49 protein-coding genes and 1 tRNA gene are annotated in these 49575 nt (G+C 66.1%); 30 read left to right on the top strand and 20 right to left on the bottom strand.

Annotated elements, in window-relative coordinates; translation table 11 throughout:
• Positions 1–280: 280 nt before the first annotated feature.
• A complete protein-coding gene (locus BW990_RS19100) occupies positions 281–1072 on the top strand; it encodes a LuxR family transcriptional regulator (RefSeq protein WP_083950726.1) in 792 nt (263 codons plus the stop codon).
• A 380-nt stretch (positions 1073–1452) separates the two neighbouring features.
• Here the strand turns inward: BW990_RS19100 and tsf are convergent, their stop codons facing one another.
• Positions 1453–2331, bottom strand: a complete 879-nt coding sequence (gene tsf, locus BW990_RS19105) for a translation elongation factor Ts (RefSeq protein ID WP_076450755.1) — start codon at positions 2329–2331, stop codon at positions 1453–1455.
• A gap of 102 nt (positions 2332–2433) precedes the next feature.
• Positions 2434–3213, bottom strand: coding sequence for a 30S ribosomal protein S2 (rpsB, locus tag BW990_RS19110; protein ID WP_076450757.1), 780 nt, complete (start codon positions 3211–3213; stop codon positions 2434–2436).
• A 459-nt stretch (positions 3214–3672) separates the two neighbouring features.
• Between rpsB and BW990_RS19115 the strand changes: the two genes are divergently transcribed.
• The 3 genes from BW990_RS19115 to BW990_RS19125 are packed head-to-tail and all read left to right on the top strand — an operon-like array spanning position 3673 to position 5967.
• Complete coding sequence (locus BW990_RS19115; RefSeq protein WP_143526291.1) at positions 3673–4860, top strand: hypothetical protein; 1188 nt, start codon at positions 3673–3675, stop codon at positions 4858–4860.
• On the top strand, positions 4857–5150 hold the full coding sequence (locus BW990_RS19120; protein ID WP_076450762.1) for a hypothetical protein: 294 nt from the start codon (positions 4857–4859) through the stop codon (positions 5148–5150). Before BW990_RS19115 ends, BW990_RS19120 begins: the two co-directional genes overlap by 4 nt.
• On the top strand, positions 5125–5967 hold the full coding sequence (locus BW990_RS19125) for a transporter substrate-binding domain-containing protein (protein WP_076450764.1): 843 nt from the start codon (positions 5125–5127) through the stop codon (positions 5965–5967). Before BW990_RS19120 ends, BW990_RS19125 begins: the two co-directional genes overlap by 26 nt.
• A 31-nt stretch (positions 5968–5998) precedes the next feature.
• Here the strand turns inward: BW990_RS19125 and BW990_RS19130 are convergent, their stop codons facing one another.
• Positions 5999–7300, bottom strand: a complete 1302-nt coding sequence (locus tag BW990_RS19130; RefSeq protein WP_076450766.1) for a HupE/UreJ family protein — start codon at positions 7298–7300, stop codon at positions 5999–6001.
• A gap of 147 nt (positions 7301–7447) precedes the next feature.
• On the opposite strand from BW990_RS19130, the gene BW990_RS19135 reads away from it, so the two are divergent.
• The 3 genes from BW990_RS19135 to BW990_RS19145 all read left to right on the top strand — a co-directional run bounded on the left by BW990_RS19135 (position 7448) and on the right by BW990_RS19145 (position 10034).
• The gene (locus BW990_RS19135; RefSeq protein WP_076450769.1) at positions 7448–8341 is read left to right on the top strand and encodes a PfkB family carbohydrate kinase; all 894 of its coding nucleotides are present in this window, start codon (positions 7448–7450) and stop codon (positions 8339–8341) included.
• A complete protein-coding gene (locus tag BW990_RS19140) occupies positions 8338–9252 on the top strand; it encodes a pseudouridine-5'-phosphate glycosidase (protein ID WP_076450771.1) in 915 nt (304 codons plus the stop codon). Before BW990_RS19135 ends, BW990_RS19140 begins: the two co-directional genes overlap by 4 nt.
• An 83-nt stretch (positions 9253–9335) precedes the next feature.
• A complete protein-coding gene (locus BW990_RS19145) occupies positions 9336–10034 on the top strand; it encodes a DUF502 domain-containing protein (protein ID WP_076450773.1) in 699 nt (232 codons plus the stop codon).
• A gap of 119 nt (positions 10035–10153) precedes the next feature.
• Here the strand turns inward: BW990_RS19145 and BW990_RS19150 are convergent, their stop codons facing one another.
• From BW990_RS19150 to BW990_RS19180, 7 genes are all read right to left on the bottom strand, one after another.
• Positions 10154–11185 (bottom strand): patatin-like phospholipase family protein, encoded by a 1032-nt coding sequence (locus BW990_RS19150; RefSeq protein ID WP_076450775.1) that lies wholly within the window; start codon positions 11183–11185, stop codon positions 10154–10156.
• Positions 11186–11246: 61 nt separating this feature from the next.
• Positions 11247–11936, bottom strand: coding sequence for a phosphate regulon transcriptional regulator PhoB (gene phoB / locus BW990_RS19155; protein ID WP_076450778.1), 690 nt, complete (start codon positions 11934–11936; stop codon positions 11247–11249).
• Between the two features lie 6 nt (positions 11937–11942).
• Positions 11943–12677 (bottom strand): phosphate signaling complex protein PhoU, encoded by a 735-nt coding sequence (gene phoU, locus BW990_RS19160; protein WP_076450781.1) that lies wholly within the window; start codon positions 12675–12677, stop codon positions 11943–11945.
• 4 nt (positions 12678–12681) lie between these two features.
• Entirely contained in the window at positions 12682–13482 is an 801-nt protein-coding gene (pstB, locus tag BW990_RS19165; RefSeq protein WP_076450783.1) for a phosphate ABC transporter ATP-binding protein PstB, read from the bottom strand.
• A 12-nt stretch (positions 13483–13494) separates the two neighbouring features.
• Positions 13495–14847, bottom strand: a complete 1353-nt coding sequence (pstA, locus tag BW990_RS19170; protein WP_076450786.1) for a phosphate ABC transporter permease PstA — start codon at positions 14845–14847, stop codon at positions 13495–13497.
• Positions 14844–16307 (bottom strand): phosphate ABC transporter permease subunit PstC, encoded by a 1464-nt coding sequence (gene pstC / locus BW990_RS19175; protein ID WP_076450788.1) that lies wholly within the window; start codon positions 16305–16307, stop codon positions 14844–14846. Before pstC ends, pstA begins: the two co-directional genes overlap by 4 nt.
• A gap of 82 nt (positions 16308–16389) precedes the next feature.
• Complete coding sequence (locus BW990_RS19180) at positions 16390–17427, bottom strand: substrate-binding domain-containing protein (protein WP_076450789.1); 1038 nt, start codon at positions 17425–17427, stop codon at positions 16390–16392.
• A 117-nt stretch (positions 17428–17544) separates the two neighbouring features.
• Between BW990_RS19180 and BW990_RS21970 the strand changes: the two genes are divergently transcribed.
• Together BW990_RS21970 and trhA are read left to right on the top strand one after the other, a co-directional pair.
• Complete coding sequence (locus BW990_RS21970) at positions 17545–17682, top strand: hypothetical protein (protein WP_159441692.1); 138 nt, start codon at positions 17545–17547, stop codon at positions 17680–17682.
• A 28-nt stretch (positions 17683–17710) separates the two neighbouring features.
• Positions 17711–18394, top strand: a complete 684-nt coding sequence (gene trhA, locus BW990_RS19185; RefSeq protein ID WP_159441693.1) for a PAQR family membrane homeostasis protein TrhA — start codon at positions 17711–17713, stop codon at positions 18392–18394.
• A gap of 46 nt (positions 18395–18440) precedes the next feature.
• Here trhA and BW990_RS19190 read toward each other — a convergent pair whose 3' ends face one another.
• From BW990_RS19190 to BW990_RS19215, 6 genes are all read right to left on the bottom strand, one after another.
• Complete coding sequence (locus BW990_RS19190; protein ID WP_076450791.1) at positions 18441–18938, bottom strand: histidine phosphatase family protein; 498 nt, start codon at positions 18936–18938, stop codon at positions 18441–18443.
• A 66-nt stretch (positions 18939–19004) separates the two neighbouring features.
• Positions 19005–20021 (bottom strand): sensor histidine kinase, encoded by a 1017-nt coding sequence (locus tag BW990_RS19195; RefSeq protein WP_076450850.1) that lies wholly within the window; start codon positions 20019–20021, stop codon positions 19005–19007.
• Between the two features lie 4 nt (positions 20022–20025).
• Entirely contained in the window at positions 20026–21213 is a 1188-nt protein-coding gene (locus tag BW990_RS19200; protein WP_076450793.1) for a trans-sulfuration enzyme family protein, read from the bottom strand.
• A gap of 96 nt (positions 21214–21309) precedes the next feature.
• Positions 21310–21831: a gamma carbonic anhydrase family protein gene (locus BW990_RS19205; RefSeq protein WP_076450796.1), complete on the bottom strand. Its 522-nt coding sequence runs from the start codon at positions 21829–21831 to the stop codon at positions 21310–21312.
• On the bottom strand, positions 21828–22484 hold the full coding sequence (gmk, locus tag BW990_RS19210; RefSeq protein ID WP_076450799.1) for a guanylate kinase: 657 nt from the start codon (positions 22482–22484) through the stop codon (positions 21828–21830). The genes BW990_RS19205 and gmk overlap by 4 nt, the downstream gene beginning before the upstream one ends.
• Complete coding sequence (locus tag BW990_RS19215) at positions 22481–23371, bottom strand: YicC/YloC family endoribonuclease (protein ID WP_076450801.1); 891 nt, start codon at positions 23369–23371, stop codon at positions 22481–22483. The genes gmk and BW990_RS19215 overlap by 4 nt, the downstream gene beginning before the upstream one ends.
• A gap of 242 nt (positions 23372–23613) precedes the next feature.
• Here BW990_RS19215 and BW990_RS19220 point away from each other — a divergent pair, with 242 nt between their 5' ends.
• Entirely contained in the window at positions 23614–24252 is a 639-nt protein-coding gene (locus BW990_RS19220) for a PAS domain-containing protein (protein ID WP_159441694.1), read from the top strand.
• A gap of 129 nt (positions 24253–24381) precedes the next feature.
• On the opposite strand, the gene BW990_RS19225 is transcribed toward BW990_RS19220, so the two are convergent.
• Positions 24382–25302: a UTP--glucose-1-phosphate uridylyltransferase gene (locus BW990_RS19225; RefSeq protein ID WP_076450804.1), complete on the bottom strand. Its 921-nt coding sequence runs from the start codon at positions 25300–25302 to the stop codon at positions 24382–24384.
• A gap of 509 nt (positions 25303–25811) precedes the next feature.
• Here BW990_RS19225 and BW990_RS19230 point away from each other — a divergent pair.
• The 4 genes from BW990_RS19230 to BW990_RS19245 are packed head-to-tail and all read left to right on the top strand — an operon-like array spanning position 25812 to position 30346.
• Entirely contained in the window at positions 25812–26858 is a 1047-nt protein-coding gene (locus BW990_RS19230; protein WP_407690149.1) for an NAD(P)H-dependent glycerol-3-phosphate dehydrogenase, read from the top strand.
• Positions 26855–27631, top strand: coding sequence for an HAD-IIB family hydrolase (locus BW990_RS19235; protein WP_076450806.1), 777 nt, complete (start codon positions 26855–26857; stop codon positions 27629–27631). The genes BW990_RS19230 and BW990_RS19235 overlap by 4 nt, the downstream gene beginning before the upstream one ends.
• The gene (gene ggpS, locus BW990_RS19240; protein ID WP_076450807.1) at positions 27632–29116 is read left to right on the top strand and encodes a glucosylglycerol-phosphate synthase; all 1485 of its coding nucleotides are present in this window, start codon (positions 27632–27634) and stop codon (positions 29114–29116) included.
• 12 nt (positions 29117–29128) lie between these two features.
• The gene (locus tag BW990_RS19245) at positions 29129–30346 is read left to right on the top strand and encodes an MFS transporter (RefSeq protein ID WP_234990316.1); all 1218 of its coding nucleotides are present in this window, start codon (positions 29129–29131) and stop codon (positions 30344–30346) included.
• Between the two features lie 72 nt (positions 30347–30418).
• Here BW990_RS19245 and BW990_RS19250 read toward each other — a convergent pair whose 3' ends face one another.
• Complete coding sequence (locus tag BW990_RS19250; protein WP_076450809.1) at positions 30419–31786, bottom strand: class II 3-deoxy-7-phosphoheptulonate synthase; 1368 nt, start codon at positions 31784–31786, stop codon at positions 30419–30421.
• A gap of 168 nt (positions 31787–31954) precedes the next feature.
• On the opposite strand from BW990_RS19250, the gene BW990_RS19255 reads away from it, so the two are divergent.
• The 12 genes from BW990_RS19255 to BW990_RS19310 all read left to right on the top strand — a co-directional run bounded on the left by BW990_RS19255 (position 31955) and on the right by BW990_RS19310 (position 43925).
• Complete coding sequence (locus tag BW990_RS19255; protein WP_076450812.1) at positions 31955–32362, top strand: DUF6636 domain-containing protein; 408 nt, start codon at positions 31955–31957, stop codon at positions 32360–32362.
• Between the two features lie 124 nt (positions 32363–32486).
• Positions 32487–33488, top strand: coding sequence for a GlxA family transcriptional regulator (locus tag BW990_RS19260; protein WP_076450814.1), 1002 nt, complete (start codon positions 32487–32489; stop codon positions 33486–33488).
• Positions 33485–34021 carry a GNAT family N-acetyltransferase gene (locus tag BW990_RS19265; RefSeq protein WP_076450816.1) on the top strand — a complete coding sequence of 179 codons (537 nt, stop codon included), beginning with the start codon at positions 33485–33487 and terminating at the stop codon, positions 34019–34021. Before BW990_RS19260 ends, BW990_RS19265 begins: the two co-directional genes overlap by 4 nt.
• Before the next feature lie 83 nt (positions 34022–34104).
• On the top strand, positions 34105–35301 hold the full coding sequence (locus tag BW990_RS19270; RefSeq protein ID WP_076450818.1) for an ABC transporter substrate-binding protein: 1197 nt from the start codon (positions 34105–34107) through the stop codon (positions 35299–35301).
• 109 nt (positions 35302–35410) lie between these two features.
• A complete protein-coding gene (locus BW990_RS19275; protein WP_076450821.1) occupies positions 35411–36190 on the top strand; it encodes an ABC transporter ATP-binding protein in 780 nt (259 codons plus the stop codon).
• The gene (locus tag BW990_RS19280; protein ID WP_076450824.1) at positions 36187–37008 is read left to right on the top strand and encodes an ABC transporter ATP-binding protein; all 822 of its coding nucleotides are present in this window, start codon (positions 36187–36189) and stop codon (positions 37006–37008) included. The genes BW990_RS19275 and BW990_RS19280 overlap by 4 nt, the downstream gene beginning before the upstream one ends.
• A 6-nt stretch (positions 37009–37014) precedes the next feature.
• Positions 37015–37365, top strand: a complete 351-nt coding sequence (locus BW990_RS19285; protein ID WP_076450827.1) for a hypothetical protein — start codon at positions 37015–37017, stop codon at positions 37363–37365.
• Complete coding sequence (locus BW990_RS19290; RefSeq protein WP_076450829.1) at positions 37365–38375, top strand: branched-chain amino acid ABC transporter permease; 1011 nt, start codon at positions 37365–37367, stop codon at positions 38373–38375. The genes BW990_RS19285 and BW990_RS19290 overlap by 1 nt, the downstream gene beginning before the upstream one ends.
• A complete protein-coding gene (locus BW990_RS19295) occupies positions 38372–39670 on the top strand; it encodes a branched-chain amino acid ABC transporter permease (protein ID WP_200798076.1) in 1299 nt (432 codons plus the stop codon). Before BW990_RS19290 ends, BW990_RS19295 begins: the two co-directional genes overlap by 4 nt.
• A gap of 120 nt (positions 39671–39790) precedes the next feature.
• Entirely contained in the window at positions 39791–40492 is a 702-nt protein-coding gene (locus BW990_RS19300; RefSeq protein WP_076450831.1) for a response regulator, read from the top strand.
• 29 nt (positions 40493–40521) lie between these two features.
• Positions 40522–41712, top strand: a complete 1191-nt coding sequence (locus tag BW990_RS19305) for an FIST N-terminal domain-containing protein (RefSeq protein WP_076450833.1) — start codon at positions 40522–40524, stop codon at positions 41710–41712.
• Positions 41709–43925: a hybrid sensor histidine kinase/response regulator gene (locus BW990_RS19310; RefSeq protein WP_076450835.1), complete on the top strand. Its 2217-nt coding sequence runs from the start codon at positions 41709–41711 to the stop codon at positions 43923–43925. The genes BW990_RS19305 and BW990_RS19310 overlap by 4 nt, the downstream gene beginning before the upstream one ends.
• 87 nt (positions 43926–44012) lie before the next feature.
• On the opposite strand, the gene BW990_RS19315 is transcribed toward BW990_RS19310, so the two are convergent.
• On the bottom strand, positions 44013–44306 hold the full coding sequence (locus BW990_RS19315; RefSeq protein ID WP_076450837.1) for a hypothetical protein: 294 nt from the start codon (positions 44304–44306) through the stop codon (positions 44013–44015).
• A gap of 133 nt (positions 44307–44439) precedes the next feature.
• Positions 44440–45726 carry an ATP-binding protein gene (locus tag BW990_RS19320; protein ID WP_076450840.1) on the bottom strand — a complete coding sequence of 429 codons (1287 nt, stop codon included), beginning with the start codon at positions 45724–45726 and terminating at the stop codon, positions 44440–44442.
• Between the two features lie 52 nt (positions 45727–45778).
• Between BW990_RS19320 and BW990_RS19325 the strand changes: the two genes are divergently transcribed.
• The 4 genes from BW990_RS19325 to BW990_RS21665 form a co-directional block, all read left to right on the top strand.
• A complete protein-coding gene (locus tag BW990_RS19325) occupies positions 45779–46702 on the top strand; it encodes an MBL fold metallo-hydrolase (protein ID WP_234990317.1) in 924 nt (307 codons plus the stop codon).
• A 69-nt stretch (positions 46703–46771) separates the two neighbouring features.
• Positions 46772–46846 (top strand) — tRNA-Asn (locus BW990_RS19330).
• A 116-nt stretch (positions 46847–46962) separates the two neighbouring features.
• Complete coding sequence (locus tag BW990_RS19335; RefSeq protein ID WP_076450842.1) at positions 46963–49053, top strand: site-specific integrase; 2091 nt, start codon at positions 46963–46965, stop codon at positions 49051–49053.
• A gap of 214 nt (positions 49054–49267) precedes the next feature.
• A partial coding sequence (locus BW990_RS21665) for a hypothetical protein (protein ID WP_143526292.1) occupies positions 49268–49575 on the top strand: 308 nt, incomplete at its 3' end.

Below are 49575 nucleotides of genomic sequence, written 5' to 3' on the forward strand. Positions count from 1 at the left end.
CCTCTCACGCAAATCCAGTTCTGTGTGGGCCAATTCCATTCTCCTTGCTTTCCAGCAAGATAGGGGATTTGTCGCAACCCAGTTTAGAATGTGCCCGCTACACATCTGTCAGTCTTATAATCAGTATTATGTAAACTTAATAGACTGAGAAACGGCCCGCAGCCCTCTGACCCTAAACAAAAATCCGAACCAAGCCACAGGCTCGCCCGCTCCGGCCCCAGATGCTGGACAGAGTACCTCCGCGAGCGCTATCACTGAGGCGTTCACGGAGGCGCTTGTCATGACCGACATCGGCGCGCGGGATCAGGCCGCTTCGCTCGACCTTCAGAAGCGTGTCCTCGCGATGACGCAATACGATCAGATCGAAGAGGTCTGGTCCAATCTGTGCGAAGCCATGGAGGTCTATGGCTTCGACCGGTTGCTCTATGGCTTCACGCGATTCCGGTCTGGTCAGTCGCTCGGCGATCCGGACGACTTCCTCGTGCTCACGAACTTCTCCAACAGCTACACGCAGCCCTTTTTCGATCAGCGTCTCTATCGCGAAGCGCCGATGGTGCGTTGGGCGCTGAACAACGACGGCGCCTGTTCCTGGCGCGTGTTGCAGCAGATGGCGGACGAAGGCGTTCTGACCGATGCCGAGCGGCGCGTCGTGGCCTTCAACCATTCCCATGATATCAAGGCCGGCTATTCGATCTCATTCCGCTCGGTGTCGCGCCGGGCCAAGGGTGCGATCGCGCTGACGGCGCGGTCCGGGATCAGCCAGGCCGAGGTGGATTCCATCTGGCAGGCGCATTCCTCGGAAATCCAGATCCTTTGCAACGTCGCGCATCTGAAGATCCTCACCCTGCCCTATACGCCGCCGAACCAGACGCTGACGAAGCGCCAGCGCGAGGCGCTGGAATGGGTCGGCGACGGCAAGACAACCGCCGATACCGCGGCCCTGATGGGCCTCACGCCGGCCACGGTGGAGAAGCATCTGCGGCTGGCCCGGGCCGCGCTCAACGTCGAGACGACGGCGCAGGCGGTGCTGAAAGCGGCGTTCCAGAACCAGATGTTCGTGCTCGATCTCTAGGGCGAAACGCAGGGTCGGACCGGGTCGATTCCCGAAGTCAGGAATTCCGGACTTTCTTTACGCAGCGTCAGGTGCCAGAGTGTACGTGTTCCCGGGAGATGACCAAAAGGCCCGGAACAAAAAGCTCTCGTACCCCTGCAATTTCAGGGCTCTGCGTGATCTTCGGTGCAAACCGTTCGTCGATCTGGCTGTATTTTCAGTCCAGGCGTCGAAGCCCGACCGATCTTTATCTCATCCCCAATGTCATTGATCGGTCGGGTATTGCGCTGGTGTTCTTGTTTAACAAGTATCCACAAGTGATTGTTTGAAAATAAAAAAGCCGCCCCGTCCCGGGGCGGCTTGCCTTGTTTCGCCGAGCTGATCGGACGGCGGGGTCCGGATCAGCCGCCCTGGGCCGCTTTCGCGACTTCGGCTGCGAAATCCTCTTGCTTCTTCTCGATGCCTTCACCGACCTGCATCCGCACGAAGCCGGTGATCTCGACGCCGGCATCCGTGGCGGCCTCGGCGACGGTCTTGTCGGGGTCGATGACGAAGGCCTGACCGAGCAGCGTGACCTCGGAGAGGAACTTCTTCATGCGGCCCTCGATCATCTTCTCGATGACCTGCTCGGGCTTGCCGGATTCGCGGGCGATGTCGATCTGGACCTGACGCTCCTTCTCGACCACGGCGGGGTCGAGATCGGCCTCGCCGAGCGATGCGGGGTTGGCGGCGGCGATATGCATCGCGACCTGACGGCCGAATGCTTCGTTGTCGCCCGACAGCGCGACCAGCACGCCGATATTGCCCATGCCGTCGGTCGCGGCGTTGTGGACGTAGCAGACGACCTGACCGCCCTCGATCTTCGCCATGCGGCGCAGGGTCATGTTCTCGCCGATCTTGGCGATGTTGTCAGTGATCATGGTCTTGACGGCCTTGCCGTCGACCTCGGCCTCGGCCAGGGCCTCGACGCTGTCGACGCCCAGAGCGGCGCTCGAGATGTCGGAGACCATCTTCTGGAACTCGGCGTTCTTGGCGACGAAATCGGTCTCGGCATTGACCTCGACCGCGACGCCGGTGCCGCCGTCGACGGAGACGGCCACGAGGCCCTCGGCCGCGGTGCGGCCCGACTTCTTGGCGGCCTTGGCGAGGCCCTTGGTGCGCAGCCAGTCGACCGCCGCCTCCATGTCACCGCCGTTTTCGGTCAGCGCTTTCTTGGCATCCATCATGCCGGCGCCGGTCATATCGCGCAGTTCTTTCACCTGTGCTGCTGTGATCGCCATGGGGCTCTCCTCAAGTAGGGGTCATCGGGCGGGGCGGCAAAGGCCCCTGCCCGGTCAAATCGCTGAAGGACGGGCAGCGCGCGGCGGCGCTGCCCCGCAAGATCAGGCGTCGGCGGCCGGTGCGGCCTCTTCGGCCACCACGTCTTCGACGGGCGTGTTCTCGAGCGCGCCGAGATCGACGCCTGCCGCTTCCATCTGGCCCGACATGCCGTCGAGCGCTGCGCGGGAGGCGAGATCGCAATAGAGCGCGATCGCGCGCGCGGCGTCGTCATTGCCGGGGATGATGTAGTCGATGCCATCGGGCGAGCAGTTGGTGTCGACCACGGCCACGACCGGGATGCCCAGCTTCTTGGCCTCGAGCACTGCCAGCGCTTCTTTCTTCACGTCGATGACGAAGAGCAGGTCGGGCAGGCCGCCCATCTCGCGGATACCACCGAGCGAGGCCTGCAGTTTGCCCTGCTCGCGCTCCATGCCGAGGCGCTCTTTCTTGGTGAGGCCCTCTGCGCCGCCTTCCATCTGCTCGTCGATCGACTTCAGACGGTTGATCGACTTCGACACGGTCTGCCAGTTGGTCAGGGTGCCGCCGAGCCAGCGGTGGTTCATGTAGAATTGCGCGCACTTTTCGGCGGCTTCCGCGATCGGCAGCTGTGCCTGGCGCTTAGTGCCGACGAAGAGGACCGAGCCGCCCTTGGCGACGGTTTCGCGAATGACATTCAGCGCCGCGTCCAGCATCGGGACGGTCTGCGTCAGGTCCATGATGTGGATGCCGTTGCGCTCGCCGTAGATGAACTCGCCCATACGGGGGTTCCAGCGCTGCGTCTGGTGGCCGAAGTGAACGCCAGCTTCGAGGAGCTGACGCATGGTGAACTCGGGAAGAGCCATGCCTTTTCCTTTCCGGTTTACGCCTTGGCGGGGATGTGATCCGAAGCTTGCGCTGCCGGACAACCGGTGGACGCCGGGGATGTCTCCCCCGAACGCCCGCCCTGCCTGCGGGATTGAATGGGTGCGCGTTACACGCCTTCGCGCCCATCCGCAAGGGCCGCTTGCGGGAAAAACCGCTCTGCGAGAGCGTCGTTTACATTTTCGCGTTTTGCATGTACCGTTCCATTATTAAACACGTTTATTTTTTAATCCGAGTTCTTTCGTCATGGCTTTCACGACGCTCCTTTTCGCCGTCGCGACGGTGCTGTCCCCGGCGCCCGACCGCCCGGCCTGCATGGCAACCGACGCCGATGGCCCGGTGCTTCATTGCTGCCAACTCTCCAACGGCCTGACCTGTTGTAGCGAAAGTCTCGATTCAGACGGGACGATTACGGGATGCGACTGCTCGGAATAACATGTGTGTCGGCCTTGGTTCTGGCCTCTGCCGGGGCTGGGTATGCGCAGGAAAAGTATTTCCTGCACGTCACGCTGAAGGATGAATCCTATTCGCTGACGAGCCCGCCCACGGTGCACTACGAGGTCTATCCCTTCAGCCCCTCGACGGCGCCAGGGATGCCCGAAGAGGATTCGATCGTACCCACGAAGCGTGGCGAGCCGAGCACTTTCATCTACGGCGAGGATCGCCTGAACGATTACATCGGCGGGCAGGAGCGCAGCAATTACTTCGTCTTCATCGATGTCGACCGACCAAGCAACCTCTTGCCCGCGGATCCGGGAAAACTGCTGGTCCGGATGAACCCCCGCTATCTGGGCGGCCAGCCGATCCAGCGCGAAATCGTGCTGAAGACCCGGGCGCAATTCGCCGAGCTCTACCGGATCGAGGTGAACCAGATCCTGCGCCTCTCGCGCCTGTCCGACAGCGATTTCGAGCGCGCCTACAAGGCGGCCCTGGGCGCCATCGATTACAATCCCGAACTCGACAATTTCCTGCTCTTCGTGAAGGTCCTGCGCGCCCAGCTTGCCGCCGGCGCCGGGCCGCCCTCTTACGCGCCCGCCACGCCCGAGGAACTGGCGATCCAACTGTCGGGCTATTCCGACCTTCCGTTTCGGGAACGCTGGCTGGTCGAGCTCGATCTTCTCGACACGCTGGTTGGCGCGTCCGATCTCGACCGGGCATACGGGTCCGCCGGCACGGTGCGCGATGCGGCGCTGCTGCTCGGGACCGCGATGATCGATGCGCTGGACGGCGCCGAGGCCGACCTGGCCGATCTGCCGGTCGTGCGGGTCTACCAGCACCTCTCGGCGCTTCATGCCGAGGCGGGCGATTGCGTCTCGCTATCGGAGAACGCCGCGCGCGCGCTGGCCGATGCCGAGGCGATCCGCATGGCCTGGACCGCGCAAAGGCGGCTCTTTCTCGACTGGGGCACCTGCCTCGAGACCATGTCGGGCTTCGGCACCGGGCCCACGATCGACGCGATCATCGAGGATGCGTCCGAAAAGCCGTTTCTGCGCGCGCAATGGGGCGATTTCGCCGATGCCAGCCTGCGCGCCGAATCCCGTCTCGAATTCGCGACCGCGGCGGCAGATGTCCGTATCCGCGATCTCAAGGATATTTCCCTGCGCATTTCAGAAAGGACGCCAGAATGAACACCCCCTCCCCCGTGCCGCGGCCCGACATTCGCACGACGCGCGTCGGTCTCGATCAATCCTCCAAGCGTTTCGTCGTCTTCTGCGCGGTCTCGGTCTCGTCGATCATCGCGCTGGCGGTGATCGGCGTCGTGGCGCTGATGCCGCTGCTGGCACCCGGATACGAGGTGCCGGAGACGCTGGCCAATTGGGGCGGGCTGATCATCGGCTTCTACTTCGGCTCCTTCATCACGCTGCTCAAGGACTGGTCGCAGGAGAGTGTGAATGTGCACCAATCGCAGGGCAGCTGAGCCCCGCCGCAGCCTCGCCCTCCTGGCGCTGCTGGCCAGCCTCGGTGCGGCACCGCATCGGGCCGCGGGTCAGGAGGTGGTGCTGCCCTTCGACAGCGAATACCCGCCCCTTTCCTACCTGCAGGCGGATGGCACGCCCGACGGCTTCGACATCGCCGTCGCCCGCGCGTTGTCGGAGAAGCTCGGCGCCTCGCCGGAATTCGCCGCCGCCGACTTCGTCCGGATCCAGAGCGGTGCCTGGCCCGAGGAATGGTCCTTCGCGGTGGCCTCCATGTCGATCACCGACCGGCGGCGGGAGGTCTTCGATTTCGTCGGGGCCTATTACTACGATTTCGTCGTGCTGATCGGCGCCGAGACGGAGGAGGGCCCCCTGCCGGCACCCGGCCCGGGCGACCGGATCGGCGTCTGCCGGGGCTGCGTCTATCGCGCCTTCCTGGAGGGCAATTACATGGCGGCGGATGGCGAGATGGGCCAACCGCGCTACCCGGAGGCCGAGATCGTGGAATTCACCACCGATACGGACATGCTGCGCGAATTGTCCGGCGAGGACCCGTCCATCACCCATGGCGTCACCAGCGCGCGTTTCGCCGAGTATTTCCGCAAGCAAGGCTTCGCCATCGCCGTGTCCGCCGACACGATCTTCGTGACCCCGACCTATATCGCGGTGCCGAAAGGCAGCCCGCTGGGCGTGGCGGAGGTGGAGGCGGCCTATGACGAGATCAAGGCCGAGGGTCTGTTGGCGGACCTGTCGGTCCTGCATCTCGGGCGCGATTACACCGACCCCGCACATTTCGGCGAGGCGGCGCCGCCGGAGTGACCGGCGCCGCCTTGTCCGGGTGCCCGGGCGCTTACAGGAACACCCGCTCGACGAACCAGTAGGCGCCCACCAGCGCGATCGCCGCCGAGGCCGGGACCGCCACGAAGGTGCGGTAGGCCTCCAGCTTGTCGACATTGCTGGCCGACAGGAAGCATAGCAGCGACAGCCCGGCCAGGGGGATCAGGAAGATCGGCGCCGAGACGTCGAATTCCGACAGCATGCCGCTGCCGCGCAGGAGCACGGTCAGCACCACGAAGATCAGCGCGATCACCGCGTAGAAGACCTGCCCGGTGCGTTCGGAATAATCCAGCGCGTCGACCCGCAGCGCGACGAAGACCACCGCGAAGGCGATCGCGATCACGGCAAGCTGGCCCAGCTCCACGCCGACGTTGAAGCCGATCAGCGCCGGGATGAACTGGTCCTGCGGCAGGCCGAATTCGACCAGCACGGAGGCAAAGCCCAGACCATGCAAGAGCCCGAAGCCGAAGACCACGAAGGGCCGCCAGCGCGACAGCCCGCTGGAGGTGATGTTCTCGACCGCGACGAAGACGATGGAGGCGGCGATGATCGGCTCGACGATATATCCCGGGACGTTCACGTAGCCGAGCCCCCCCAGCGCCAGCGTCACCGTATGGGCCAGCGTGAAGGCAGAAACCTGCCACAGAAGCGCTCCGAGACGTGCCGAGAGGAAGAACAGGCCCAGCACGAAGAGGATGTGATCGAGCCCCATGGGCAGGATATGCTCGAACCCCACGGGGATGTAGCCGAGGAAAGCCTCGCCCGCGCTGTCCGCGCCGCCCCCGCCGATGGCGATGGGCTCGGACGGGGTGCCGCCCGAGAGATAGCCGGTATAGGGCTCCTCGACGCCCTGCTGGCGCAGCACGACCGTGCCCCAATCTGCGGGCCACGTGACGGTGAGGCTGTCCGCGCCCGCGGGCAGCGTGCCCTCGAAGGCCAGCACCGTGTCGCGCGGCAGCTCGGGATTTCCGACGGGGCCCGGGCTGATTTCGGTCATGCTCAGCGCGACGGTTTTCCCGCCCGCCTCGATGCCGATGCGCTCCGTCACGGTCGCGCGCATCTCCGACAGGCGCGCGGCCAGCGCCTCGGGCGGCAAAGCGCGGAGCGCGTCGATCTCGTCCGACAGATCGAGCGCATTGGTGTCCTCCACCCCTTCCAGATCGGCCCCCGCGACCAGCGCCTCCGCATTCAGCGTCACCGACAGCTCAAGCCTGCCTTCCGTGACGGTCAGATCGGCGATGGCGGGGCGCACCTCATGCGCGGCGGCAAGGCCGGCGAAGGTGCAGAACAGGGAAGTCAGCAGGGCGCGGAGCATGTCGGAGGTCTTTCGATACGGGCAATTGGTCTCAAACCAAGTGGCGCGTTGTCCACGATGTCAAGCCGCCGGGATGCCTTGGCAAAGGGAAATCGCATACTTGCGCCAATGGCTTGCGATGATCCGCGCACTCGGTCACAAAAAGGCATGACACGCCCACCCGACATTCTGTGTATCGGTTCGGTCCTCTGGGACATGATTGGGCGCGCGCCCTCGCATATGGAGAAGGGCGCGGATGTGCCGGGGCGGATCATCCGCCTGCCGGGCGGTGTCGCGCTCAATATCGCGATGACGCTGGCGCGGTTCGGCATGCGGCCCGCGCTCCTGAGCGCGGTGGGCCGCGACGCGGAGGGCGAGGAGCTTTTGCAGCAATGCGCGGGCCTCGGTCTTGAGACGGCGCATGTCTACCGCTCCGAGGACCTGCCGACGGATCGCTACATGGCGGTCGAGGGCGCGAACGGGCTGATCGCCGCCATCGCCGATGCGCATTCGCTGGAAGCCGCGGGCGCGAAGATCCTGGCGCCGCTGGGCAACGGTACCTTCGGCACGGAGGCCCTGCCCTATGCCGGTCCGGTCGCCATCGACGGCAACCTGACCGCGCAGCTTCTCGAAGAGATCGCCCACGATCCCCGCCTGTCGCGCGCGGATCTGCGCATCGCACCCGCCTCGCCCGGCAAGGCCGAACGGCTGATGCCTTTCCTGCGGGCCGAGCGGGGCGCGCTTTACGTCAATCTCGAGGAGGCGGGCATCCTCTGCCATCAGGCATTCGGCTCCGCAGCCGAAGCGGCGCTGGGGCTTGTCGCCCGCGGTGCGGCGCGGGCGCTGGTGACCGATGGCGGACGCCCCGCCGCCGATGCCACCGCCGACGGCGTTCTGACCGCGACGCCGCGACAGGTGCTCGTCACCCGCGTCACCGGGGCGGGAGACACCTTCATGGCCGCCCATATCGCCAGCGAGGCAAGGGGGGCGGACCGCGCGGCCGCCCTGGCCCGTGCCCTCGATGCCGCCGCGCAATACGTATCCGGAGAAACCCCGTCATGAGCCTGATCCACCTGTCCCCCGAAGTCGCCGCCGCGCTGGATGAAAACCGGCCCGTCGTCGCGCTCGAATCGACGATCATCACCCACGGTCTGCCGAAACCGCAGAACCTCGACGTGGCCCGGCGGATCGAGGCGGCGGTGCGTGACGAAGGCGCGGTGCCCGCCACGGTGGCGGTGCTCGAGGGCGAGCTCTGCGTGGGGCTCTCCGACGCGCAGCTGCAGACCCTTGCCGCGGCGGAGCGCGTGGCCAAGCTCAGCCGCGCCGATCTGGCCGTCTGCATGGCCGCGGGCCGCACCGGCGCGACCACCGTCGCCGCGACGATGATCGCCGCGCACCGCGCCGGCATCGCGGTCTTCGCCACCGGCGGGATCGGCGGCGTCCATCGCGGCGCCGAGGACAGTTTCGACGTCTCCGCCGACCTGCAGGAACTCGCGCAGACCCCGGTGAGCGTGATCGCCGCGGGCGCCAAGGCCATCCTCGATCTGCCGAAGACGCTCGAGGTTCTTGAGACTCTGGGCGTGCCGGTCATCGCCTTCGGTCAGGACGCCCTGCCCGCCTTCTGGTCGCGCAGCGCGGGTCTGCGCGCGCCGCTGCGCATGGACGACCCGGCCACCATCGCCCGGGCGCACCGGATGCGCGGGCAGCTGGGCCTCGCGGGCGGGCAGCTCATCGCCAACCCGATCCCCGAGGCCGCCGAGATCCCGCGCGGCGAGATGACGCCGCTCATCGCCCGCGCGATGCAGGACGCCACGGCGCACGGCATCCACGGAAAGGACGTCACGCCCTACCTGCTGCAGCGCATCTATGAGCTGACCGACGGACGGTCGCTCGAAGCGAATGTGGCGCTGGTTCTGAACAATGCCGCGCTCGGTGCGCGGATTGCCCGCGAAATGGTCAGCCAGGGCGGCTGAGGCACAGGCATTTTCCGCCAGCCATTGTAGTTTCGCGCGCCGCAGCATAGCTCTTGAGACGACACCCAACCCAAGCCGCGACGATGACCGAACCCTTCGATCCCAAACCGCCCAGCCCGAGCCTCCTGTCGCGCCTGCGCGCCTCGTTCCTGACGGGTATGGTCGTGATCCTGCCGGTCGGCCTGACGATCTGGCTGGTCTGGACGGTGATCGGCTGGATCGACGCCTTCGTCCTGCCGCTGGTGCCCGCGCGCTTCAATCCCGAGGAATATATCGGCATCAACCTGCGCGGCGTGGGCGTGATCTTCCTGCTGCTCTTCACGCTGCTCGTGGGCTGGGTCGCCAAGGGCCTGATCGGCCGGTCGCTTATCCGCTGGGGCGAGACGGTGGTGCTGCGCATGCCCATCGTGCGGTCGGTCTATTCCGGTGTGAAGCAGATCGCCGAGACGGTCTTCGTGCAATCCGACCGCAGCTTCGAGAAGGCCTGCCTGATCGAATATCCGCGCCGGGGAATCTGGGTGATCGGCTTCATCTCGACCGACACGCGCGGCGAGGTGGCGGAAAAGGCCGTGACCACGAGCGGGCTCGTGTCGGTCTTCATCCCGACGACCCCGAACCCCACCTCGGGCTTCTTGCTGTTCCTGCCGGTCGAAGACGTAATCGAACTGGAGATGACGCTCGAGGACGCGGCGAAACTCGTGATCTCGGCAGGCCTCGTCTATCCCAACGCCAAGGACCCGACCCAGCCCCCCGACACCGCACCGATGCGCGCGGCGGAATAAGGCGCAAGGCGCGTACGGTCCGGCTGCCAGCACGACGCTAGCCGCTCAGATGCCGGTGAATTCTGCGACCAGCGCAATGCGTGCCGGGTGCCGCGCCACACCCGGCGACCCGTCTCAGATCAATTGAACATCGCCACCAGATCGGCGGTCTGGTTCTTGTTCAGATCCTCCTTGTGCGCGGCGAGGAAGGCGTCCGCCCGCGCCCGGCCCGCCGCCTTCAGCTGCGAAATCAGGCCCGGAACCGGGATGAGCTTCGTCGCCACCGACAGCTCGGTCATGAAGTCATCATCGGCGATCATGTGCACCAGCACGTTCTTCATCGTGCCGGGCTTCACCGACCCGTCCCGCAGCAGGCGCTGCACGAATTCGATCGCCCGCAGTTCCTTCAGAAGCGCGGAGTTGAAGCTGATCTCGTTGATGCGGTTCTGGATCTCGGGTGCCGTCTGCGGCACCTCTTCGCGGATCAGCGGGTTGATGTTCACGATCACCACGTCGTCCGGCAGGCTCTTGTCGTAGAGCGGGAAGAGCGCCGGGTTGCCGGAATAGCCGCCATCCCAGCAGACCTCGCGGCGGCCCGTATAGGGGCAGGTCACCTCGACCGCCTGGAAAAGCGTGGGCAGGCAGGCCGAGGCGAGGATCGCCTCGGTGCCGATCTTGTCACCCGAAAAGACCCGCACCTTGCCGTCGCGCACGCTGGTCGCGCCCACGAAGAGCAGCGGGCCGTCATCGGCGCAGACCGAGGCGTAATCGAGCTGCTCGACGATATGCGTCAGCGGATTGCGGTAAAGCGGCCCCCAGCTATAGGGCGAGAGCACCCGGCTCGCGGCGTCGCTGAACGCATAGCCGGGCGAATATTCCAGCGCCCGGGCGGTAACGCCCGGATGCGGCATCCAGGCATTCATCCATTCCGGCAGGCCGATATCGCGGACATTGGCGATCTCGTGCCAGAGCCAGTCCAGCGCCGCGCGCGCCCCGTCGCGGCCGTTCTTGTGATAGCCCGACTTGAAGGCCGCACCGTTGAGCGCGCCCGCCGAGGTGCCGGAGATGGCGGCGATCTCCACGTCCGGTTCGTCGAGAAGCCGGTCCAGCACACCCCAGGTATAGGCGCCATGCGCGCCGCCGCCCTGCAGGGCGAGATTTATGCGTTTCATGAGGGGACTCCTTCGCCGGTCATGATATCAGACCTAATGCCGCGACGCAGCGATGCAATGGTCAACCCAGCGCGTAGCCCGTCCCCCGCACCGTGCGCAGCACGTCGTCGCCGCCATGCTGGCCAAGCGCCTTGCGCAGACGGCCCACATGCACGTCCACCGTGCGGGTGTCGACGAAGACGTCCCTGCCCCAGACTCGGTCGAGCAGCTGCTCGCGCGTCCAGACCCGCCCGGGCTTTTCCATGAAGGTCGACAGGAGGCGGAACTCGGTCGGACCCAGCTTCAATTCCCGGCCCGCGCGGGTCACGCGATGGGTTTCGCCATCGAGCAGGATATCGTCGTAGCTGAGCGCCTGCCCCGCGGCGGCGGGCCGGGTGCGGCGCAGCTGGGCGCGCACGCGGGCCATCAGTTCGATCACCGAATAGGGTTTGACGACGTAATCGTCCGCGCCGGTCTCGAGACCCCGCACGCGGTCCACCTCCTCGGCGCGGGCCGACAGCATGATGACCGGCACGCCGCGCGTCTCGGGGCGGATCTTGATCCGGCGGCAGACCTCGATGCCCGACAGCCGGGGCAGCATCCAGTCGAGGATCACGAGGTCGGGCTGTGCCTCCTCGAACAGCAGCATCGCCTCCTCGCCATCGGCGGCGCGGGCCACGGCGAAGCCCTCCGCCTCGAGGTTGTAGCTCAGCACTTCGCGCTGCGCCGCTTCGTCCTCGACCAGCAGAACGGTGGGTTTGTCGCCCGACATCGCGGATTACTCGCCGTCCGTGTCCAGCGAATAGGCCGGGTCGAACGAGGTCCGGTCGGCCTTGGTGCGCGGTTTGTCGGGATGCTCGCCCGAGACCACGAAGACCACCTGCTCGGCGATGGAGGTGATGTGATCGCCCATCCGTTCGATGTTCTTGGCGATGAAATGCAGATGCATGCAGGCGGTGATCGACCGGGGATCCTCGAGCATGAAGGTCAGAAGCTCGCGGAAGAGCGTGTTGTACATCTGGTCGATCTCGCCGTCGCGGTCGATCACGTCGCGCGCCAGTTCCGCATCGCGCTGGATATAGGCGTCGAGCGCGTCCTTCAGCATGCGCTCCACCTCGCGGGCCATGCGGCGCAGCGACTTTGCCGATCCGTTGACGGGCGGGAACTGGGTCAGCACCGATGTGCGCTTGGCCATGTTCTTCGACAGATCGCCGATCCGTTCGAGATTGGCCGACATCCGCATCACCGACAGCACGACGCGCAGATCGGAGGCCTGCGGGCCGCGCAGCGCGATCACGCGGGCGGCCTCATCGTTCAGGCTGTCCTCCAGCGCGTCGATCGCCTTGTCGCCCGCGCGGACCTGCTCGGCCAGTTCCTCGTCGCGGGTCTCGAGGCTGCGGGCGGCGTCGCGGATCGCCGTCTCGACAAGGCCGCCCATCTTCATGATCTGGGCCTGGATACCTTCGAGATCGCGATCGAAGGCGGAATGAATGTGCCGGGTCATATCGCTCATGTCTCTATCCGATCCGTCCGGTGATGTAGGACTCGGTGCGGCTGTCCTGGGGGTTGGTGAAAATCTTGTCGGTGGTGTCGTATTCCACGAGGCTGCCGAGGTGGAAGAAGGCAGTCTTCTGGCTGACCCGCGCGGCCTGCTGCATCGAGTGCGTGACGATCACCACCGAGTAGTCCTGGCGCAATTCGTCGATCAGTTCCTCGACCTGGCCCGTGGCGATGGGATCGAGCGCCGAGCACGGCTCGTCCATCAACAGCACCTCGGGTTCGGTCGCCACGGCCCGCGCGATGCAGAGCCGCTGCTGCTGGCCGCCCGAAAGGCCCGTTCCGGGCGCCGTAAGTCGGTCCTTCACCTCGTCCCAGAGTGCGGCGCGGCGCAGCGCCCGTTCGACGATGTCATCGAGATCGGCGCGGGTCTTCGACAGCCCGTGGATCTTGGGCCCGTAGGCCACGTTGTCGAAAATCGATTTCGGAAACGGGTTCGGCTTCTGGAAGACCATGCCGACCTTGGCGCGCAATTGCACCGGGTCGACGCGCTTGTCGTAGATATCCTCGCCGTCGATGAGGATCTCGCCCTCGATCCGGGCGATGTCGATCGTGTCGTTCATCCGGTTGAGGCAGCGCAGGAAGGTGGACTTGCCGCAGCCCGAGGGCCCGATGAAGGCGGTGACGGTCTTGTCCTGGATATCGACGGACACGTCCTTGATGGCGTGATTGTCGCCATAGAAGACCTGCACGTCGCGGGCCGCGATCTTGATGTCTGTGGCGCTCACTTGGCCCTCCAGGCGGGATGCTGTGTCGTACATGGGTATATCTCCTTACCAGCGGCGCTCAAAGCGGCGGCGCAGGATGATCGCGATGGCGTTCATCGCGAAGAGGAAGACGAGAAGGATGATGATGCCGCCCCAGGCGCGTTCGTAATAGGCCGGATCGGCGCGCTTGGCCCATTCGTAGATCTGCGCGGGCATGGCCGAGTTCGGATCGAAGAAGCCCGAGGCGATGTTGTCGGGGTAGTTCGTGGCAATGTAGCCCACCATCCCGATCAACAGAAGCGGCGCGGTCTCGCCCAGGGCCTGCGCGAGGCCGATGATCGTGCCCGTGAGGATGCCGGGCATGGCGAGCGGCAGGACGTGGTGGAAGACCGATTGCATCTTCGAGGCCCCGACGCCGAGCGCGGCGTCGCGAATGGAGGGCGGCACCGATTGCAGCGACGCGCGCGTCGCGATGATGATCGTCGGCAGCGTCATCAGCGTCAGCACGAGGCCACCGACGATGGGGGCCGATTGCGGCAGCTCGACGAACTGGATGAAGACCGCGAGGCCGAGAATGCCGAAGACGATGGAGGGCACCGCTGCGAGGTTCGAGATGTTCACCTCGATGAGGTCGGTGAAGCGGTTCTTCGGCGCGAATTCCTCGAGATAGATCGAGGCCGCGACGCCGATGGGAAGCGCGAGGCCCAGCACCACGAGCATCATGTAGAACGAGCCCAGCATCGCGACGCCCATGCCCGCCTGTTCGGGGCGGCTTTCGGAGGCATCGGAGCCGGTGATGAAATCCCAGTTGAAGCTCTTGGTCACAAGGCTCGCATCGCGCATGCCGTCCACCAGATCGAGATGGGCGGCGTCGATGTTCTTGTCCCGCGCGACGCTGTCCCGGGTGACGCGGTCCTTGAGGTAGCCGTCGACCCGGCTCGAGGCGAGGATTTTGAACGTCACCGTCTCACCCACGAGGTCGGGATTGGCGAGCACCCGGTCGCGCAGCTGCGCGGCCGCCGAGGCCGAGAAGAGCGCGTCCATGTCGCCCGCATCCTCGAAGGCCGTCTCGATGCCCGCCGCCTGCACCGCGGCGAAGACGGCGTCCTCGACCAGGGGCTTGTAGCCGAAGGTCGAGACCTTCTTCATCTCCTCGGGGTCGCGATTGCCGGTCTTGTCGAGCTTTTCGGGGTCCAGATAGACCGGCACCTGCAGGAAGGTCTGCTGGAACGCGGTCACGCCATTGGTGACGATGGAGCCCAAGAGCACCACGAGAAAGAACATGCCCGCCGCGATCGCCGCCATGCCATAGGCTCGGAAGCGTTTCTCGGCGGCGTTGCGCTTCTTGGTGCGCGCATCGGTCTGAGTCAGGGAACGGGGCGTCTGGCCGGAAGCCGCGCCTGCGGAGAGATCGGTCATTCGTATTGCTCCCGGTATTTGCGCACGATGTAGAGCGCGAGCACGTTGAGCCCGAGCGTGATGACGAAAAGCGTCATGCCGAGCGCGAAGGCGACGAGCGCCTCGGGGCTCGCGAAATCCGCGTCCCCGGTCAACTGGCTGACGATCTTCGCGGTGACGGTGGTCATCGCCTCGAAGGGATTGAGTTCCATCCGGGCCGCGGCACCGGCACCCAGAACGACGATCATCGTCTCGCCGATGGCGCGCGACGCCGCGAGCAGGATCGCGCCCACGATGCCCGGCAGGGCGGCGGGCAGGATGACCTGGCGGATGGTCTCGGATTGCGTGGCCCCGAGCCCGTAGGATCCGTCGCGCAGCGCCTGCGGCACGGCGTTGATGATGTCGTCCGACAGCGAGGAGACAAACGGGATCAGCATGATCCCCATCACCAGCCCCGCGGTCATCACCGCCGTGCCCGCCTGCATCCAGCCGAGGCCGTCATCGCCGAAGACCTTCATCAGCAAGGGCCCGACGGTCAGCAGCGCGAAGAGGCCGTAGACGATGGTGGGAATGCCGGCGAGGATCTCGATGGCGGGTTTGGCGACCGAGCGGACGCGCTTCGTCGCGTATTCCGACAGGTAGACGGCGGCGAAGAGCCCGATGGGCACGGCCACCAGAAGGGCGATGAGCGAGATGTAGAGCGTGCCCCACAAAAGCGGCAGGATGCCAAGCTCAGAGCCACCCCCGAAGGACGGGGACCAGGTGGTCGAGAAGAAGAAATCCGCGGCCGGGTAGAGGCGGAAGAACTCGATCGTGTTGAAGACGAGGCTCAGCACGATGCCGACGGTCGTCAGGATGGCGATGCAGGCGGCCCCGATCAGGATGGCGCGGATGCCCTGCTCCACCACGTTGCGGGCGCGGAAATCCGGGCGCACCTCGCGCAGACCGTAAAGCGTGCCGCCCGCCGAGATCGCGAGCACCAGCGCCACCATCACGAGCCCCGCCTGCCCCGACAGGACCCGGAAACGCTGCGCCGCCGCCAGAACCGCGGGCTGCACATCGGAGCCGAGCGCGACACCGGCCGTGGCCAGCGTGGCCCGGATATCGTCACTCGCGGTGCTGAGGTCTCGGGCCGCGTCGCCCGACAGAAGCCCCTGCGCGACGGCGGCATCGAGCCCCGCCGCCACGCGGCGCACATCCGCCAGAACCAGACCCAGATCGCGCTCTTCGGCGATGGCCTGCTCGGACACGAGCCCGGTCACCGCGCGTTCGATCAGCATGGGCTGCAGGATCAGCCAGATCGCCAGCAGCCCCAGCGCCGGGACCACGCCTTTCAGCGCGGCGTTCCAGCCGTAATAATTCGGCAGCGAATGCAGGTCGCGCCTGTCGCCGATGACGGCGTTCAGCGCCCGGGACCGGCCGAGGACGAAACCTGCGACGGCGATCCCGAGGACGATCAGGACGATCCAGAATGCTGGCATGAGAGACGCTCCGGGACGTGAGGGGCGGATATGGCAAGAGGCGGCGTGTGGCCCGCCGCCCCTTTATCGACGTTGCGACGGATTAGGAACCCGCGTTCATCGTCTCTTCGTTCTCGATCTTGGCCTGGGTCTCGGCGAGCTCCGGATCGGGCACGAGGCCGTAATCGGCAAGCGGGCCGCCCGGGCCTGCGATCTCGTCGGCGACGAAGAACTGCGCGAAGTCCTTGAGGCCGGGGATCACGCCCAGATGCGCCTTCTTGATGTAGAAGAACAGCGGACGCGAGACCGGGTATTCCCCCGAGGAAATGGTCTCGGTCGACGGCGCGACGCCGCCCATCGTGGCCACTTTCAGCGTGTCGGTGTTGTTCTCGTAGAAGGCGAGGCCGAAGACGCCCACACCTTCGGGGTTGCTGTCGATCCGCGCCAGCGTCTCGGTGTAGTCTCCGTCGATATCCACGGAGCGGCCATCGGTGCGCACCGCCATGCAGGCATCCTCGGCGTCGTCCTCGGACATGCCCATTTTCATCATGGCTGCCATGGCGCCAGTGTCTTCGCAGCCCTGCAGCAGGACCTTCTCTTCGAAGACTTCGCGGGTGCCGTGCTTGGTGCCGGGGATGAAGGCCGCGATCTCGACCGCCGGCAGATCCGCGTTGGCGTCGGCCCAGGTGGTGTTGGGGTTGGTCACCATCTCGCCGTCCACCGGCATTTCGGCGGCCAGCGCGCGGAACCAGTCGGCAGGCTCGAAGGCGGTGAAGTCGGGGCCGTCGATCTGGCTCGCGAAGACGATGCCGTCATAGCCGATGCGCACTTCGATGATCTCGTCGACGCCGTTCGCGGCGCAGGCCTCGATCTCGGCGGGACGGATGGCGCGGGAGGCGTTGGCGATGTCGATGGTGTTCTCGCCCACACCCTCGCAGAAGCGCTTGAGGCCGGCCGAGGAGCCGCCCGATTCCACGACCGGGGTCGGGAAGTCGAAATTCTCGCCGAAGGCTTCCGCCACGATCGAGGCATAGGGCAGCACAGTCGAGGAGCCGGCCACCTGCACGTTGTCGCGCGATTGCGCGAAGGCCGGGGAAGCGACGGCCAGGGCCAGCGCGGAAACGGTCAGTGTCTTGGTCATGTTCACTCCATTCGAGTGTCTGATGTCGGTCATTCAAGAGCGGGCCGATGCGTCGGCCCCTCGCGGTCCGCCTAAAGACGCGTGACGAAGCTTTTGTGACGCGCAGGTAACAGTTTCATGACAAAGACCGCCCGCGCCGCGGGAATCCCGCCGACACGAAAACGTTTACGCAAGGTTAACGGTGGGATGTCGCGGGCGATGTATTATCATTTTGTTGAGCAAAGGCGCGTAATTGATGTGGTGTCGTCACATTGACGCCGAGCTTTGGGAATATCGTATACGCATGTTTCGCGATCTCACATATTGGGGCGCAGCGCTCCACGGCGGTAACCCGCTCTCCTTCAGGGCCTGGGTGTCGGATGCGATCGTGAACCTCGTGGGGCTGATTCTGTCGGTCGGATCGGCGGCCTATCTTCTGGCAAACGCGGCGCGACAAGGTGCGGATTTCGGCGTTCTGTTCGCGCTCTCGGCTTATGCCGCCGCGCTGGTGGCAAGCTTTCTCGCCTCGCTCGTCTACAATTCCGGGCCGTGGCATTCCGTGCGCCCGCTGCTGCGGCGGCTCGATCACGCCGCGATCTACATCAAGATCAGCGGCACCGCGACGCCCTTCGCGGTGATGATTTCCACACCCTTCGCGCTGTCGGTTCTGGCGCTGGTCTGGACGCTGGCGCTTTACGGCGCGTCGCGGAAGCTGTTCTTCTGGCAGACCCCCAGCCGCTGGGATCCGCTGGTCTACCTCGCGCTGGCATGGTTCTCGGCACTGCCGATGATTTCGCTGCCGGGCATTGTGCCGTGGCAGACCCTCGCCCTGATGATGACGGGCGGCGCGCTTTATACGTCCGGCGTGTCGATCTACGTGCGCCACGATTGGCCCTATGCGCGGGCGCTGTGGCACCTGTTCGTGCTGTCCGCCTCGGGCGCGTTCTTCGCGGCGCTGCTGATCGGTGCGCCGGGCGTGCTTTACTGAACGAACCGCCCGACCCGAGCCCGCACGCCCTGCCCGGCGCCGTGTCTCAGGCCCCGAACCGCTCCAGCGACACCGAGACCCGCCCCTGCCCGTCCGCGCGCACGAAGGCGATATCGCCGTATTCGAGCGGTGCGGGATCCGGCAGGCCCATGGCCTCCCACATCTGCGACAGGTTGCCCTTGTTGCCGACCCAGAGGATGGTCTTGCCGCCATTCCCCGCGAGGATTTGCGGCGCGACGTCGAAATCCGCAACCGTCTCGACCTCGAGGCCCTTCTGGTCCGCCACCGGCTGCGCGGTCAGCACGTTGCGCTTGTAGCTCGTTGAATAGACCCGATCGAGCGGCACATCCACCAGACGCTGCGCCAGCGCCGCCGCGCGCTCCTGCCCCGGACGTGTCAGCTCCAGCCCGCTTTTCTCGCCGTGACGTACCATGATGAGCGTCGTGTTCGCGGGCACCCGGACCGCGTCGTCGCTGGGCGCGGTGCAGCCCGCCAGCGCGAACCCCGTGGCGCCCAGTCCCAAAAGCATGTCGCGTCTATGCATGATGATCCCCTTGCATTCTGTCCCGGCCCCATCCTGCAAGATGCCGGCCCGACTGCAAAGCCCCGCTCAGCAGGGCAGAAGGATCTTCACCTCGAGCCCTTCGCCCGGCTCCGACGCGATGCGGATGCGCCCGCGATGGCGGTTCACGATGTGCTTGACGATGGCGAGGCCAAGCCCCGTGCCGCCCTGTTCGCGGGACCGGTGCGCGTCCACGCGGTAGAACCGTTCGGTCAGGCGCGGCAGGTGTTGGGGGTCGATCCCCGGCCCGCTGTCGCGCACGATCAGCGCCACGCCATCGCTGCGCAGTCCCGCCTCGTAGCGCGGCACGCCGATGGTGATCGTCACATCCGCGCCTGCGCCCGAATACTTGATCGCGTTTTCCAGAAGGTTGACGAGGACCTGCCGCAGCTGGTCCGCGTCGCCGCGCACTTCCGCCGTTTGGGGTGCCTCGATCCGGACGCCAATCTCCGCCGCCTCGGTCAGCCGCGAGAGGCCCAGCACGACGGAGCGGACAAGCGGCACGAGATCCACGATGGCGGTCGGGCGCACCCGTTCCTCCGCCTCGACGCGGCTCAGCGACAACAGGTCCGAGATGAGCCGGTTCATCCGTTCCGCCTCCTCGCCCATCACCTGCAGAAAGCGCGCCTGCGCGGCGGGATCGCTGCGCGCCGGCCCCTTCAGGGTCTCGATGAAGGAGGTGAGCGCCGTGAGCGGCGTCTTCAACTCGTGGCTCACGTTGGCGACGAAATCGCGCCGCATCGCGTTCGACTGCGCCAGCGGCGTCTCGTCCTCGAAGGACACCAGCACCGAGCCGCCCGCCACGGCGCGGACCGCCACCTTGAAGGTCGTGTCCTGCTGGCCGTCATTGGTGAGGTATTGCGCGTCGCGCGGCGTGGCATCGCGCATGACCGCCTCGATCGCGTCGAGGACAGCCGGCTGTCGCAGCGCGGTGATGAAGTGGCGCCCCTCGATCGCCGGCCCGAGAAGGCTGCGCGCGGCGGCATTGACCGCCTCGATCCGCTCGTCGCGGCGGATCAACAGGGCGGGCAGCGGCAGCGCCTCGAGGATCGCCTTGGGCGTCATGGCATCAGGCGGCCGCGTCCCGCGCCGCGGCCAGACCCGCATCGAAGGCCGCGAGCAGCGCGTCGGGCTCCTCGAGGCCCACGGAGACACGGAAGAACCCCTCCGAGATGCCGAGCTTCGCCCGCCCCTCGGGGCTGAGCGCGCGATGCGACGACGAGGCGGGATGCGACAGCGTGGTGCCCACGTCGCCCAGCGTCGGCGCGAAGGCCAGCGCCTCGGCGCCCTTGGTGAAGGCATTGGCGGCGGCGCGCCCGCCCTCGATCTCGAAACTGACCATGTTGCAGCCCTGCCCCTTGAGAAGCCCCTGCGCGCGGGCGCGGTCGGGATGATCCGCGCGGGTCGGGTAGAGCACGCGGATCACCCCTGCCTGCCCCGCGAGATGCGCGGCCAACCGCTCCGCCGTCTCCTGGGTGCGGGCGAAGCGCAGACCGAAGGTCATGAGGCCCCGTTCGGCCAGCCAGCAATCGAAAGGCGACGGCGTCATGCCCGTGGTGACGGCGAAATCGTAGATCGCCTTGCGCTGCGCGGGGTCCTTCGCGGCGACCCAGCCCAGCGTGACGTCCGAATGCCCCGCCAGCAGCTTGGTGACGGAATGGATCACGATATCGGCGCCATGATCGACCGGCCGGATCGCGGTGGGCGTGGTGAAGGTGTTGTCGACGACCAGCGTGACACCCTTCTCGCGGCAAAGCGCGGCGATGCCGTCGATATCGGCGACCCGCAGCGTGGGGTTCGAGACGACCTCGATCAGCACCAGCCGCGTCTCGGGGCGCAAGGCGGCGGCGAAGGCCGCGGCATCGGTCGGATCGGCGAGCGAGGTGGCGATGCCGAGCCGCGGCAGATCCTCGTTCATCAGGCGCAGCGACCGGCCGTAAAGCTGGTCACCGCCCAGCACGTGATCGCCCGCGCGGCAGAGTCCCATCAGCACCGCCGTGACAGCGGCCATGCCGGAGCCCAGCGTCAGCCCTTCCTCCATCCCCTCCATCCGGGCGATTGCGCGGGCCAGAAGCGCCGCGTTCGGATGGCCTTCCCGCGCATAGGTGTAGCCCTGCACGCGGCCTTCATATTGCGCATCGAGCGCGTCGGGCGTTTCGGAGGCGTAAACGACCGAGGGCTGGATGCCGTTCACGACCGGGCGCGAAGCCCCGTCTTCGAGGATGTCGGGACGCATGAGCGTGCGTTTGGTGGCCATCTTGGCGCTCCGTTCTGGCGCGGGCCGGTCGCGCCGCGCATGTCGTGTCTGTTGCCGGGCCGGCTGGCTGGCCCGCGATGTCGGGTGCGTTTTGCCCTAAAGCGGGCGAAGCCCCGCGCGGAACCGCGCGGCATTGGCCTGGTAGCGTCGGGCGCTCTCGCGCAGGGCCTCGATGGCCTCTTCATCGAGCTCGCGCACGACCTTGCCCGGCATTCCCATCACAAGGCTGCCATCGGGGATCACCTTGTTCTCTGTGACCAGCGCGCCCGCGCCGATCAGGCAATTCTTGCCGATCTTCGCGCCGTTCAGGATCGTGGCACCCATGCCGATGAGGGTGTTCTCGCCGATCACGCAGCCATGCAGCATGACCTTGTGGCCGATGGTACAGCCCGGCCCGATGATCAGCGGCGACCCGGGATCGGTGTGGCAGACCACGTTTTCCTGGATGTTGCTGCCCACGCCCACGGTGATCGGCTCGTTATCGCCGCGCAGGGTCGAGGAGAACCAGATCGAGGCCCCCGCCTCAAGGGTCACGTCGCCGATCACGTTGGCATCGGGCGCGACCCAGGCGTCGTCGGCCAGTGTCGGGGTGATATCGCCGAGCGCGTAAAGTGTCATATCCGTCCCTCCTCGAATTCCATCTGCAGCTTGCGCACATGCTCGGTCAGGCCGGGCTGCTGCATCCGTTTGAGCCGCGAGGCCGCGACGATGGATTTCAGCTGCTCCTGGGTCTCGTCCTGACCGTTGTTCACCAGCACGTAATCGTAGCCGTCCCAATGGCTGATCTCGTCCCAGCTTTTCAGCATGCGTTTTTCGATCGTCTCGGCCCCGTCCTGGCCGCGGCCCTCGAGCCGCCGCTTCAGCTCCGCGATCGACGGCGGCAGCAGAAAGATCGACAGCGTGTGCGGGGCGAGCGCGGAGTTGCGGATCTGCTGCGCGCCCTGCCAGTCGATGTCGAAGAGCACGTCCTGCCCGGCCTCGATCGCCTCGGCGACGGCGGCCTTGGGCGAGCCGTAGAAATTGCCGAAGACATGCGCGTGTTCCAGCATCTCGCCATTCGCGACCATGTGCTTGAACTCGGTCTCCGAGACGAAATGGTAATCCTCGCCGTCGACTTCGCCCGCCCGCGGGGCCCGCGTCGTGGCCGAGACCGAAAATACGATGCTTTCGTCCCAGGCCCGCATCGCCCGCGCCATGGTGGATTTCCCGGCGCCCGAAGGCGAGGACAGGATGATGAGAAGGCCGCGCCGTGTCGCTTGCATAGGGGTCATTCCACGTTCTGAACCTGTTCGCGCATCTGGTCGATGAGCGTCTTCAATTCGAGCCCGACTTCCGTCAGCGGCGCCGATTGCGCCTTCGAGCAGAGCGTGTTGGCCTCGCGGTTGAATTCCTGCATCAGGAAATCGAGCTTGCGGCCCACCGCGCCGCCCGTCGCCAGCATGCTTTCGGCGGCGGCGACATGCGCGCGCAGGCGGTCGATTTCCTCGGTCACGTCGGCCTTGACCGCGATCAGCGCCAGTTCCTGCGCGATGCGCGCTTCGTCGGGGCTGTCGGCATGTTCGGTGACCCGGGCCAGCTGGCTGCGCAGCCGCTCGGCCTGTTCGGGCCGGCGCGCCTCGGCGCGTTCGGCGGCCTGCTCCGTCAACGCGCCGATCCGCGCGAGCTGTCCGTCGAGGATGCCGCGCAGGGCCTGCCCCTCCGCATCGCGGGAGGCCACGAAGGCCGCGAGTGCCGTGTCGAAATCCGCCAGGAGGGCGTCGCGCAGGGCCGCCATATCAGGCACCGGCTGCGCCTCCTCCATCACGCCGCGCAGGGCCAGGATCTCGCTCGGCGACGGCGCGGCGAGGCTCAGGCCCTGCACCCGCGCCTCGGCTTCGATCTTCGCGAGCGCCGCCAGCACGTCGCTCAGCGCATCGGTGTTGAGGCCGAGCCGCCCGGCCCCGCCCTCCGCCGCGATCTTCAATCCGACGCTGACCGACCCGCGGGTGACATGCGCTTGCACGCGCTTGCGCACCGTCGCGTCCAGCCCTTCGATCCAGTCGGGCAGACGCAGCCGCAAATCGAGTCCCTTGCCGTTGACCGACCGGATCTCCCAACTCCAGCCAAAGCCCTGCCCGGCCCCTTCGGTCGCGGCAAATCCCGTCATCGACTGGCGCATCGGCACGCGCTCCTCATCCCTGATCGCACCCGATCCGGCTACAGGAGCCCCGCTGGCATGGCAAGGTTCCGCCGGGATTAACCACGCGCCAGGAAATGAGGCGCAATTTGGGCAAATTTGTCATAATTAAGGTGTTAGTAAGACACATGAACGCAGGCTTAGGCATGGGACTGCCTCGGCACGATGGAGAACGGGAGAGACCAATGCTCGGCCGTGGAAAAGATGGAAACGACGTGATTCCGATGAGCGGACGTGGCCCGGACCTCGCGCGGACGGCCCTCGGTGTGATCGAAAGCTACTGGCAGGCGCTGCGCGCCGATCATGGCCCGGTCCCGCCGCGCAGCGCGGTCGATCCGCGCGGCATGCAGAACGCGCTCGAGTTCGCGTTCCTGATCCATCACATCGCCCCGGGCATCGGGCGGATGCGCGTGGCAGGCTCGCATCTGAACGACCTTGCGGGCATGGAAGTGGCGGGCATGCCGTTATCGGCGATGTTCACGCCCGATGCGCGCGACGCACTCGCACGCGGCCTGAAAGAGGTCTTCGCCCGTCCGGCGATCCTGCGCGCCGAGCTGACCAGCGCCGCGGGCTGGTCGCGGAAACCGCTGACCGCAGAAATGCTCATCCTGCCGCTGACCTGCGAGGCCGGCTGCGTCGACCGTGCGCTCGGCGCGCTGGTCACCCGGGGCGAGATCGGCCGCACGCCCCGCCGTTTCGGCATCACCGAGATGCGCATCGACACCATGGGCGCTGCACCGCGTCCGGCGTCCGCAGCACCTGCGCGCCCGCGTCATTTCGCGGAAACCCAAGCGCCCTTCGCGGCCCGCCGCGGCACCGGCCCACGCGCGCCGCATCTGCGCGTCGTGGTGTCCAACGACTGATCGTCGGGCCGTCGGCGCCGCATTTCGGTCAGAGGCATCCTGTCATAAATAACAAAACGCCGCGCGATCCCCACGCGGCGTTTGTGTTTTTTAACCGACTGCGGCGCGCGTTGCGCACCCCGCAAGCCCCTACTCCGCAGCGGTCGCCGCCGCCTTCGCGCCGCCAAGGGCTTCGTCCACGACACCCTGATATTCTGCGGTCTCGGACGCGATAGCCATGGTCGCCGCGAGCATGCCCGACTTGGAGCCGCAATCGAACCGCGTGCCGGTGAAGCGGAACCCGCAAAGCCCGGCCGTCTCCACCGCCTTCGCGATGGCGTCGGTCAGCTGGATTTCGCCCCCCGCGCCGGGCGGCAACCCCTCTAGGTCCTCGAAGATCGCGCACGAAAGCACGTATCGGCCAACGACCGCCTGCCGCGACGGCGCATCCTCCATTGCGGGCTTCTCCACCATGCCCTTGGCAAGGATCAACGCCCCGTCGCGCCCGGTGACATCGAGCACACCGTAGGACGACACGTCCTCGTCGGCGACCTGCATCGTCGCGACCATGTGGCCCGCCTTGTCCGCATCATAGGCCGCGATCATCTCGCTGAGGCAGCCGGGCTCACCCAGGATCAGGTCGTCCGGCAGGATGATCGCGACAGGACCGGGCAGCACCTCGTCTTTGGCGCAAAGCACCGCATGTCCGAGCCCGAGCGGCTCTTCCTGCATGACGAAGCGGATCTGCGTCTCGGTTTCGTCCAGCGCGTTGTCGCTGATCATGTCGGCCAGTTGCGCCTTGCCGCGGTCGCGCAGCGTCGCCTCAAGCTCGTCGTCGGCCCGGACATAGCGTTCGATGGCGTCCTTCGAGGGGTGGCTGACGAAGACCATGCGCTCGATGCCCGCCGCGCGGGCCTCGTCGATGGCGAACTGGATGAGTGGCGTATCAAGGACGGGCAGGAGTTCCTTCGGCGTGGCCTTGGTCGCCGGCAGGAACCGCGTTCCGAGCCCCGCCACGGGAAAGATTGCGGTGCGGACACGCGCGGTCTGGGCGGTTGGCTTGGGGTCCATCGAAATAGCTCCTCTGATCATGTCAATTCAGCGCTGCGATGCGCGTGTGGTGATAACGCTATGGCGTACGTAAAATAAGTCAAAAGGGGTGCCCCAAGTTCCCAACCTGTGACATTGCGCCGTCCCGACATCCGTTTAGCCTATGAATTGACGGGGTTTTCCATGTGAACCGGCGCGACCCAAACGGGTGATCGCAAAGGTCAGCAGCCTGGCCGGCGGCGGTCACAACTGAATGAATGATGAAAAAGCCGGCACCTTCCGGGCAAACTGCGCAACCTTTCATCGCGGCGCTCATGGTGATATCGCAGAAGCCACAATCCTCGGTCCCGTCTGGACACTTTCTTCGCGACCGCTAGCCTTTGCACCAAACAGCAACAGTCACCCGCTCCGCCGAGGCGGGCCGCAAGCAGATGGATGGACACGCTCTGAACATGCCCAAATCTCCCCGCCCCGAGGGTCTGCCCGCGCCCCGCTCTGCCCGGCCCTATCGCCGCATCGCGGTGCTGGGCATGGGCAGCTGGGGCACCGCGCTGGCAGCGGTTGCGGCATCGACCGGCTGCGCCGTGCGGCTATGGGGGCGGCGCGCCGCCCTTGCCGATGCGATCAACACCCAGCACCGCAACACCGATTACCTGCCGGATGCGCCCCTGCCCGAAGGCATCGAGGCCACGACCGACCTCGCTTATGCGCTGAAGGACGCGGAAGCGGTGCTTCTGGTGACGCCCTCGCGCACGCTGCGCAAGATGTGCAACCAGATCCGCCCGCACCTGCCGCAGGGCGTGCCGCTCGTGCTCGGCTGCAAGGGGATCGAGCAGGGCACGGGTTACCTCCTGTCGGCGCTCGTGGAGGAAGAGCTGCCCGGCCACCCGGTCGGCGCCCTATCGGGTCCCACCTTCGCCAAGGAAACCGTGCTGGGCCATCCGTCCGCGGCGACCATCGCCTTCGAGTTCACCTACAAGGACCGGCTGACGCCGCAGGACAGCCCCGCCGCGCGGATGTCCGTCACGATGTCCTCGGCGGCGTTCCGGCCCTATATCTCGGACGACCTGACGGGCGTGGAGATCGGCGGCGCGGTGAAGAACGTGATCGCCATCGCCTGCGGGATGATGACCGGCGCGGGCTTTGCCGAGAATACCCGCGCGGCGCTGATCGCCCGGGGCATGGACGAGATGAAGTTCCTCGCGGAAGCCCTTGGCGGAAGACGGGAAACCGTGACTGGCCTCTCGGGCGCGGGCGATCTGACGCTCACCTGCTCCTCGCTGACTTCGCGCAACATGTCGCTCGGTCATCAGCTCGGCCAGGGCATCCCCCGCGAGCAATGTTTCGACGGCAAGAAGGTCGTCGTCGAGGGCGAGGTGAACGCCGTCTCGGTGGTCGATCTGGCGCGCCGGATCGGCGTGACAATGCCCATCTGCGAGGCGGTCCATGCCATCCTGCACGAAGGCGCGGACCTCTCCTCGACCTTCGTGGCGCTGTGGTCCCGCCCCATCGAGAGCGAACCGCGCGCGCTGTCCATCCAACTCGATCATCCCGCATCCCAAAAGGAGCGTACATGACCCAACCGCCCCCGATTTCGACCGCGCTCAACGCGCGCCGCTTCGTTCTGGCCACCGATCTGGACGGCACGTTCCTCGGCGGTTCGGACGCCGATCGCAAGCGCCTCTACGACTGGATCGAGGCGCATCGCGAAAGCATCGGCCTCGTCTTCGTGACCGGCCGGGACCCGGCCTTCATCCGGTCGCTCTGCGAAAGCGGCGTGCCGTGGCCCGAATTCGTGATCGGCGATGTGGGCACCACCATTGCGCAGGTCGAGAACAAGGAAATCTCGCCCATCGTCGAACTTGAAGAAGAGATCGCAAGCATCTGGAATGATGCGGGTTCCGCCGTGCGCGCCGCGCTGGAGGGGCATCCGGGCCTGACGCTTCAGCCGACCAGCTTCAGGTATCGGGTGAGCTATGACCTGCAACCCGTTGATTTTGATGACAGTGCCAAGCACAAGGTCACCGAATTGGGGCATGATTGGCTGATTTCCGACAACAAGTATTTCGACGTTCTGCCCCGTGGCGTGTCCAAGGGACCGTCCCTGCGCCGCTTCGTGGCGCATATGCAGATCGCCGAGCATCGCGTCCTGGCCGCCGGAGACACGCTGAACGATGCCTCCATGCTGGAATGCGGCCTGCCCGCGGTGGCGGTCGGCGGCTCCGAGGCCGCGTTGCTCGACCGGGTCGCACCGCTCGAGCATGTCTACAAGGCCACCGCGATCGGCGCGGCGGGTATTCTCGAAGCAGTGGGCGCGATGGACCTCCATCCCGTCCCGGAGGGCGTTTGAATGGGCAGCGATCTTGTTATCGTCTATCACCGGCAACCCTATGAAGAGGTTGTCGAAAACGGCAAAACCGTCTTTCGCGAGAACAAGAGCCCGAACGGCATCGTCCCGACGCTAAAAAGCTTCTTCGGCCGCGTCGACAACGCCGCCTGGGTCGCCTGGAAGGAAGCGGAGGACGTGACCAATCCCGATTTCGACCGCGTGATCGAGATCGAGGACAGTTTCGGCAAATACACCGTCTCACGCCTGCCCCTGACCGCGGCGGACGTGAAAAGCTTCTACCACGTCACATCGAAAGAGGCGTTCTGGCCCATCCTGCACGGCTTCAAGGACAAGTATAATTACGATCCGGTCGATTGGGGTACGTTCCGCAAGGTGAACCAGGCCTTCGCCGAAGCCGCCGCCGCCGAGGCCGCCAAGGGCGCATCGGTTTGGGTCCACGACTACAATCTGTGGCTGGTGCCCGGCTATCTGCGGCAGATGCGTCCCGATCTGCGCATCTCGTTCTTCCATCACACGCCGTTCCCGGCGGCCGATATCTTCAACGTGCTGCCCTGGCGCGGCGAGATCGTCGACAGCCTTCTCGCCTGCGACGTGGTGGGCTTCCACATCCCGCGCTATGCGTCGAACTTCGTGTCGGTTGTACGCTCGCAATATGATGTGGGCGACGTGCCGCGGGTGACGGTCTCCGACGATTTCATCTCCGAAGGTTCCGCCCTGTCGGACCGCACGCAGCCCGTCACGATCAAGACGCGCGACCGCGAGGTCCGTCTGGGCGTCACGCCCGTGGGGGTCGATACGGATTACATCGCCGAGGTCACCGCGCGGGACGATACCCACAAGCGCGCCGCCGAGATCCGCGAGGAGCTGGGTGAGGCGAAGCTGATCCTCTCCGTGGGCCGCACCGATTACACCAAGGGCGGCGCGGAGCAGCTTCTGACCTTCGAGCGGTTCCTGCAGAAGCACGAGGATATGCGCGACAAGGTGCGGCTTTTGCATGTCTCGGTGCCCGCCAACCGCAACATGACCGTCTATGCCGAGATCCAGGACGAGATCGAACAGATCGCGGGCCGCATCAACGGCCGCTTCGGCACGTTCAACTCGAACCCCGTGACGCTGATCTCGCGCGCGATCCCGTTCGAGACGCTGGTGGCCTATTACCGCGTGGCGGACGTGGCCTGGATCACGCCGATGGCCGATGGCATGAACCTCGTCTGCAAGGAATTCGCGGCCTCCCGCGACGACGAGGACGGCGTGCTGATCCTGTCGGAATTCGCCGGTGCTGCGATCGAGCTTGGCTCGGCGATCCTGACCAATCCCTACAGCCACAAGAACATGGACCACGCGATCGAGACCGCGCTGACGATGAGCCCGGAGAACCGCAAGAGCCGCATGGTGGAGCTGCGCCGCAAGGTCGGCATCTACAACACCGCGCGCTGGGCGCAGGACCAGCTGGCGCTGCTCTCACCCGATGATTTCGGTGACTGAGCCGGACGCCGGATGAGCATGCCTGGCGCGGGCGGTGCCGCCACGCGAAACGTCGCGCTGTATCCGTGGTTCAAGGCGGCGCAGAGCCTGCTGTTCTGGCAAGCGACGTGGTTCCTGTATTTCCAGCAGGCGCTGACGCCGGCCCAGGCCATCCTGCTCTATGCGGTCTACGACCTCTCGGCCACGCTGCTCGAGGTGCCGTCCGGCGTGATGTCCGACCGGCTTGGCCGCCGGGTGACGCTGATCGTCTCGGCGCTGTCGATGGCGCTCGGGGCGGCGCTTCTGGGCTGGGGCGGCGGCTTTGCCGTCTTCATGGCCGGTCAGGCGCTGCTGGGCGCGGGCATAGCCTTCGTCTCGGGCACCGACAGCTCGTTTCTCTACGAGTCGCTGCAGGCCGCGGGCGAGGAGGCCTCGGTCGAGGCCGAGGAGCTGCGCGCCTGGCGCTTTTCCTTCGGCGCACTTCTGGTCTCGGCGCCCCTGGGTGGCCTCGCCGCCCTCTGGTCGCTGGCCCTGCCGTTCTGGCTCTCGGCGGCGGCGGCCGGGATCGGCCTTGTCCTGGCGCTTCGTTTCACCGATCCGCCGCAGCTGCGCAGCGACGCGGTGCTGCCGCAGACCCAATGGGGCGCGCTGCGCGCCGCGTTCCGCGATCCGGTGCTGATCTGGCTCTTCGCGCTGGCGGCGCTGATGTATGGCTACAGCCACCTGCCCTTCATCTTCGGCCAGCCCTTCATCGAGGGCGCGCTCGCGCGCTTCGATCTCTCCGACGATGCGCCGCTCGTCTCGGGCACGATCACCGCAATCATGATGGGGGTCTCGCTGCTGGCCTCGCTGGCGGCACCCCGGCTGCGGGCGCGGATCGGTCTCGCGGCGCTTCTGCTCCTGGCCTTCGGGATGCAGATCGCGCTGATCTCCACGCTGGCGCTGACCGGGTCGGTCCTGGCGATCCTCGCACTGACCCTGCGGATGGTGCCCGATGCCTTTTCGCGCCCCTTCATCCTCGCGCATATCCAGCCACGGCTCGAAGGCGCGGGCCGGGCCACCTATCTCTCGATCCAGAGCCTCGTGGGTCGGCTGCTCTTCGCGGCCTCGCTATACCTGGCCGCGGGCGGCGCGCAGGGGGCCGATGCGCTGGCGCATGACGAGATCGCGCTGATCCTCGGCGCATACGCCCTTTTCGGCCTCGGCGCCCTGGTGCTGCTCGCGCTCACGGCCCGACGCTCGGGCGTCTGAGGTTTTCCAGCCCATGAAAAAGGCCGGCCCCGAAAGGCCGGCCTTCTGCAAAATCGCATGGATCGGCGCGGATCAGCCGTTCACCGCCGCCTTCGCCTCGCGGTAGGCGGTCAGTTCCTCGGCCACGAGGAACGCCAGCTCCAGAGATTGTGAGGCGTTGAGCCGCGGATCGCAGGCGGTGTGATAGCGGTCCGACAGGTTCTCGTCCGACACGGCATAGACGCCCCCGGTGCATTCGGTCACGTCCTGGCCGGTCATCTCGAAATGCACGCCGCCGGGGATCGTGCCCTCGGCCTTGTGCACTGCGAAGAAGTCGCGCACCTCGCGCAGCACCGCATCGAAGGGCCGCGTCTTGTAACCCGACTGGCTCTTGATCGTGTTGCCATGCATCGGATCGCAAACCCAGGTCACCTTCGCGCCTTCCTGCCGCACAGCCTCGATCAGCCGCGGCAGGTTCTCACCGACCTTGCCCGCCCCGAAGCGCGCGATGAGCGTCAGCTTGCCCTCTTCGTTCTCGGGATTGAGCTTCTTCATCAGGACCTTGAGGTCCTCCGCCGTGGTCGTCGGGCCGCATTTCAAACCGATCGGGTTCAGCACGCCACGCGCGAATTCCACATGCGCGCCATCGGGCTGCCGCGTGCGGTCGCCGATCCAGATCATGTGACCCGATCCCGCGAGCCACTTGCCGGAGGTGGAATCGAGCCGGCAGAGCGCCTCTTCGTATTCCAGCAGCAGCGATTCGTGGCTGGTGTAGAAATCCACCGTCTTGAGGTTGTGGTTGGTCTCGCTCTCGAGACCCGCCGCCTTCATGAAATCGAGCGTGTCGGAGATCCGCCCCGCCATCTCGCGGTATTTCGAGGCTTCGTCGGCATCGGTGAACCCTAGCGTCCAGGCATGGACCTGGTGCACGTCGGCATAGCCCCCGGTCGAAAAGGCCCGCAGCAGGTTCAGCGTCGCGGCGGCCTGCGTGTAGGCCTGCAGCATCTTCTGCGGATCGGGCATGCGCGCGGCCGCGGTGAAGGGCAGCTCGTTGATGATGTCACCGCGATAGGAGGGCAGTTCCACCCCGTCCACCGTCTCGGTCGGCGCCGACCGCGGCTTGGCGAATTGCCCGGCCATCCGGCCCACCTTCACCACCGGCACCTTGGCGCCGTAGGTCAGCACCATCGCCATCTGCAGCATGACCTTGAACGTGTCGCGGATGCCGTCGGCGGAGAACTGATCGAAGGCCTCGGCGCAATCGCCGCCCTGCAGCAGGAACGCCTCGCCGCGGCCCGCCGCACCGAGCTGCTTTTTCAGCGACCGGGCCTCGCCCGCGAAGACGAGCGGCGGATATTTCGCCAGCTGGGCCTCCACGGCCTCCAGCGCGGCCTGATCCGTATAATCCGGCATCTGCACCCGGGGCTTCTGCCGCCACGTCGTCTTCTGCCAATCGCTCATCGTCTGTCTCCGCTTCGGTCTTTCTATGCGTTAGCGCCAACCGCCTATACCACCCAAAACTCCGGAGGCCACGGAAAAAGGCCGCTGTCGAAAGCCATCGGCAGCTTGCGCTTGACCATGGGTCACCCGCTCGCAATCATCTTCGCATTACGAGTTTGGAGATTTCCCATGAGACGTCTTTTCGCGCTTTTTCTTTGCCTGTTCGCCCTGCCCGCCTCTGCCGACGTCTTTCCGTTCGAGACACCGTCCGGGAATATCGACTGCTATGTCGGCCTGTCGCGCAACAGCAGCGACATCACCTGTTCGATCTGGGATCGCTCCGGCCCGCCCGCGCGTCCCGCACCCGCCGATTGCCGCGTCGGCTGGGGGCATACCTTCGAGATGGGCGATCGCGGGCCCGTTCGCATGCGCTGCGATCCGGGCCTGCGCAACTTTTCCCAAAGCTCGCAGATGCCTTACGGCCGGACCGAGGATTTCGGCGGAATCACCTGTACGTCCGAACGGACCGGCCTGACCTGCCGCAACCGGACCGGTCACGGCTTCTTCCTGTCGCGCCGGGTCCAGCGCGTCTATTGACCGGCAGCGCGGGGGCCTTGCGCGATCCGCCGGAACCGGCGCTTCTTGACGGCGCATCCGAGTTCTGAATTGTGGGGGCAGGTCCGGGCGCGGCGGAGCGGCCGGACATCCCTCGAGGTTGCCCATGCAGACACAGCGTCAGAGCGCAGACAGTCCCGAACCCGAACGGGTGTCGCGCTTCGTCTTCGTGCTGCTCGATCAGTTCACGCTCATCTCCTTCGCCTCGGCGGTCGAGACGCTGCGCCTTGCCAATCGCATGGCGGGACGGGAGCTGTATTCCTGGACGCTGGTCGGCGAAGGCGGCGGCACGGTAACCTGTTCGGCGGGCACGACCTTCCAGCTCGACAGCGACCTGCTGCCGCTGCAGCGGGACGACACGGTGGTGATCTGCGGCGGGCTTGCGGTCCAGAAGGCCACGACGAAGCCGCTTTTGTCCTGGCTGCGGCGCGAGGCGCGGGGCCGGCACCAGCTGGGCGGCCTCTGCACCGCGACGCATGTCCTCGCCCGGGCCGGCCTTCTGGACGGCAAACGCGCGACGATCCATTGGGAGAACCAGGACAGCTTCCTCGAGGAATTCGACGAGGTGGAGCTGACCAAGGCGGTCTTCACCGTTGACGGCAACCGCTTCACCACGGCGGGCGGCACCGCCTCGCTCGACCTGATGCTGAAGCTCATAGCCGACGACCATGGCGAGGCGCTGGCCAATGCCGTGGCCGACCAGCTGATCTATTCGGCGATCCGCACCGATCAGGACGTCCAGCGCCTGTCGGTGCCCACGCGAATCGGCGTGCGGCATCCCAAGCTCGCCGAGGTCATCCAGCGGATGGAGGCCGATATCGAGGAGCCGATCAGCCCCGCCGCGCTGGCCCGCGACGTGGGCATGTCCACCCGCCAGCTCGAACGGCTGTTCCGGCGCTATCTCAACCGCAGCCCCAAGCGCTATTACATGGAACTGCGCCTGCAGAAGGCGCGGAACCTGCTGATGCAGACCGATATGAGCGTAATCAACGTGGCGTTGGCCTGCGGCTTCACCTCGCCCTCGCATTTCTCCAAATGCTACCGCGCCCATTACGAGACGACGCCCTACCGCGAGCGCGGCAGCCACGGGAAAATGCGCGAGACATGATCGCGACGGCGCGGCTGACCCTCCGGCCCGCCCGGCCCGACGATCTGGAGGATTTGCACGCGATCTTCAGCGATCCCCGCGCCATGCGCTACTGGGACCGTCCAGCCCATGAGAACCGCGATCAGACCCGAGCCTTTCTGAATCACTTCATCCACGGCCCGCCGGACACCCGCGAGGAATACATCCTCGATCTCGAAGGCCGCGCCATCGGCAAGGCGGGCGTCTGGGCAATGCCCGAATTGGGCTTCATCCTGAATCCCCGCCACTGGGGCCGCGGGTTTGCGACCGAGGCGTTGCAGGCAATCCTGCCCCGGGCCTTTGCGAAATTCCCTGATGAGCCGGTCCTGACCGCCGAGATCGACCCGCGCAACACCGCCTCGCGCCGGGTGCTGACGCGGCTCGGCTTCCGGCAGACGGGCTTTGCGGAAAAGAACTTCCTCTATGGCGGCACGGAATGGTGCGACACGGCCTATTTCGCGCTGCCCCGGCCCGGCTCCGTTCCGCCCCCCGCCGACGCGGGCACGGCCCGCTGACCTTACGCGAGCCCCCTTCCCTTTTCCAAAAGCGCCGCCTACCTTCCGCGCCAGGACAACGATCCTCAAACAGGGAGATACCGATGAAGAAATTGCTGATGGCTTCCGCCGCCACCGCACTCACCACCGGCGCCGCGATGGCCGCCGGTCATTCGAGCGAAGTCAAGCTGGGCGTGCTGCTCAGCTTCACCGGACCGATCGAAAGCCTGACCCCCGCGATGGGCGCCGGCGCCGAAATGGCGATTTCCGAAGTCTCTGGCGATGCGAACTTCATGGAGGGCGCCGCCGTGACCCCCGTGCGCGGTGACGCGACCTGCGTCGATGCCGCCGCCGCGACCGCCGCGGCTGAACGTCTGATCACCTCCGACGGCGTCGTGGGCATCATGGGCGCCGACTGCTCGGGCGTGACCACCGCCGTTCTGGCCAATGTGGCGGTGCCGAACGGCATCGCGATGATCTCTCCCGCGGCCACCTCGCCCGCGCTCTCGACCGCCGAGGATAACGGCCTGTTCTTCCGCACGGCCCCCTCCGACGCGCGCCAGGGCGAAGTGCTGGCCACGATCCTGAACGAAAAGGGCATCGGCTCGGTCGCCGTGACCTACACCAACAACGATTACGGCAAGGGCTTCGCCGATGCCTTCGTCGCGGCCTACTCGGGCATGGGCGGCGAGGTGACGCTGTCAGCCGCGCATGAGGACGGCAAGGGCGACTATTCCGCCGAAGTCGGCGCGCTGGCCTCCGCGGGCGGCGATGCGCTCGTGGTGCTCGGCTACGTCGACCAGGGCGGCGCAGGCGTCATCCAGGGCGCGCTCGACACCGGGGCGTTCGACATGTTCGCCTTCGGCGACGGCATGATCGGCGACAGCCTGACCGACCGCTTCGGCGCCGATATCGACGGCTCCATCGGCACGGCACCGGGCGGCGAGAACGAAGGTGCCGCGCGCTTTGCGGAGATGGCCTCCGAGGCCGGTATCGACGGCACCTCGGTCTATGCGGGTGAAAGCTATGACGCGGCGGCGCTGCTGCTGCTGGCGATGGCGGCGTCGGGCTCCACCGATGCGTCCGAATATGCGGGCTCCATCATGGACGTGGCCAACGCCCCCGGCGAGCCGATCCTGCCGGGCGAGCTGTCCAAGGCGCTCCAGATCATCGCCGATGGCGGCGAGGTCGACTACCAGGGCGCATCGGGCGTGGAACTCGTGGGCTCCGGCGAAGCGGCGGGCTCCTACGCGGAATACACCGTCGATGGCGGTGCGCTCAGCGTGGTCGGCTACCGCTGATCGGTCCCGATACGATTTTGGAACGGCCCGGGGTTTGCATCTCGGGCCGTTTTGCGTAAACGACGCCGCCAACCGGCCGCGGGAGGCTGGACGATAAGGGGATGGACACGTGATCGAGGTTGAAAACCTGCATCGCCATTTCGGCGGCTTCCGTGCGGTGGACGGCGCTTCGCTGAAGATCGCCACCGGGTCGATCACCGGGCTTGTGGGCCCCAACGGCGCGGGCAAATCCACCCTCTTCAACGTCATCGCGGGCGCGCTGCCGCCGACCTCTGGCCGCGTCATCATGGATGGCGAGGATATCTCGGGCCTGCCGCCGCATGTGCTTTTTCACAAGGGCTTGCTGCGCACCTTTCAGATCGCGCACGAATTCTCGTCGATGTCGTGCCGCGAAAACCTGATGATGGTGCCGGGCAGCCAGTCCGGCGAAACGCTTTGGAATGCCTGGTTCGGACGCGGACGGATCGCCGAGGAAGAGGCGAGCCTTCTGAAGAAAGCCGACGAGGTGCTTGATTTCCTGACGATTTCCCATCTGAAGGACGAAAAGGCCGGGAACCTGTCCGGCGGTCAGAAGAAGCTTCTGGAACTCGGCCGGACGATGATGGTCGACGCCAAGGTGGTTTTTCTGGATGAGGTCGGCGCGGGCGTGAATCGTACGCTTCTCAATACGATAGGCGACGCAATCAAACGTCTGAACGAAGAGCGCGGCTACACCTTCTGCATGATCGAGCATGACATGGAGTTCATCGGCCGCCTTTGCGATCCGGTCATCGTGATGGCCGAGGGCAAGGTGCTCGCCAAGGGCACGATCCAGGAGATCAAGGCCAACGAGCAGGTGATCGAGGCCTATCTCGGCACCGGCCTCAAGAACAAGGAGGCGGCGGGATGAGCGACGCCTATTCCGGACGCGGCAACAAGGACCGCTCCCTCGGGCCCGAAACCGCGCCCTCCTCGGCCGATCCCGTCAAGAAGGGCGGCCATGCGCGTCCCGCCCCGGACGGGCCCTTCCTGATCGGGGACGCCATGACCGGCGGCTACGGAAAGGGTGCCGACATCCTGCATGGCTGCACCATCGCCGTCGATCCGGGCGAGATCGCGGTGATCGTGGGCCCCAATGGCGCGGGCAAGTCCACGGCGATGAAGGCCGTCTTCGGCATGCTGAATCTGCGCGAAGGGGCGGTGCGGCTCGACGGCGAGGACATTACCGACCTTTCGCCGCAGGACCGTGTGCTGAAGGGCATGGGCTTCGTGCCCCAGACCCACAACATCTTCACCTCGATGACCGTCGAGGAAAACCTCGAGATGGGCGCCTTCATCCGCGAGGACGACATCGCGGAGACCATGGCGCAGGTCTACGACCTGTTCCCGATCCTGAAGGAAAAGCGCCGCCAGGCGGCGGGCGAATTGTCCGGCGGGCAACGCCAGCAGGTCGCGGTGGGCCGGGCGCTGATGACCAAACCCAAAGTGCTGATGCTCGACGAGCCCACGGCGGGCGTCAGCCCCATCGTCATGGACGAGCTCTTCGACCGGATCATCGAGGTCGCGCGCACCGGCATCCCCATCCTGATGGTGGAGCAGAACGCCCGGCAAGCGCTTGAAATCGCGGATAAAGGCTATGTGCTCGTGCAGGGCCGCAACGCCCATACCGGCACCGGAAAGGAGCTTCTGGCCGATCCGGATGTCCGCCGCTCCTTCCTCGGAGGATGAAGAACGATGCGTAGTCTTCTGATCCTGCTTGTATTTCTTCCTGCCGCAGCGATGTCCGGGACCTGCCGCTTCACCACCGAATGCTTCGAGGCGGAGGCCTGTGCGGAGACGGAATTCACGCTCGATATCGAGATGGCGGAGGCCGCGACGCAGATCGTCCAGCTCGTGACCGATGCCGAGACGATGACCGGCGAGGGACAGATGCTCGACCAGGGTGGTTTCCTCTTTCAGGGCGGCAATGCCAATGGCGCGCATCTACTGACCGCGGCGCCGGACGGCGCGGCGCGCTATTCGGTGCATTATTTCGAGGGCCCGATGATCGTCACCTATCATGGCACCTGCGAGGAGATCGGCTGATGGACCTGCTCAACGCGTTCGTGGCGCTGTCGAACTTCGTGCTGATCCCGGCCATCGCCTATGGCAGCCAACTCGCCATCGGCGCGCTCGGGGTGACGCTGGTCTACGGCATCCTGCGGTTTTCGAACTTCGCCCATGGCGACACGATGGCCTTCGGCACCATGGTCACGATCCTCGCCACCTGGGGCCTGCAGGCGATGGGCGTGTCGCTCGGGCCGCTGCCGGTGGCGCTGCTGGCGATCCCGGTGGGCATCGCAGGCTGCGCGGCGCTCGTGCTGTTCACCGACCGGGTGGTCTACCGCTTCTACCGCGGGCAGAAGGTGGTGCCGGTGATCTTCGTGATCGTCTCCATCGGGGTGATGTTCATCTATAACGGCGTCACGCGGCTGGTGCTCGGCCCGGACGATCAGCGCTTCGCCGATGGCGAGCGCTTCATCATCTCGGCGCGCGATTTCCGCGACCTGACCGGCCTCGAGGAGGGGCTGGCCCTGCGCACCACCCAGGGCCTGACCGTGGTGACCGCGATCATCGTGGTGGTCGCGCTGTTCTGGTTCCTCAATCGCACCCGCACCGGCAAGTCGATGCGCGCCTATTCCGACAACGAGGATCTGGCACTGCTGTCGGGCATCGATCCCGAACGCGTGGTGCGGGTGACATGGCTCATCGTGGCGGCCCTCGCGACCATTGCGGGCGTGCTTTACGGGCTCGACAAGAGCTACAAGCCCTTCACCTATTTCCAGCTTCTGCTGCCGATCTTCGCCGCGGCCATCGTCGGCGGGCTCGGCTCGCCCCTGGGTGCCATCGCGGGCGGCTTCGTCATCGCCTTTTCGGAGGTGGGCATCACCTATGCCTGGAAAAAGGTGCTGGAATACACCCTGCCCGAGCGCTTCGCGCCGGACGGTCTCGTGCAGCTCTTGTCGACGGATTACAAGTTCGCGGTCAGCTTCGTGATCCTCGTCATCGTGCTGCTGTTCCGCCCGACGGGCCTTTTCCGGGGGAAATCGGTATGAACGATACGCTGCGCGCCACCGGGCTTTTCGCCCTCGTCGCCCTGCTGGTCCTCGGCACGGGGGTCTTCCAGAGCTGGAACTCGGCGCTTCTGATCCTGAACATGGGGCTCGTGAGCGCGCTGATGGCGCTGGGCGTGAACCTGCAATGGGGCTTTGCGGGGCTCTTCAACGTGGGCGTGATGGGCTTTGTCGCGCTGGGCGGTCTCGCGGTCGTGCTGACCTCGATGCCGCCGGTGGGTGCCGCCTGGGCGGCGGGCGGTCTGCGCGTTCTGGCGGGTCTGGCGCTTGGCATCGGGACCATCGTCGGCGCGGTCTTCGCGTGGAAGCGCGTCTCGGGACGCGCCCGCGGATGGATCGTCGCGGTCGTTCTGATCGTCGGCTTCTTCGTCTTCCGCACCGTCTTCGACGCGGGCGTCGAGGCGGTGGAAGCGGTCGATGCCGCGACATCGGGCTATCTGGGCGGACTCGGCCTGCCGGTCCTCCTGGCCTGGCCCGTGGGCGGGCTGCTCGCGGCGGGCGCGGCCTGGATCATCGGCAAGACGGCGCTGGGCCTGCGGTCCGATTACCTCGCCATCGCCACGCTCGGCATCGCCGAGATCGTCATCGCCATCCTGAAAAACGAAGACTGGCTGGCGCGCGGCGTGAAAAACGTGAACGGCCTGCCCCGGCCCGTGCCCTACGAGGTCGATCTGCAGGCCGATCCGGCCTTCACGGAGCGTGCGGCAGGCCTCGGGCTCGACCCCACCACCGCCTCGACGCTTTACGTCAAGCTCGGCTATTCGGTGCTGTTCGCCATCGTGCTGATCGCGGTGCTGGTGCTGGCGCAGCTCGCGCTCAAGAGCCCCTGGGGCCGGATGATGCGCGCCATTCGCGACAACGAGACCGCCGCGCGGGCGATGGGCAAGGACGTGACCGGGCGGCATTTGCAGGTCTTCATCCTCGGCTCCGCGATCTGCGGCATTGCGGGCGCGATGATGACCACGCTCGACGGACAGCTGACGCCGACCTCCTACCAGCCCTTGCGCTACACCTTCCTGATCTGGGTGATGGTGATCGTCGGCGGGTCCGGCAACAATCTGGGCGCGGTGCTGGGCGGGTTCTTCATCTGGTTCGCCTGGGTGCAGGTCGAGCCGCTGGGACAGGCGCTGATGGGCCTCGTCACCGCGGGCATGTCCGAAGGCGCGCTGAAGGCGCATCTGATCGACAGCGTGCAGCACATGCGGCTTCTGACCATGGGTGTGATCCTGCTTCTGGTCCTGCGCTTCAGCCCGCGCGGCCTGCTGCCCGAACGCTGAGGACCTGTCGGCCCGAACACCGGGTTTTCGCATCGGAGTGAGACCTTTGGGCAAGTGACGCGCCCGGGGCCATGGCGTAGCATTCTTGCGACAAAACGTATCAATCAGGACCGGGCCGCCATGATCCAAGCCGCCACCGATGCCGCGTCTTCGCGTCTTTCCCACGCGCTTGTGGTCGACGATCACCCGCTGTTCTGCGACGCGCTGACGCTCACGCTGAACTCCATCTCCGATTTCGAGTCGGTGGCGACGGCGGGCACGCTGGCCGGTGCCTTGGAAGTGATCGACACGAGCGACGTCGATTTCGTCGTGCTCGACCTCAACCTGCCCGATGTGAACGGGCTCGACGGGCTGGTGCGGCTGCGCAAGGCCGCGCCCGAGGCGAAGATCCTCGTGGCCTCGTCTATGGCCGATAACCGCATGATTTGCCACGCCCTGAAGGCCGGGGCCAACGGCTTCGTGCCGAAACATTCGCAGCGCGCGGTCTTCGCCAAGGCCTATGAGACGGTAACCAGCGGGCGCGATTTCCTGCCCGACGGCTATATCGATCCCGATGGCGGACAGGCTGGCTCGGCGCCCGCCGATGCGCTCGACCGGCTGGCCACGCTGACCAACCAGCAGGCGCGCATCCTGTCGCTGATCTGCGAGGGGCGGCTCAACAAGCAGATCGCCTACGAGCTCTCCATCGCGGAGACCACGGTCAAGGCCCATGTCACCGCGATCATGCGCAAGCTCGGCGTGCACAGCCGCACCCAGGCGGTGCTGATCGCGCAGGAGGCGAGCTTCGCGAAGGTCTTGCCAAGCGGGGAAGATCCCTCCTAACCTTTCCGGCAGGGAGAGGACATTCGATCTTGGACGGAGCAATCGACAGCCCCGACGGTGCTGCGTGTGACCGCCACACGATTCTGCGCACGGCGCAGGTCGCCGCGGCCACGCCGGACGCCATGGCGCATATCGCGGCGGCGCTCGGCCCCGGGCGCTTCGCGCTGGTCTGCCTGTTCGTGACCGCCGAGGCGGATTTCGCCGCGATCCTCGCCGAGGCGCAGCGCCGCTTCCCCGACACACCGATCATGGCCTGCACAACCGCGGGCGAGCTTGGACGCGACGGCTACGAGGATGGCCAGATCGTCGCCAGCGCCTTTCCGGCCGAGGATTTCATCGTGCGCCTCGTCACCGTGCCGGACGTGCACGACATCGCCGCGCAGGCCTTCATCGACGCCGTGATCCAGACCCGGCACGAATTGCGCCACGCGGCCCCCGCCGATTGGTCCGAATTCGCCTACCTGATGATCGACGGTCTGTCGCTGCGCGAGGAACACCTGACCTTCATGCTGGCCACCGCCCTGGGCGCGATGCCGCTTTTCGGCGGATCGGCCGGGGACGGCACGCGCTTCGTGCAGACCCAGCTCGCCTGCGGGGGCGCGCCGGCGCAGAACGCCGCCGTCGTCGCGCTGATCCGGTCCCGGGCGGCGGTGCGCGTCTTCACCATCGACCATTTCGTGCCGACCGATACCCGCATGGTGGTGACCGGCGCCCGGCCCGACGAGCGCATCGTGACCGAGATCAACTCGGCCCCCGCCGCGCAGGAATACGCGCGGCTGCTGGGCAAGGATCCGAACCAGCTCGACCCCTTCACCTTCGCCGAGCACCCGGTGGTCGTGCGGCTGGGCGACAGCCACCACGTGCGCGCGATCCAGCGGGTGAACGCGGCGGGCGAGCTGGTGTTCTTCTCGGCCATCAACGAGGGCATGGTGCTGACGCTGGCGGATCACACCGACATCGCCGAGCATCTGGACGGCGCCTTCGACCGGCTTGCCGATCCGTTGCCGCCTTTGCAGATTCTGGCCTGCGATTGCATCCTGCGCCGTATCGAAGCGGAAAAAAGCCAGCGCAGCCGCGACATCTCGCGGATCCTGCGGCGCCACAACGTGACCGGCTATTCCACCTATGGCGAGCAATTCGGCGCGCTGCACGTGAACCAGACCCTGACCGGCGTCGCCTTCTACCCGCCCGATCCCGAACTGGACGCGTCCCGGCCATGAGCTCGGCCTCGCTGATCAATCCCGCCGATTCGATCGAGACGCAGAACGCCAAGCTTCTGCATATCGCCGATGCGCTGATGCGCCGGATCGAGAACCAGACCGCGCAATCGGGCGCGGCCTATGTGCAGTTCGAACGCGCGGCGCTTCTGGAAAAGCGGGTGCGCCAGCGCACCGAGGAGCTGGAGCGCACGCTCGATCTTCTGCAGGATTCCAACGCCCAGCTGGCGCGCGCCAATGCCGAGGCCGAAGATGCCCGCCGCGACCTCGCCGACGCCATCGAGACGGTGAAGGAAGGCTTTGCCCTCTTCGATCCGCAGGACCGGCTGGTGATGTTCAATTCGCGCTTCTGCCGCGATTTCCGCGACGTGGCGCCGGATCTCGCGCCCGACATGAGCTTCGACAGCTATATCTCGCGGATCGCAGGAAGCCGCTACCTCGCCCTGCCCGACAAGGACACGCCCGAGGCCTGGCGCGCTCGCCGCATGGCGCGGCACCAGGACCGCAACGTCATGTTCAACGTGGAGCTGACTCAGGACCGCTGGCTGCAGGTCTCCGAACAGCGCACCGGCAAGGGCGGCACCGTGGTGCTTCAGACCGACGTGACCGACCTCATCCGGATCGAGCGGCAGGAACGCGCGCGGCTGGAAAGCGCGCAGGCGCGGATGATCCAGGCGACGCTCGATCACCTGAACCAGGGGGTCGCGATCTTCGACGCGTCGGGGCGGCTTCTGGGCTGGAACCAGAAGATCGGCGCGCTCCTGTCGGTGCCCGCGCGGCTGATGCAGCTCGGCGTGACCTTCGATGCGATCCTCGACCAGCTTGGTCAGGCCTTCGTTTTTCTCGGCGGTGTCGACCGGACGATCTTCCGCCACTGGGCCGATCACGGCCACACGGTCGAGCCCATCTCGTTCGAGGTTCGGCACGGCGCGCGCGACATCCTGCACGTCTTCGGGCGCGGCCTGCCCGATGGCGGCTTCCTCATTTCCGTGACCGACGTGACCGCCGAACGCGAAGCGGCCCAGCGGCTGTTCGAAATCAACGAGATGCTGGAACAGCGCGTAATGGAACGCACGCTCGAGCTCGAGGATGCGCTGAACGCGGCGGAGCGGGCGAATGCCTCGAAGAACCGCTTCGTGGCCGCCGCCTCGCACGACCTGCTGCAACCGCTTTCGGCGGCCGAGCTTTTCATCGGATCGCTTTCCGACAAGCTCGGCGATCCGGCGGACCGGCAGGTGCTGGCCAAGGCGGGCACCGCGATCAAGAGCGCGGTCAGCCTGATCGACGCGCTGCTCGATATCTCCAAGCTCGACAGCGACAAGCTGCATTTCGACATTCGCGCCGTGGCGCTGTCGGAAATCCTCGACCCCTTGCGCGACGAGATGGAGGTGCTGGCCGCCGAGAAGGGTCTGAGGCTGACCATCCTGCCATCGCACGCCATCGTCGAAAGCGACCCAGCCTATCTGCGCCGGGTGATCCAGAACCTCGCGGCCAATGCCATCCGCTACACCGAGGCGGGCCGTGTTCTGATCGGCGTGCGGCGGCAGGGCAATTCCGTCCGGATCGAGGTCTGGGACAGCGGCCCCGGCATCGCTGAAGAGGATCAGGACGCCATCTTCGAGGAATTTCACCGGCTCGACCGGGCAGCCAGCCGCAATGACGGGCTGGGCCTCGGCCTTGCCATCGTGGAGCGGGCCTGCACGCGTCTCGGGCATCCGCTCGGGCTCTGGTCAGAGCCGGGGCGCGGTTCCTGTTTCCGGGTCTCGGTGCCGGTGGCGGGCCAGGCCGGTCCCGAACGCCGCGACCCGGCGCGCAGCCGCAAGATCGACCTGGGCCTCAGCGGTCTGATCGTGCTTCTGGTCGAGAACGAGCCCGAGCTGCGCCGCGCCATCCAGCTCCTGATCGAAAGCTGGGGGGTCGACGTGATCGAGGCGGAGAACGGCGAGGCGGCGCTGAGCCTGCTCGAGGATCTCGATATCATGCCCGACGCGATGATCCTCGATCAGCAGCTGGGCGCGGGCCCCAAGGGCACGGAGCTTCTGCAGATTCTGACCGCGAAATACGGGCCCCGGCCCGCCGTCATCCTGACCGCCGACCGGTCGGAGGCGGTGCAGCGCGCCTGCGAGGCGCTGGGGGTCACGCGGATGCTGAAGCCGCTGGACCGGACCGACCTCGCTACCTTCCTGAGCGATGCCTGCCTTGCGGGCGACGCCTGACGGGACCACCCGGCGGGCAGCTCGGGGGACCGAAGCCGGGCCCGCCCTGCCCCGATCCGCTCCCCCTGAACCTGCCTGCTATGCGCGTCACAGCATGGACTTGCACCCGCGATGGGCATTCGGCTGACCGATGTGACGCGGGTTCAGGATCAGCATCCACCGCACGGGATATCCCGGCGCCTGCGTCCGGCTGTAGGAACACCCGTCGGGCGTGGTGAACCACTGGCCCCGGAAGTTTTCCGACGGCACGGCGCCGTCGCCCATCGCCGCGCCCTGCCCCTGGGTCGAGATGATGACGGTGCTCTGCTGCGACTGCTGCTGGGCCAGCGCGGCCATGGGAAGAGTTGCGGCAAGCGTGGCGAGGATGGCGAGTGTCTTCATGGTAAGGTGCTCTCCTGAGAGGGTGGATTACGCCCTCCAGAAACCCCCGAAACGCGGCAAAACCGTGCCGTTCAGCGCGTCGAACTCGGGCCATTCCATAAAGTTATAGGAATTGCCCAGGCCCGGCCCTGCGCTAACGCGCGATCACGATATCCGCGCGCAATCCGCCGAGCGTCTCGCTGTCGCCAAGCCGCAGCACCCCGCCATGGCCGCGGGCGATATCGGCGGCGATGGCCAGACCCAGCCCGACGCCCGAGCCGCGGTTCTGGTTGCGCGCGGGATCGAGCCGCACGAAGGGCCGGATCGCGTCGTCGCGGCTCTCCGCATCGATGCCCGGGCCGTCATCCTCGACCCTGAGGCGCAGCGCGTTCTTCGTGAGGCTCACCGACACTTCGCAGTGCGTGCCGTAGCGCACGGCGTTGCCGATCAGGTTCTCCAGCGCCCGGCGGATGGCGACCGGGCGCAGCATGACCTCGCCCGCGCCCTCGGCTTCGCGCATGGTGACGGCGCGCCCGGCGCGCTGCGCATCCTCGACCACGCGGGTGACAAGCGCCACGGGATCGGTCGGCTCGGGCGCGCCCGCCTCGGCATTGCCCCGGGCGAAATCGAGAAACGCGTCGATCAACCGTTCCATCTCCGCAACATCGGCCAGAAGCGGTGCCTGATCCGCATCGTCGAGCATGGAGAGACCCAGCTTCAGCCGCGTGATCGGCGTGCGCAGGTCGTGGCTGACCCCCGACAGCATCATCGTGCGCTGTTCGATCTGCCGCTCGATCCGCGCCCGCATGTCGAGGAAGGCATGCCCCGCATTGCGCACCTCGATAGCGCCCGAAGGCGCGTAGGGCGCGTGCCGCCCCCGCCCAAAGGCCTGCGCCGCATCGGCAAGCCGCGTGATCGGCCGCAGCTGGTTGCGCAGGTAGAGATAGGCGATGGCCGTCATCAGCGCGCCGAAGAAGATCATGTAGACCAGAAGCTGGTGCGGGTTCGAGGCCGAGGCCCGGTCGCGGTCGAATCGCACCTCCAGAAGCGCGTCGTCGCGGCGCAGATAGACAAACACGTCCTGATCGTCGGGAAGCCGGGCCGCCACGAAGTTCGGCAATTCCTCGGACAGCGTCCGGTGCACCACGATCGCGGAGAAATCGAACCAGCGCCGGTCGGTGCCCGTGGGCAGCGCCGCCTCGGTGACCGGGCGCACGTCGAAATCGAGCATCACCTCGCGGAAGGCGTTGTCGCGCGCCAGCGCCACGTTCATCGCCTGCGCCACCTCGCCGGTCATCTGGCGGGTCACCTCCTCGAAATGGCGCTGGATGAAGACCACCGACACCACGAGTTGCAGCGTCACCACCGGCAGGACCAGGATCAGGAAGGCCCGTCCGTAGAGGCCGCGCGGCAGGTAGCGTTTGAGCCATTCGAAAGACATGGTTATTGCTAGCGCAGCCCGCGCGCCGCCGCCATCGCGAAAGGAGGCTCTCTTGCCCGATCCCGTCCGTCCCGGCCCCGCGCGCCCGGCGCCCCTGCCCGTCGCGGAGGCGCTGGCGCCACGCCTCACCCGCGTGCTGGCGCCGAACCCCTCGCCGATGACGCATCAAGGCACCAATACCTATCTTCTCGGCACGCGCGAGGTCGCGGTGATCGACCCCGGCCCCGACGATCCCGCCCATCTCGAGGCGATCCTGCGGGCGTTGCCGAAAGGCGCCGAGATCAGCCATATCCTCGTGACCCACGCCCATCTCGACCACACGGCACTGGTGCCGCGGCTGCAGGACCGGACCGGCGCGCCGGTCTATGCGTTCGGCGATGCGGCGGCGGGCCGAAGCGCGCTGATGCAGGATCTCGCGGCGCAGAGCGACGTCGGCGGCGGCGAGGGGCAGGACACGGATTTCGCGCCGGACGTGCTGCTGGGCCATGGCGACACGGTGTCGGGCGCCGATTGGGACGTGATCGCGCATCACATCCCGGGCCATACCGGCAACCATCTGGGCTTCGAATGGGACGGGGCGCTCTTCGTGGGCGATCTGGTGATGGGCTGGGCCAGTTCGCTGGTCTCGCCGCCCGATGGCGACCTGACCGATTTCATGGCCTCGCTGGAGCGGCTGGGCACGCGGGACTGGCAGCATTTCCATTCGGGCCATGGCGCGGTGATCGAGGCGCCCAATGCCCGTCTTGCGGAGCTGCGCGACCACCGGCGCGGCCGGGAGGCGCAGATCCGCGCCGCCCTCGCCCTGCAGGCGGGCCGCGCCGAGGACCTCGCGCGGCGCATCTACACCGATATCCCGCCCGCGCTCCTGCCGGCGGCCTCCCGAAACGTCCTCGCGCATCTCATTGATCTTTATTCGAAATCTATCGTCCAGCCCCGAGGCCCCCTGAGCGCCGAGGCCACCTTCGAACTTTCGTGACCCCGCCGCGATTTTTTCGCCCCGCCCCTCTGGACGCGTGGAATCGCTGTTGCTATACGCACCTCGTGTTCCGGCGTAGCTCAGCGGTAGAGCAGTTGACTGTTAATCAATTGGTCGTAGGTTCGATCCCTACCGCCGGAGCCAATTTCCCCTAAGTTGCTGAAAAATTGGTATAATCGCGGCGAACGTCGCGAGAATGCGCGCTTGGCACGATTCCTGTCCCTCCGCTTGGCACAAACGCTGGCACAGGAGTCGCAGACATGCGGGCTCAACTCAGGAATCATCCCCATCTCGAATACCGCCCGTCGGGCTTTCATTGGCGCCGCCGCCTGCCGCGCCATGTCCTGAAAAAAAATTCACAGGGACTCAAACCCTGTCTGCTTTTTTCGCTGCGTACGCACGTCCTCCCCGACGCGAAGGCCCTGGCTCAGAAACTCACCCTTCTGAGCGACGTCGCCTTCGCCGGAGTGACGGAGAGAACGATGGCGATCGCGCCCGACATCATGAACACCCTCCTCGTCGAGCTCTGCCGCTTCCTGATCGAAGCTGCAGATCTCGCTCGGGAAGAAGCGCCGGAAAGGACCCGGGAGGTCGCGGACTACGAGTTGGCCTGCGCGCATGCCGCCGTGGGAAGCCTCCGGGACGCGTACAAGCTTCGAAACGTGGATGTCGCCCGTCAGCCGCTTCGGGATGTCGCGGCGCGCCTCGGGATTGCACTCGATGAGACGGACCCGGACTGGCGTGGCCTCGCCCTGCGGGCATTGCGGCACATGCGCGAGGCCGCGGAGGAAAATATCGAACGCGACCAGGGCTACTTCAGAGAAACTACCTTCGTCCTCGCCGCGGCCCGGCAGCAACTGGACGGAGCGCCCTGCGCTGTGCCCGTCGCCGCGCCCGGGTTGCCAATGCAGTCCCCGATCCGGATGCCCGTCGGGCACGTTCCGCAGCATCTCATGCCGCAAATCACGCCCCGGGCAGCTTCACAGGACGTGTCGGCTCAGGTTTCGAGAGACGTACCAACGTCAAAACCAGAACCCGAGGTGGCGGAACCCGTAGCCGCAAAACAGCCCGCTGACTCGGAACCGTATGCGTCGCAACAATCGGGGCTTACGATCAAGGAATGCTCTGAAGAATACATCTCGCTGCGCAGTCAGGGCTACAAGAGCTTCAAGCCGACCGAGCAGGCAAACAAGAAGGGCGCTGCAAGTTGGGCCAAGAACACGGCACCGAATGTGCGCTCCACAACTGCACTGATGACACGCATTCTCGGAGACAAGCGTTTCGTCGAAATCACGGACTCCGAATTGACTGCGGCTTGGGAATTGTACGCGCGCATACCACGGACCTATCAGGCCAAAACCAGCAAACTGTCACCTGCCGAAGCAGCGGACCAAGCAGATGCGCAAGAGAAACGCAACAAGGAGATCACTCGCGAGCGTCTGACTAAGAAAGGGGCCAGCCCGGGCAAGATCGAAGCCGAGATGCTCAAAGATCAGGTTCGGCGCCTTGCCACCGCGACGATCTACCGTCACATGCAAGATTTCCAGCGCATGTGCTTCTTCTTGATAAAGACAGGACGTATGTCCGATAACATCATGGAAGAACACATCTGGGACTCCGCGGAATTCGAACGTCGTAAGACACTGGAAGAGGACAATGAGCGCCTGACCTGGTGCGGAAAGCTTGATGCGTTCTTCCGTTCGCCCATTTTCCAGGAAAAGCTCGACGATGTTGGCGATCCGATGTTCTGGGCGCCGCTGATCGCTCTGCACGCCGGCCTCAGAAGCGAAGAGGTTCTGCAACTCTATCTCACGGACATCCAGGTTCTCGACGACGTGCCGTGCATCGTTCTCCGCCAGGGGCCCGGCCAGAGCCTGAAGAGCCAGGCTGCCCGCCGGACGGTACCGATCCATGAAAACTTGCTGAAACTCGGTTTCATGAACTTGGTTGCCCTGCGCGAACGTGAAGGCGAGCCGCGTCTCTTCCCTTGGCTTGAGCGTAGCGAGAACAAGAAGACGTTTACGGAGAACTTCTCGAAGAAATTCACCCGGTATCGGAAGGACCACAAAGTTTACGACCCTCAACGTGACTTCCACAGCTTCCGGACGACCTTCAATCACCTACTGATCGAAGTGGAATGCCCGGACACGCAGCGTCGTTACATGATGGGGCATGTCGAGCGTGACATCGGGATCACCAACTACAATCCCGACGGGTTCTCTAAAGCCCTGCTCGCGAAACGGGTCAACGCGGTGAAGATCGACGTCTCGATGATCAGATCACCGTTCGCTGAAGCGCAGCGAGGTAATGTGGCGCATCTTGCGGATCGTCGTTATTGCGCGGTGTCCTGAGCCAGGGGGCCTTGGGCCTTGATTTGCTGCACCCAAGCGTCAGCTGCCCAAATTTTTTGGACACGCGACGGCGGTCAAGAACGGGCCTTGGCCTTGCAGTTCGAAAACCCAACGAAAAGCGGCGGCAGCGGACCTGCCGCTGCTGCCGCATTCGACGCTCCTGGGACAACTCGCTTCAGAGTGATCCGTCGACGAGCGCGCGCGCCTTTAGTCGATGTCGCAGTTCACGGCGCCGGCGCGTGAACACTTCGTAAACCTGGATCCGGACGCGCAGGTTCTTCATTTCCCCGGTCTCGCAGAAATCGTCATGCGTGCTGTACTCCAGCGCGCGATCACCAGCTCGACCCTCGCTTCTATCGAAAATGTCGTGAGCTGGGGGCGGCGAGCTGTCGTTCGCAGCGCTCGACGCCAACGTCTGCTCTGCGGGTATTCCGTTGAAAAACTCGCCTTGCTTGAGGAGCTGACCGCTGATTCAATTTGGCTGCGGCAGCTTGAGGTGAACGGTGATGATGGGGTCCCGGC

Origin of the sequence: Roseivivax lentus (assembly GCF_900156805.1) — a bacterium.
Lineage (GTDB): Bacteria > Pseudomonadota > Alphaproteobacteria > Rhodobacterales > Rhodobacteraceae > Roseivivax > Roseivivax lentus.

Coding starts and splice junctions, on each gene's coding strand:
- BW990_RS19100 (WP_083950726.1), top strand. CDS start 281: ATGACCGACATCGGCGCGCGGGATCAGGCCGCTTCGCTCGACCTTCAG.
- tsf (WP_076450755.1), bottom strand. CDS start 2,331: ATGGCGATCACAGCAGCACAGGTGAAAGAACTGCGCGATATGACCGGC.
- rpsB (WP_076450757.1), bottom strand. CDS start 3,213: ATGGCTCTTCCCGAGTTCACCATGCGTCAGCTCCTCGAAGCTGGCGTT.
- BW990_RS19120 (WP_076450762.1), top strand. CDS start 4,857: ATGAACACCCCCTCCCCCGTGCCGCGGCCCGACATTCGCACGACGCGC.
- BW990_RS19125 (WP_076450764.1), top strand. CDS start 5,125: ATGTGCACCAATCGCAGGGCAGCTGAGCCCCGCCGCAGCCTCGCCCTC.
- BW990_RS19130 (WP_076450766.1), bottom strand. CDS start 7,300: ATGCTCCGCGCCCTGCTGACTTCCCTGTTCTGCACCTTCGCCGGCCTT.
- BW990_RS19135 (WP_076450769.1), top strand. CDS start 7,448: ATGACACGCCCACCCGACATTCTGTGTATCGGTTCGGTCCTCTGGGAC.
- BW990_RS19140 (WP_076450771.1), top strand. CDS start 8,338: ATGAGCCTGATCCACCTGTCCCCCGAAGTCGCCGCCGCGCTGGATGAA.
- BW990_RS19145 (WP_076450773.1), top strand. CDS start 9,336: ATGACCGAACCCTTCGATCCCAAACCGCCCAGCCCGAGCCTCCTGTCG.
- BW990_RS19150 (WP_076450775.1), bottom strand. CDS start 11,185: ATGAAACGCATAAATCTCGCCCTGCAGGGCGGCGGCGCGCATGGCGCC.
- phoB (WP_076450778.1), bottom strand. CDS start 11,936: ATGTCGGGCGACAAACCCACCGTTCTGCTGGTCGAGGACGAAGCGGCG.
- phoU (WP_076450781.1), bottom strand. CDS start 12,677: ATGAGCGATATGACCCGGCACATTCATTCCGCCTTCGATCGCGATCTC.
- pstB (WP_076450783.1), bottom strand. CDS start 13,482: ATGTACGACACAGCATCCCGCCTGGAGGGCCAAGTGAGCGCCACAGAC.
- pstA (WP_076450786.1), bottom strand. CDS start 14,847: ATGACCGATCTCTCCGCAGGCGCGGCTTCCGGCCAGACGCCCCGTTCC.
- pstC (WP_076450788.1), bottom strand. CDS start 16,307: ATGCCAGCATTCTGGATCGTCCTGATCGTCCTCGGGATCGCCGTCGCA.
- BW990_RS19180 (WP_076450789.1), bottom strand. CDS start 17,427: ATGACCAAGACACTGACCGTTTCCGCGCTGGCCCTGGCCGTCGCTTCC.
- BW990_RS21970 (WP_159441692.1), top strand. CDS start 17,545: ATGACAAAGACCGCCCGCGCCGCGGGAATCCCGCCGACACGAAAACGT.
- trhA (WP_159441693.1), top strand. CDS start 17,711: ATGTTTCGCGATCTCACATATTGGGGCGCAGCGCTCCACGGCGGTAAC.
- BW990_RS19190 (WP_076450791.1), bottom strand. CDS start 18,938: ATGCATAGACGCGACATGCTTTTGGGACTGGGCGCCACGGGGTTCGCG.
- BW990_RS19195 (WP_076450850.1), bottom strand. CDS start 20,021: ATGACGCCCAAGGCGATCCTCGAGGCGCTGCCGCTGCCCGCCCTGTTG.
- BW990_RS19200 (WP_076450793.1), bottom strand. CDS start 21,213: ATGGCCACCAAACGCACGCTCATGCGTCCCGACATCCTCGAAGACGGG.
- BW990_RS19205 (WP_076450796.1), bottom strand. CDS start 21,831: ATGACACTTTACGCGCTCGGCGATATCACCCCGACACTGGCCGACGAC.
- gmk (WP_076450799.1), bottom strand. CDS start 22,484: ATGACCCCTATGCAAGCGACACGGCGCGGCCTTCTCATCATCCTGTCC.
- BW990_RS19215 (WP_076450801.1), bottom strand. CDS start 23,371: ATGCGCCAGTCGATGACGGGATTTGCCGCGACCGAAGGGGCCGGGCAG.
- BW990_RS19220 (WP_159441694.1), top strand. CDS start 23,614: ATGAGCGGACGTGGCCCGGACCTCGCGCGGACGGCCCTCGGTGTGATC.
- BW990_RS19225 (WP_076450804.1), bottom strand. CDS start 25,302: ATGGACCCCAAGCCAACCGCCCAGACCGCGCGTGTCCGCACCGCAATC.
- BW990_RS19230 (WP_407690149.1), top strand. CDS start 25,812: ATGGGCAGCTGGGGCACCGCGCTGGCAGCGGTTGCGGCATCGACCGGC.
- BW990_RS19235 (WP_076450806.1), top strand. CDS start 26,855: ATGACCCAACCGCCCCCGATTTCGACCGCGCTCAACGCGCGCCGCTTC.
- ggpS (WP_076450807.1), top strand. CDS start 27,632: ATGGGCAGCGATCTTGTTATCGTCTATCACCGGCAACCCTATGAAGAG.
- BW990_RS19245 (WP_234990316.1), top strand. CDS start 29,129: ATGAGCATGCCTGGCGCGGGCGGTGCCGCCACGCGAAACGTCGCGCTG.
- BW990_RS19250 (WP_076450809.1), bottom strand. CDS start 31,786: ATGAGCGATTGGCAGAAGACGACGTGGCGGCAGAAGCCCCGGGTGCAG.
- BW990_RS19255 (WP_076450812.1), top strand. CDS start 31,955: ATGAGACGTCTTTTCGCGCTTTTTCTTTGCCTGTTCGCCCTGCCCGCC.
- BW990_RS19260 (WP_076450814.1), top strand. CDS start 32,487: ATGCAGACACAGCGTCAGAGCGCAGACAGTCCCGAACCCGAACGGGTG.
- BW990_RS19265 (WP_076450816.1), top strand. CDS start 33,485: ATGATCGCGACGGCGCGGCTGACCCTCCGGCCCGCCCGGCCCGACGAT.
- BW990_RS19270 (WP_076450818.1), top strand. CDS start 34,105: ATGAAGAAATTGCTGATGGCTTCCGCCGCCACCGCACTCACCACCGGC.
- BW990_RS19280 (WP_076450824.1), top strand. CDS start 36,187: ATGAGCGACGCCTATTCCGGACGCGGCAACAAGGACCGCTCCCTCGGG.
- BW990_RS19285 (WP_076450827.1), top strand. CDS start 37,015: ATGCGTAGTCTTCTGATCCTGCTTGTATTTCTTCCTGCCGCAGCGATG.
- BW990_RS19290 (WP_076450829.1), top strand. CDS start 37,365: ATGGACCTGCTCAACGCGTTCGTGGCGCTGTCGAACTTCGTGCTGATC.
- BW990_RS19295 (WP_200798076.1), top strand. CDS start 38,372: ATGAACGATACGCTGCGCGCCACCGGGCTTTTCGCCCTCGTCGCCCTG.
- BW990_RS19300 (WP_076450831.1), top strand. CDS start 39,791: ATGATCCAAGCCGCCACCGATGCCGCGTCTTCGCGTCTTTCCCACGCG.
- BW990_RS19310 (WP_076450835.1), top strand. CDS start 41,709: ATGAGCTCGGCCTCGCTGATCAATCCCGCCGATTCGATCGAGACGCAG.
- BW990_RS19315 (WP_076450837.1), bottom strand. CDS start 44,306: ATGAAGACACTCGCCATCCTCGCCACGCTTGCCGCAACTCTTCCCATG.
- BW990_RS19320 (WP_076450840.1), bottom strand. CDS start 45,726: ATGTCTTTCGAATGGCTCAAACGCTACCTGCCGCGCGGCCTCTACGGA.
- BW990_RS19335 (WP_076450842.1), top strand. CDS start 46,963: ATGCGGGCTCAACTCAGGAATCATCCCCATCTCGAATACCGCCCGTCG.